This window comes from Flavobacterium notoginsengisoli, assembly GCF_014207905.1.
Taxonomy (GTDB): Bacteria; Bacteroidota; Bacteroidia; order Flavobacteriales; family Flavobacteriaceae; genus Flavobacterium; species Flavobacterium notoginsengisoli_A.
The window spans coordinates 346,028-403,698 of the sequence record NZ_JACHLB010000002.1 but is presented as its reverse complement, the minus strand read 5'-3'; the positions used below and the strand labels follow the sequence as shown (position 1 = coordinate 403,698).

Here is a 57,671-nt window from a genome sequence, read left to right as displayed (position 1 = left end):
GGAAACAAATTACCACAATTCTCCCTCGCCTTTCGGCATCAAGATGGCGGACAGACTAACAGGCAAACCTATCCATTTGGATATTTCGGATTTGCCGATGAAACGTGGCATTATCACCAATCGCAACAAGTTCATATTGGGGCCTTCAGGTTCGGGTAAATCATTTTTCACCAATCACATGGTAAGGCAGTATTATGAACAAGGCGCTCATGTTTTGTTAGTGGATACCGGTAACTCTTATCAAGGCTTATGCGAACTAATCAAAGGAAAGACCAAAGGCGAAGACGGTGTTTATTTCACCTATACCGAAGACAATCCAATTGCTTTTAATCCTTTTTATACCGATGATGGTGTTTTCGACATCGAGAAACGCGAAAGCGTTAAAACCTTGATTTTGACGCTTTGGAAACGGGATGACGAACCGCCGACCCGTTCAGAAGAAGTTGCATTATCCAATGCGGTAAGTGGTTATATCGAACGTATCAAACAAGATAATCTTTTTCCATCCTTCAATGGCTTTTATGAATATGTTCAGAACGATTACCGTAAGGTATTGGAGGAAAAACAGGTTCGGGAAAAAGACTTTGACATCGCCAATTTCTTAAATGTTTTAGAACCTTATTACAAAGGTGGTGAGTATGATTACCTGCTCAATTCAGACAAGCAATTAGACCTTTTGAGTAAACGCTTTATTGTGTTTGAAATTGATGCGATCAAGGATCACAAAATTTTATTTCCGATTGTCACCATCATCATTATGGAGGTGTTCATCAATAAGATGCGTCGCCTAAAGGGTATTCGAAAGCTCATACTCATTGAAGAAGCCTGGAAGGCGATTGCCAAGGAAGGTATGGCAGAATACATAAAGTACCTCTTTAAAACTGTCAGAAAATTCTTTGGAGAAGCCATCGTGGTAACGCAGGAGGTGGACGACATTATTCAGTCGCCTATCGTTAAGGAAAGCATCATAAACAATTCCGATTGTAAGATTCTGCTCGATCAGCGCAAATACATGAACAAGTTCGATGACATTCAAGCCATGCTGGGACTGACCGACAAAGAAAAAGCGCAGGTACTTTCTATCAACATGAACAACGATCCATCACGTCTTTACAAGGAAGTCTGGATTGGTTTGGGTGGAACCGAGTCTGCGGTGTATGCCACGGAAGTGAGTTTGGAGGAATATCTCGCCTATACGACCGAAGAAACCGAAAAAATGGAAGTCATGCAACTCGCCGCAGAATTAGACGGCAATGTAGAACTCGCCATCAAGCACATCGCTATGCAAAGACGTGCTCAATCCAATCAATAATCATTAAAAATTTTAGAATAATGAAAAAAGTAATGTATCTGCTGTGTACGGCATTAATACTTGCCGCAGCACCATCAGCAAAAGCCCAATGGGTAGTAACCGACCCCACAAACCTGGCTTCAGGTATCCTCAATAGTGCGAACGAAATTATACAGACTTCTTCCACGGTGAGTAACGTCGTGAAGAATTTCAAGGAAGTGGAAAAGGTGTATAAGCAGGGAAAGGAATATTACGATAAGCTGCAGGCCATAAACAATCTGGTGAAAGATGCCCGTAAAGTTCAGCAAACGGTACTCTTAGTGGGAAATGTTTCTGAAATGTATGTACAGAATTTTGGCAAAATGATGAATGATCCCAATTTCTCTCCGCAGGAGCTTACTGCTATCGGCAATGGTTATTCGGCACTGCTCAATGAAAGTACAGAACTGCTTAAAGAATTGAAACAGATCGTCAACTCTTCAAGCCTTTCGCTCAATGATAAAGAGCGCATGGATATTATAGACCGTGTATACAAAGAAGTAAAGGAATACCACAGCCTTGTACGCTATTATACCAACAAGAATATATCGGTGAGCTACCTGCGAGCGAAAAAGAAAAACGATGCCAAGCGGGTGCTTAATCTATATGGAACTTCTAATCAAAAATACTGGTAAAGATGGAATGGAATAATCTTCACGAAGTTTTGCGTTCGCTGTACAACGATATGATGCCGCTTGCAGGCGATATGGCAGCCATAGCTAAAGGACTTGCCGGATTGGGGGCGCTGTTTTTTGTGGCATTAAAAGTTTGGCAGGCTTTAAGCCGTGCCGAACCAATTGATGTATTTCCGCTTTTGCGCCCATTCGCTTTGGGACTTTGTATTATGTTTTTCCCAACTATTGTATTGGGAACCATTAATGCGGTGCTAAGCCCTGTGGTAACAGGAACGCATAGCATACTCGAAGGCCAGGTACTTGACCTAAACAAATTGCAACAGCAGAAAGACCAATTGGAATACGAAGCCATGGTCAGAAATCCTGAAACAGCCTATATGGTATCGGACGAAGAGTTTGATAAAAAATTAGATGAGTTAGGCTGGTCGCCTTCTGACATCGGGACAATGGCAGGAATGTATATGGACAGAACAGGCTATCAGATAGAAAAAGCCATCAAGGACTGGTTTCGCAATTTGTTGGAGATACTTTTTCAGGCAGCGGCTCTGGTGATTGATACGATACGAACATTTTTTCTGATCGTCCTTTCCATACTCGGTCCAATAGCTTTTGCCATATCCGTATGGGATGGCTTTCAGTCTACGCTCACCCAATGGATTACCAGGTATGTAAGCGTTTACCTCTGGTTGCCTGTTTCTGATCTTTTCAGTTCCATGCTGGCCCGGATACAATCACTGATACTCGAACGGGATATACAAATGCTTGCCGATCCGACTTATATACCTGACACAAGTAATACGGTTTACATCATATTTATGATTATCGGTATCGTAGGATATTTCACTATTCCAACGGTAACAGGCTGGATCATTCAGGCAGGTGGTGCAGGAAATTTTACGCGTAACGTAAACCAAACAGCGATGAAATCTGGAAACATTGCCGGAGCTGGAGCCGGTTCCGCAGCAGGAAACATTGGTGGCAAATTAATGGGAAAATAAGAACAATTAAATCATTCAAAAATGGAATTTAAAACATTAAGAAATATCGAAAACAGTTTTCGCCAAATCAGGCTGTACGCCCTTGTATTTGCCGTACTCTGTATAAGTGTTGTAGGATATGCCGTATGGCAATCCTACAGCTTTGCAGAGCAGCAACGTCAAAAGGTTTATGTACTTGATAATGGAAAATCATTGATGCTCGCCCTGTCCCAGGATGCAAGTATTAACCGCCCGGTAGAGGCAAGAGAACACATCAGGCGTTTTCACGAACTCTTCTTTACACTTGCTCCCGACAAGAATGCCATTGAAAGCAATATGAAAAGGGCATTCAATCTGGCCGATAAAAGTGCCTTTGACTATTACAAAGACCTTTCGGAAAAAGGATACTACAACCGCATCATATCGGGCAATGTACAGCAGCGTATTGAAGTGGATAGCGTGGTCTGCAATTTTGATACCTATCCCTATGCGGTACGCACCTACGCGAAACAATTCATTATTCGTTCCAGCAACGTAACCAGGCGCAACCTGATAAGCTCCTGCTATCTGGTCAACTCTGTTCGTTCGGACAATAACCCTCAAGGCTTTACTATCGAAAAATTCGCAGTGCTGGAAAATAAAGATGTCGAAATCATTGAACGCTAAAAAAGAAACTATGAAAAAATTAAGCGTAGCCCTAGACAAGTGGTTTCATAGACTGGATGAACGCTGGCAAATGTTACCCATTAAAAAGCAACATCAATACACCTTGTATTTTTTTATCGCTTATCTCGTGCTCACCGCAGGCGTACTCATTAACGTGTGGTACGATGCAGAAAAGCCTGACAATACGATAAGCATCGAGCATATTGAAAATCCAGTCCTTAAAAAGAATGTGCCACAGGACACTTTATCAACAATTTCAAAAAATAGGATTTATGAAAGAAAATGAAAACAAAAAAACGGTTGTTCGGGTAACAGAAGGAAACCCAGAAACAACCGCTGATGTACTACAAGACAGTACACAGTCTAAAATCGATAAACTGAAAAAGCCATTGATATTTGGATTAATGGGCATCGTTTTCGTGGGTTGTATGTACCTCATATTTAAACCATCAGCAGACAAGAAGCAAATTGAGCACCTTGGTTTGAACGATGCCGTTCCACAAGCTACCGAAGCGGGAATGCAGGCAGACAAACAAAAGGCTTATGAGCAGGAAATGCTAGAACAAAAGGATGCTGAAAACCGCAATGCACTGACAACACTAGCTGATTACTGGAATACTGATAACAAAAAAGATCCTACGCAGGAAACAGGTAATGAGCCAGAGCGCAATTTTAGCAAAAGATCTAGTGAATACGGCAATCCGACAGTAGGTAGCTACCGCAACGCACAGGCTACTTTAGGTTCTTTTTATCAGGACGATCAGCGTGAAACAATAGAACTCCGCAGACAGCTGGACGATTTGAAAGCGCAGCTGGCAGAAAAAGAGGTACCTAAACCTGCAACGGTAGATGACCAATTGACACTCATGGAAAAGTCTTACCAGATGGCGGCGAAGTATCTTCCTACAGCTACAAATTCACCCGTGGCAGTACCTGCAAAAGAGATGGTTCCGATTTCAAAAATTTCTTCACAGAAAGAACATTTTGTATCGTTTACATCCGCAAAGAAAAATGCCGTATCTGCATTATATCGAGAGCCTACCGATAGCGCCTTTCTAGCCGACTGGAGCCAGACTAAAAACCGAGGTTTTTATACAGCTGGTGCCAGCCAGCAGGTTACAGCACCTAAAAATAGTATCAAAGCCTGTGTGCACGAACAGCAAACGGTAGTTGGCGAAGCAGGCGTTCGATTGCGTTTACTCGAGGCCGCTCAGACTCCCAATCGTACCATTCCAAAAGGAACGATAGTAACTGCTAATGCTAAATATCAGGGAGGACGTTTACAACTAAAAATAAGCACAGTTGAATTAGATGGCAACATTATTCCAGTTGAAATCACCATTTACGATCTAGACGGACAGCAAGGATTGTACGTGCCATATTCTGCGGAAATGAATGCCCTTACCGAAATGGCGGGCAATATGAGCCAACAATCTGGAACAAGCTTGATGCTTACCCAATCTGCCGGACAACAGGTAGCGGCTGACTTAAGTCGTGGCGTAGTACAAGGCATTTCGGGCTATTTCGCAAAAAAGGTGCGCACACCAAAAGTTACGCTAAAGGCAGGATATCAGGTCTTTCTCGTTTCTAAACAATAATGTATCACTCAAATCATATAAGAAATGAAAAATATTTTTAAAACCTTTGGGGCACTTGCCTTAACCATCGGCTTTGCCGTAAGCACTTTTGCCCAAGACACTATACAATCAAAAACTCCGCTTGCATTGGGCAAGATAGAACCCTATAAAATGGAAGTTACCTATGATAAAACTTCACATCTAATTTTCCCTACCGCCATTCGTTACGTGGATTTGGGAAGTGAATACCTGATTGCAGGAAAAGCAGATGATGCGGAAAATGTACTGCGTGTGAAAGCATCAGTCAGGGATTTTGAAGCGGAAACAAACTTTTCTGTTATTACCAATGACGGACGTTTCTACAGTTTTAATGTGCATTACAGTTCCTATCCAGAAGCACTCAGCTATGACCTGTTAACCATGCAGAAAGCGGTAGATAAAGCTAATGGAAACGATGTTCTTTTTGAAGAATTGGGAAGCAATTCTCCATCGCTCGCAGGTTTGCTTTTGGAAACCATTTACAAAAACAACAAGCGTATCGTAAAGCATATCGGAGCTAAAAGTTTTGGGATTCAGTTTATCCTAAAAGGCATTTACATTCATAATGGTAAATACTACTTCCATACAGAACTCGGAAACCGTAGCAATGTGCCATTTCAAATTGATTTTATCAATTTCAAGATTGTGGATAAGAAAGTAGCCAAACGCACCGTCGTGCAGGAAAAACTGCTCACACCCTTGCGTACTTACAAACCATTGGAAGGCATTGCCGGAAAATCGACCGACCAGAATGTGTTCCTGTTAGACCAGTTTACCCTAGCAGATGACAAGGTGCTTTTGATTGAAATTTTCGAGAAAAATGGCGGTAGGAATCAAACGCTTCAGATAGAAAATTCGGATCTAATCAAAGCTCGTTTGATTGATGATATGCACCTAAAATTTTAATAACGCTTTAAAATAATGACGATGAAAAAATATATCTATACCGTGATGCTGCTCTTTATAGCCATCACGGTTACACAGGCACAAAGAATGTTACCCAAACAAAAAGGTTTGGAGATCAGCACAGGCATTTTGTCTGATAATAAAATCGGTAACGATTACTACATCAATATAGGAGTGACTGTCAACGGAAAGAATGGAAATTATCAGCTGTCGGCGTTGGAATATACCCATCAATACCACAACTATAAAGACCTCCGCATACCACAGGAAACCTATACAGCCGAAGGTGGTTATAGCTTATTCCTATTGGGCGACACCCGAAAAAATATTACATTGAATGCCGCAATAACGGGCGTAGTCGGTTATGAAAGCATTAACCGTGGCGAAGCTTTGTTGTACGATGGTGCAAAAATAGTAAGTGAGGATAATTTCATCTACGGAGCTGGCGGTAGAATCACCTTTGAAACCTACCTGTCAGACCGATTTGTATTTATCCTGCAAGGGCGGACAAAGGTTTTGTGGGGTACAGATCTGCGACAATTTCGACCATCTGCAGGTGTAGGATTAAGGTTTAATTTCTAAAGCGTAAAACGATGATAGCAATATTCAAAAAATTCAGAATAGGATTACAGCCAATTTATGTATTCTTGGCAATCCTCACAGCTTCGGTTTCGCTGGTATCTTGTAGTAAAGATGATGAACTAGAAATACAGAATGATTTTCCTTTTGAGGTTAAAGTAATGCCCGTGCCGAAAAATATTACCAAGGGGCAAACCGTAGAAATACGCATTACTATACAGCGAAAGGGGAATTACACGGGTACGCAGTATGCTTTACGCTACTTTCAGTACGATGGTCAAGGTTCCTTAAAACAGTATGATGAACCGCCATATTTACCAAACGACTTGTACCCATTGCCTGCTGAACAGTTCCGATTGTATTACACTTCTACATCTGCCGTATCACAATCTTTTGAGATTTGGATTTCGGACAGTTTTGGAAACGAAAAACAGTTGAGTTTTCAGTTTAACACAAGTGACTAAGTTAATATATACACAGATCAAATGGCTTATCGAAAGGTAAGTCATTTTGATTTATAGGGTTTTAGATAGGGATAATTTTAAAGGGTCATCAATATTTTTTAAATTTATCAGAAGAAAAAATAAAAGAAAAGACTATGGTTGCATCATTGGTTATAGGGATATTATTTTTGGTTTTAGGCTTAGGACTACGTTACTGGATTAACCGTCGAAAGTTTTACAGGCGAGATTCTATGGGGGCTGAAGGTTTCTCATCTTATGAAAAATCCGTCGCTATAAAGTTTATTGAACGATTAGGGAAATGGATCGCTTATGCAATGATTATTTTTGGACTACTATCATTGTGGGCTTATTCGCATGAAAAAAAAGAAAAAAAGAAGCATATGACGGCAGTGGAAAGTACTCATTAATACAACAATTAATCATATCTAATACGATAGATAAGTGGTTATTTGTCTAACTTTGAAATCTGCAAACGAGTTCTACAGCTTTTCCTAATCAAAATATACGCAAAAAATGAAGTCAACATCTAAAAAGATAACAACTAATACACGAGTAATAAAAGACCTCTTGACGAAGTATAGAGATACATTTCAGGCTTTCCGTGAATTAATTAACAATTCATTGCAAGCGGAATCAAAAAATATTAAAATTAACATTGAGTACGTTAATGAAGCAAATATTAAGTCGCCTATTAAGAGTATTGAAATAATAGATGACGGATTTGGAGTTCCGTTCAATGAATTTGATAAGAGGATTTTAGAAATCGGAACTACTTCAAAAGCAAGTGGTCAAGGAATTGGAAGATTTAGTTCTTTACAAATTGGAGAATTGATGCACATTGAAACTATTGGATTTGATAAAATCAAAAAACAGTTTTCAAAGACTAAATTCAGTATGGACACATTGGACTTTAATGATGCTCAATTAGAAGAAACTGAATTTAAAGTTGACTATGAGTATCTTGAAGGAGAACACAACCCATATTACAAAGTTGTTATCGAACAACTTCATCATAACAAACAGGAGAAGCTGGCTAAAAGAAATAAAATACACGAACACTTTTTATCTCAAAATATTAATCAAGCAATATTTGAACATTACCCATTTGAGATTTTTCACAATACCGTAAACTTCACTATAAATGGAAGTGCTTTAAAAAGGGAACATTTCGTAATAGACAAGCCTTCAAAAAAGACAATTGAATACGTCGATAAAAAAGGTAAAGCCCATGAGTTAAATTTTTACTTCTATAATATTAATTCAAGTTTAAACAAAGTAAAGGTATTTTTTCAAACTGATAATGCAGGTTTAAAAAGTGTTGCACACGAATATACCTATTCTTCTGATTGGTATACGTCAGACTTAGGGACTTGGTTTATTTATATAGAATCTCCAATGTTGAATGCCGATTTATTTAGAAATTTGGATTTAGAAGCACTGGGAGAAGCAGAAATAAATAATCTAAAAAATACTATTAAGGATACAATTAATAATTTTTTCAAGGCTAAAAACAAAAGGTTCGAGAAGTTCCTAAATTCTTTAGAAAGTGATAAATATTATCCTTACCAAAACAATGAACTGCCTGCATCGAAATCACAAGAAGTTCTATTTAAAAAAGTAGCTTATTTACTAGAAGATGAACATCAACTTATTCAAAAAGATGATAAAATAAGAAACTTTTTATATCCTTTACTCGACAAAGCGATTAGCAATGGGAATATTGAATATATATTTAATAAGGTATTAAAGCTTTCTGAAGAGAGTTTAGAAAAATTTCAAAATTTATTAGAGAAAACAGATTTAGAAGATGTGGTTCACTTTGCTAGTGTTGTAGCGGATAAAACTGAATTTTTGGATTTTCTTCACGAGTTAACATACGGAGAGCTATCAAAACACTTAAAGGAAAGAAGTCAACTACATAAAATAGTTGAAGATGAACTGTGGTTATTCGGAGAGAATTATAATGGAACACCTAAATTATGGTCAGACAAGAAAATTGGCAACATCTTGATTGAGTTAAGAGATAAACATTTCAATTATGAACCAACAAAAGACGATGATAATTTAATTGAATTGGGTGAAGACGGATTAAATAATATAACCGATTTATTCTTTTTCAACGAAAAGATAACTGATTCAGATGTCAAAGAAATAATGGTTGTAGAATTGAAATCTCCCAAATGTGCAATTAGCAAAAAAGAGTTAAATCAAATTGATGATTATGCTTTTACAATTGAACAACATTCTGCATTACCAAACGAAAAAGTAAAATACAAACTGCTTTTAATCTCATCACGTTTAACAAAATATGCTAAATCACAAGTAAATTCTCGAAGATTAGGCTTTCCTGATAATCCATTTATGTACGATAAAAAAACCGAGAAGAATATTGAAGTTTATGTAATGGAGTGGTCAGAGCTGATAGAACAGAATAAGCGAAAATTGAGCTATCTAGCTAATAAATTGGATGTGAAAGATAAATCCGTAAAAAACAAGTTTGAACAAGAGTATGCTGAATTGGTTGATGAAAAAATATCAGCACAATTAAGACTTGTAAAATAACTACGCTGATAGAACCGCATATATAAATCGGATAGTCTATTAAGGCTATCCGATTTGTTATATAAGTTAGTAACCTGTCAAATAGCGCCTTCCAAAGCCAAACCCGACAACATTCCACGACCTTGTTAAAACCCTTAATATCTTCGACTTTCACAGAAAAATGAACAGGCTATGGAAGTTATCGCAATACAAAAATCCGCATTAGAAGGAATAAGGAAAGATTTAAAGGAGCTTTTGGAACTAGCTGAAAGTGCTACTTGCAAATATACCCCAATTTTCAACGAAGAGAAATGGCTCGACAACCAGGAAGTGTGTTTGATGATGAGCATTACCAAACGTACTTTACAAACCTATAAGAACAAAGGTTTATTGCCTTATTCCAAATTGAACCGTAAAAATTACTACAAACTCTCTGACGTACAGGCTTTGTATAAAGCCGTATATCAGAACAATATAAATGAGAATGGATTTACTGACCAATGAAGCCGAAGAGATCATTGTCCATAAGGAAATGATAACACGGTTGAGAAACCGTATAAAAGAAATACTGAAAAACTACCGTCCTGTAATGAACGGGGAAATTTACCTTTCTGGTGAAGAGGTGTGCAAACTACTTCATATCAGCAAGCGAACTTTACAGCAATATCGTGATGATAAAATAGTTCCATATATACAAATAGGTGGTAAAATTATTTTTAAACAAGCTGATTTGCTAGCCGTATTAGAGAAGAATTATGTAACTAACATTTCTAAAGACTAGCTAATTTTTTTTTACTTATTTAAAGAAGTGGTGCGTATAAAAAGGAGTTTAGTATCTTTGTAGCAACATATAGAAAATCTTAAAGTGTTTTTGCTTTAAGTCCCACATTGAAAACTGGTAATTTTTAGACAACGGGACAATAAGGAAGAACGCTCATGCCATAGGCGTGGGCGCTCGCTTATTCGTTGTCGGGTATACCAGTGCCTCAATGTGCGGTAAGTGTAGTTGCCTGCGCTTCTTTTTTGGAGCAGGGCTACATCAACTTCAAAAGTATGATGATATGGAAGCTATTAAAAACCTACAAAAAATTACCCTCGCATTTATCTATGATAAAAGCCCAATTTTGGATCTGATTTGCAATGACCTCATTGTTTCAGGAATTGAAGTATTGTTCCGGTCGGAAAACATTAAAGAGGGATTATCACAATTATACGCCTTACAAGCTCCTCCCAATATTTGTATTATCGAACTCGATTTTTACGACAAGAATGTGCTGGTAGAACTGCAAGAATTAAGGATAAAATATCCCAATATCAAACTAATTGCTCATAGTGATATCGATAATGAGAAGGTCGGTAAGACTCTTTTAGACATCGGTTTTGTAGGTTACTTACTAATTGGCAGCGACGCAGATGATTTTAAAAAAGCCATTGACAAGACTGTCAATAGCTCTTTTTCATATAAGAATTTAAAAATGAAAAAGTAGCACTAAAAAGCTACGTAAAATTCTGATGTATTCTTACGCTATAGGCGGTTTTGCTTTTAGTCGGTTCCTTTTCAATATTGTTTTTTTCATAACTAAGAATACTAAAGGAAATTAACCATACAAATAGCATTGTAACTTGATATTTTTTATTATCTGAATATTTCAATCCGGTTAAAAACTCATGTAAAAGAGTGAAAATTATTAAGGAAAAAAATAAACAAATTTTTATGTAAGTGTTTTGGTTATCTATGAAACTAATTAAAACCAATAACAATAAAGGTTGAATAGCCCACATAGTAATGAGCTGTAGATAATTTTCACGTGGGAGTTCTTCGTCAATTTTAATTTTTATATCTCCAAAAATATGATCCTTAGTCGCAATTCCATTGTAATAGTTTTCTCGATTATTTCTCTCTATTTCTCTTTTGATATAAATTATTGTAACAGTAAGAACAATCGAAAATATTGCACTTAAAAACTGATAAAAAATACTTTCATTAAAATTTAGTAACCTGTATAAATATTCCATTTTAGAATCTATTAGTAACCCAATTATTTATTCTTTTATTCCTCTCGTTCAGTAAGGTTTTCCACAATTTATTTGTTTTAGACCCATCAGAATCTGAATTAGATTTCAAATATTCAATAGAAACACCAGGAGTTAAAAGAGGAATAAAATAATTTGTTAATTGTTCAAGTTCTGTCACGATATTAATTCTGCATAAAAGATTTACATCTACTAATTTTTCTAATAATGGTTTGTTTCCTGAATCTATAATATAATTTTCGTTAATTAGATATATTGTATTTTGAACTCGTGGAGTATAATTCCAATCCACAATGAACTCATTATATAAATTTGTCTTGACATCTAAATCGTGTGGATTCGACAGGCTTAATTCAAGCCAGTGATAAATCAAAACTAAACTTTTAAATGCTTGCTGTTCATAGAAATTTGCTAGAGCCCATTCTCTATAATCTAACTCAAAAAATTTAAGTTTCAAATCATTAACTTCAGTTCCTCTTATCTTTTCGAATACCGCTATAAGTTCATTTCGATTCTTGAAATTAAGGTTTTGAATTGATGAATGTATTTCAATAGGATCATCATATTTGAATGTACTACAAAGTTTAATAGAATCTGTAACTGAATCTCTATTAAAACTTTCCTTATTAAAAGTAACTGTTATATTTTGCATATATTTTATTTAATAGCGTTAGCATACAAGATAAAACGTTTCTTTATAGCTAGACTTTTTTGGAACCACAAATTTAATAAAAATAACACCTTAAATAACTGGAATTAAATCAAAATCCATACCTAATCAAGCGACGTTCTTTTGCTTCTTTTCTTTGGTCGCAGATGTTGAAAGAAAAGAAGTTTGCCAATACAAAAAATGGGATGATGAATATCCCACCAAGAATCTTGCAATCTGTTTGATAAAATGTAAAGAGTGGAATTTGTGAAACGGCACATTTTGGCAAAGTGATTGTACCGATTGAACGCAAAAATGCGTTTCCGACCGTAGGGAAGAATTGCATTTTTGCCGCCCCGATAGCCATCAGGAGCAGTTTAGGCGACTTTTATTGGATGGGTACGAAAGTCTTTAAGATTGTGAAAAAAGCCTTTATATTCGGTCATTCCTCTGCGAAACAAGTTCCATAATAAGGAGCAACCCATTTGTGTTAATGATGAATTGATAAACAAATCTTGGTGTTCCAGTGCTTCGGCAAGCGAGCAACTTGGCGTGTTGTCTTTTTGTTCGGATTGCTTGAATAATTCTCCAAATTCATCGGTCACAAATGGTAGACTTGCCACAGTTTGGTATTTCTCTGAATTGGGTTGCTTTATCTCTCCGATAGTAGATAGTAACACTTGCCCTGTATCTTGGCTATTACCAAAGTCCAACCAATATTTTGGTTCGTCTTGATAGTTTCTGCGGTGGCTTGTTTCTTTTAGGATTTCAGCAACGCCAAACCTAGCTTGTACATTATCCACACAAGTAATAGTAATACTTGCCCTTGCTTTTTCGGATATTTTGCCAAACTTGTCTTTTTCAAATTTTACGGTTTCTGCTTTCCAATTCGTACCTGCCCAACGGTTGCAACGATTGATTAAAGCAACGGATTTGTACAATCCTGTTTCGCTTTCGGCAAAGCGTTGTCTGCCTAAATTGGCGCTTGTGATAACATCATCGTCCCACAGGCGTACTTGTAAGCCTGCGTGCCCTAACTCAATTAAACTATAGTTCATTTCCATCAAAGCGGTTAATACTTTTGAACCTGTGCCACCTGCACCGATAAGGTTTACCGAAATTGGATTTGTCGGATTAAGCAGATAGTTATCCGTAAAATGAACGGCTGTTTTTTCTGTATTCATCACAATAGGTTTTTAAGGGTTTTATTATTCTTTTTCAATACCTCTTTCGGAAAGGGTTTATCTGTATTGATAAGGTCTTTCCAAACGTTTACGCAATTTCCTTTTATGGGGCTGTAGCTTCCTAATAAGTGGCTGAAATAGCTATTAAAAAAATAGCTTTCCCATGCCTGTACAAATTTTTCAACCGAAGATGAATTTTTGATGTCAATAGTTACCGTACCCATACACACTTTGCCATCTTCATAGATATTGAAGAAAGGGGCATAATACAAAGGTGTTTTCTCTGTGGGTCTTCTGTCGCTTGCCAAAGCAAAGACTGTAAGGCTGTTTTTACCCGCAAACCAAATCATTGGCGGTACTTGTGCCGTGCCGTTGGGTATGCCCAAACTTTCTACAAAATACATTTTCCGTTCCTGTGCTTTGGTGTACCAAAGCACCGTGCCTTTTTCGCTCGGGTTGATATGCAAAATATTGGTCGGTAAAATGCCCTTTGGTTTTAAAAAGGCTTTGCTTTTTTCTTCATCGGTCTGTAAAGACTTTGCCAATATATTGGCTTCTTTTACAGTCAATGGATGGGCGTTGATAGGCATTCCGTTGCTATCCATATCAAAATGCTCCACGTACAGATCGGTGTGTATTCCTGTGCTTTCGTAGAAAACCAATGCAGATTTGGGATGGTATAGTGTTCCGAAATTCTCAGTTATGTTATTTGTGGTGTTCATTTTCTGTTGTTTTATATTCGTATAGCAATCCGCATAACTCGTTCAAAAGGGCAAACAAACGGTTTTCAAAATCAAGGTTGGTGGCTGTTATTTCGCTTCCGTCAAAACATTTGCTGATGGTTGGTTCTTCCATTACACCATATTCGTTAAACTCATTATTGATACTGTCCGAAAGACTTTCATACAGCCAGCCTTTGGTATCGGCTATAAAAGAGATATACTTTTCCATTCCAATAGCTTCATTTTCGGTATCATCGTTATCCGGGTCTTCCTTGTACATCGGTGCATTTCTGAAAATGCTTGCTGTTGGATATTCCGTATAAAGGGCGAACATATTGCAAGCTATTTGGTAACACTCTTTGTCGAATGTATCACGGCTTTTAAATCGGTTCAAACGCTCTTCAAATACCTTTAAATTGGTTCGGTTAAATAGTCGCTGTTCTATGCTGTCGCCTATATATTCAGCTATCTGAAATTCACGTTTATAATTTTGAGTATCTTCTGTTTCATCATCCTGTTCTATCCAATCTTTGTGCATTTCATACATCCAATACAGATTGCTTTCTTCCTGCCTGTAATATGGTATATCGGCAATATGATACAGATAACTGCATACTGATAATAATAGCTGTGCGGTCTTTTTACGCTTTTTGTTTTTGAGCATTTGAAACAATGGCACAATTGGTATATAATACAGGGTTGTGCCTGTATTATATCTTTCCTCACTTGTCAAAAAGGTTTTCTTACTATCCTGTATCAAATTGAAACCATCCCAATTTGTGTTGATGCGTTTTACTTTGGTTTCCATATCCCACATAGACAATGCTATATTGTAGGGATAGCCAAAATCTTTGGTTGGCATTGGCTCGATACCGTAATGCTCGGCAAGTTCGGAAAGGGACTGATAAAAATCCCTCTCTGTTTTTACTGTTTCCTCACAAGCCTGTACAGATTGTGCTGTTTTCAGTTTAGGCAAAAACGTACATTTTAGAATACCATTGGTAGCATAGCTATCGGTACGGATTTCTGTTTGTCTTTCTGCACCTGGCTTGCATCTTTTGGTCTTTGCATCCACTTTGCGAACTCGCCCAACTGTCGGTGCAATTGCTGTTCTCGTTTCTGTTCGGGCAGGTTGATAGTTCCCGATATAATGTTGCGTTGCATAAATCATCTTTTTAAAATTTTGGTTTAACCTTTCGTACCCATTACGCTCTCAAATTTGTACTCTACAGCATCATCTTTGATTTGCGGTGCAGATACTTTTGCCGTGGTTAAAATGGGGTATAAATTGGCGTAAAAATTCATTACCGCTTCCACGCTCCAACGTGGTTCGGGGTCGGTCAGTTTAATATCCTGTCCTTTATCTTTGAGTATAAAAACTCGTTCTAATTGCGTTGCTAATAACATAGTTCTCGTTTTTAAGTATTAATACTGTTCTTCTTCGTCCGTTTCATCAATCGGATAATCGGCAGTAACTTCTTCCTCTTTTTGCTGTTCGGGTTTTACTTCTTCCATTGCACCGAAAAGGCTCGGCGTTCCAAATTTGTCGGATAGTGATGTCTTGCGTTTGCGTATCTCGTCTGCTTTTTCGGGGAACTCTGCTAAATCGGGTACTTTCATCCACGCTTCACGGAATTTGCCTTCTTTCTCCAGTTCGTCCGCTTTTGACATACTTTCTTTAAACTTCTTGTCTTTGGCTTCCTTCTCTTTTTTAGCTTTCTCTTTTTTTTCTTTCTCCATTGCCGATTGTTTTTTGACTTCGTCCAACTGCTTTTGGAATTTTTCCATATCAACCATTAAGCCCGATACCTTTTGTATAGGCGTGGTTATCTGCTCAAAAAATCCCTCGTCAAACTCCTGCGGTGTGGCGTTAAATGTTAATGGGGGAATACCGTTTTTGGCACTATCTCCGCATTGTTCGTTATTAAGCAATACCGTTACAATTAGGTTGTTTTCTATACCTTTAGAAATATTCAGTTGCAATACGCCTGTAAAGTCCAAAGCCTGTATCTGATTGAAAAAATTGGCATTCATTGTTCTAAAATTTTAATGTGTTGTTACTTGTTCTTTAATTGCTGTTAGTTTTTCGTACATATCCATCCAATAGGCTTTTTGCCTTTTGTCGAACTCAGAAAAACTTTTATCCTCGTGGCGGTATTCTTGGTATTGCTTACTAATTTGTATCGCTTCGTCAAGGTTGGTTACTTCGATTGAGCAACCGTTTAAATCTGTAATTTTCATAGCTAATAGAATAAAGCTACCACCGTTTAAGGCGGTAGCCTGTGGTTAATTAATTAAGGTTTAGGATTTCCGCACCATCCAAAGCAAAAGCGGTACATAGGTCAAATGCTTTCTGTGATTTGAGTTGGGCAGTACCACCCAATACAATGCTTTGTAACTTGGCTTCGCCATCCTTGTAACTGCGTACATTTTGGAAATAGCCTGTAACGGCATTATATGCGCCAAACAAAGTTCCTTTGGTCGTGTCCATCTGTTGCGTGTCGCTTGTCATTGCATAGGCAAATGCATCGCTTACGGTATTTTTAAACATGGTGGACATTTCATCTTCCGCACCTTTTTTGATAAGGTCAAGCGTTTCTTTGTTTGGGCAAAGTGCCAATTGTATTAGTTTTTTGACATCGTTGTCAGTTGCTTTTACCTTTGTCCAATCGTTAAAAATTCCTTCTAACTGAATGCTTAATGTATTCGCTAATCCCATAATCTTATGGGCGTTCTCAATACGCTGTTTTGCTCCCGAAGTGTGTTTAATACGCACGACATTCGTCATACTGCGTAATGAAGCGTTAAGCGTATTTTGGCAAACTATTCTGATAGGCGTAAAAGCAGCTGTAATACTTCCGCTACCATCGTGTGAAGTGGTTAGGAAAATGTACTTTTCCGTTACATCATCGCCATTTCCTACACGGATATAGTCAGGCAATTTCGCTGTGATAAAAATGCGCTCTCCGTTGCCTAATGCTCCTGCGGTTTCGTATAGAATACCCTCGCCACTGCCTACAATAGCATCGAAGAAATTAAAGGCTTCACGGTTTTGTACAATGTGGTAATCCTTACCAACCACACCCAATACTGCATTGTTATCGGTACGTATGTTGGCAAAATAGTTGGGAACTTCAATTTCAGTATCTTGTATAACAATGCCTTCGGCTATTTGAATAATGCCCGAACCGTTAGTAAATAAGGGTGTTTTTACGACTTCGTAATCTAAACCTGCGTGTCTGATAGCTTCCTCGCTTGTTGGGTATTGTTCTACGATTTGCCCTAAACCGTGCCACGCTTTTTGTTGTACTGAAAAGAAACTATACTTTCCTGTTCTCTCGTTGAAATTGATATTATGTGCCATAATGCTAAAATTTTGATATTAAAAAATGAATGAATATTTATTGTTAGAATGGTAAATCGTCATCTGTTTCCTGTGCTGTAGCCTTGTTGTTTTCGGCTTTTGCAGTAGCTTGTACGTTTTCTGTTTTTCTACTACCTCCGTGCAGTTTGATTTGTGAGGTATGGAAATTCAGTCCTGCTCTTGGCTCTCCGTCATTGCCTGTCCACGCTCTTGTGCTTACTCGACCTGATAGCTCTACCAATGTGCCTTTTGTGAGCAGTTTGGCTACATTTGGAGTTATCCAATAAGAGCAATCAAAATAGGTTGTCTGCTCTATGCGTTCGCCCTGCTTGTTACGGTAGCTGTCGTTTGTCGCTACTGAAAAGTTTACGACTTGTTTTTCCTGTGACGTTGTGCGTACTTCCGCATCCCTTGTCAGTCTTCCTGTGATGTTCATGATTTCGATTTTTACGTTGTTAAATTCCTGTTTGATTTTTTTTGATTTATTCGGCAATGAGAGGAGGTGCTGAAGTTTCGTTTCACTTTTTTACCAATTCCAATGCTGTATTTTTTCATTTCTGACATTTTTTTTTATTCGTCTAAAGAGCCGGAGTATGCTTTGTTTCGTTTCACGAGCATAAAAGGTTCGTGTTTAGCAGCAGCAAGGTTTTGTCAAAAAAATACGACCCGAATGGGTGGAGATTATTTTGCAAACCCGAAGGGCATGACCTTGCTGGTGCGTTAAAAACACGGAAATACCTTTGCTCTTGAAATGGGACAAAACAGCATACTGGCTTCTTGAATAAAACCTATGTGGAGGCCAATGAAAAAGGCATTTGAGAAATGGTTTATGTGATTACAAAATCTGCATCCTTGCAGCAGAATTTTTTAAACTATACTATTACAATAGTGGCTAGGGGAGCCACATAAAGGATATTGAACAATATTGAAGAAGGTTGTGCAGGGGATATTTCAGTATGCTTTACTAAAATATCATATCAAAGCTCTTTTATGAAGAGTGGGATTTATGCCGGAAAGTAAATGTGTTTTGAGGCTAAATAAGGACATAAAAAAAGCAGGATCGTTAAATCCTGCTCGCTATTTTGTTGTAATAATTATTAAATGATTGATATAAAGGCTTCTTCCATTGCTTTAAATTTATGGGAAACCAAATCCATATCCTTACTGATTTTCTGGCTGGTGATTTTAGCATAAATCTGTGTGGTCGAAATATTTTTATGTCCCATCATTTTACTAAGACTTTCAAGTGGTACGCCTTCGGTCAAAAACATCGTTCCGAAAGTATGTCTTGCTGTGTGAAAAGTTACTTTTTGTTCTGTTAGAATTTCAACTTCTTTGATTAATATATCAATATAACTATTGCAAACCCTATTTGTCGGTACCGGGAAAATAAAGTCATTACGGGTAATATCTTTATATTTTTCGATTAATCGTTTAGGAATTTCCATTAACCTGACATTTGAAGCAACATCAGATTTTTGCCTGCGACTTATAATCCACTCATGCCCGTCAAAGAAAGATTGGATATTACTTTTCTTTAGTTTTTTGATATCAATATATGATAAACCAGTGAAGCAGCTAAAAATAAAAAGATCTTTCACAAGCTCATATTTTTCCTTCATAGGAGTATGAAAAATAAGTTGTTCTACTTGTTCCTTCAATAAATAGCTCCTGTCATTTTCCTTCATGGAAATCTGATAGTCCTCAAAGGGATTTTTTCTTATAAGGCCATTCTTGATTGCAATCTCTGACACACGATAAAGAGGCATAGTGTAAACCCAAACCGTATTATGTGCGCATCCCTTATCTACACGTAAAAACAGATCGAATTCTCTAATAAAATCACAGGTCAATTCTCTAAATGCCATATCATCCCTAAAATATCTACAAGTGATAAATTCCTGGAGGTGATTATAAACAATTTTGTATTTGTAATAGGTGCTTTCTGAGCGTTCTCCTTTGGCAACCATTTTCTCGAAATCTTCATTATTCTTCTTAAAAACTTTTAATAGAGAGTCATCCATTACACCAACGCCTAAAAATGAAAGTTTTAATTTTTGCGCAGTTGCGAAGCCTTCGTCTTTAAGCATATCATCATAAATCTTATTGATACGCACACGGATTTTATCCAGTTTTTGATTGGTACTTAAAGCTTGGCTGCTCTTTCCCAATACACGTCCGTGTTTTAAATCCCAGCTATTGGGATCGATTTCCAGCTTGGTTGCAAATGTTTTAGGGGTTCCGTCAATGGTAATCCTTCCCATAACAGGAACATTACCGTTTTTTTTTGGTTCATTTTTCTTCAAGTAAAACAATAACTTGAAGGTGGATCTTTTCACTGTCTCCATAACTCAATTGTTTAATGTTTAAAATTAACTATCAATGAGTTACAAGGAACTATGAAAAATAATGCAAAAGACTGAATTATAAATATTTATACTAATCATTACCGACCTAAACTGGTAATGATTTAGTAACCTAACCTTGTCTTTTTAAGCCCAAAACCTATCGTACACCGACTTCCAGCTTTAGACTACAAATTTATAAAATACTGTATAGTAACGGGTTTAACCGTTTTGCCTATTTTTGCTTTTTATTAATCTTTTTTAAATAAAAAAAAAATTGATTTAAGATCTTCCTTAAAAAGAGCTGTCCGCTGCTGTTTTAAAGAAATGCCGTTTTTCTTCCACCTGTGGTATCTGCCGTAACCCACCTCCAAAATGCTGCACATTTTTAATATGGAATAACTGCGTTCATTTTCTCTTATGAACTCATAAATCATTAAATTTCCCTGATAAAGATAGGGTGATGCTTTTTTTAAAATTTCATATCTCAGGGCAGCTTCATTTAATTTCTTTTTTAGATTAAAAACTTTCTGATCATCGGGATGATATCTGTCATATCCAATACCTGGAAAACTTCCCTTTCCGAATTTTTGATATTCTTTTCTCCATCTGCACAGCATGCTGGATCTTATTCCAAGTTCATCTGCTGCTGCTTGCAATGTATTTTTTTCATCGATCAAACCAACAGCTCTCTCTTTAAAAATGCGGTCATATCTTTTATATATTTTTGCCATAATCTTAAAATTTCTATCTGATTTCCGGTCAGTTGAGAACTAAGTTACTAAAATACATCATACTTTATCTTGAGTCACTTCTAATTTTGCAGCAAGAAGCTAAGAGTTTTTTTTATTTGCATCTTATACAATTTTAAAAAAAGGACAAAACAATCAATTTTTTAAAAATTTACTTATATTTACAGCATAAAGAATTACAGCAGCAAAACAGGAATACAAATCATTAAAAATCAAAGGATTAACACTTAAAAATCAACAATTTTATTTTAATGGCAACATCGTGGCAACACAGGTTTTAAAAAAATATAAATGCAGCAAATACGCGGGTTCCAGGCTTAAGGTTCGAATCCTGCTCTCCCCACAAAAAAATGTGGACAAACCTGTAAATCTTAAGATTTGCAGGTTTTTTTGTTTTATAACTTGCCTTCAAATTTTACAAAAGTGCTCAAGACAAAAACTGAATCTTCTTACTATATTTAATTCTTAAATCTGTTTTATATACTAATATCAAAACTAATACATTGAATAATTCTGCTTTAATCAAAAATTACGGTCGAATCTCCTTTTCCCATTATAACTTTACTTGTCAGACCAATAAATATTCCATGTCCAACAATTCCGTTAATCTCATTTAATTTTTTAGATAAAGAAGCAGGATCAGAAATGAGGCCAAAATCAGCATCTATAATATTGTTTGCCTGATCCGTTTTAAATGGTGTATCTCCTGTCATTCTAATTTTTCCAATACCATTTAATATTTTAATTTGATTTAAAGCATAATTAGAAGCAAATGGAATTACTTCAATTGGAACTTTGAATTTCCCTATTTGTTTTACTTCTTTTGATGAATCCGCTATTATAATTTCTTGTTTTGTTAATGAGGCTACAATTTTTTCTCTAAGCAGTGCTCCACCACCTCCTTTAATTAAAATTAAGTCAGAGGTAAATTCATCAGCTCCATCAATTGTGATATCTATTGAATTTATCAAATTAATATCAATCAAAGGAATATTTAAAGCCTCAGCAAGTTCTTTAGTTTTATTCGAAGTTGGCACTGCTTTTATTTTTAGGCCATTACTGACAAGTTTTGCAATCTCTCTTATTGCATAAAAAGAGCTTGAACCTGTACCTAATCCCACAATCATATTATCTCTTAGTAATTTAACCGCTTCCTTAGCTGCAATCTCCTTTTCTTGTTCCAAATTCATAATTTTTTATTTTTTGTATCATCAGTTAAAAGTAGCCGTAAATTCAATTATAAAGTATATTTTTTTTTTAAGAAATTGTCTTCTTATTAAAAACACTGATTCTAGTTTATATTTTACTTGTCATTAAAATAGTTTTTTTATCTAAAAACAGCTTAAAGGACACCTTCACCATTTCAACGATTCATTTTGCCTGTTTACCTAAAATCATACCTTTTAAAGAAGTTTTCTAAAGACCTTTACATAAGAAAACAAAGCATTACTGCTTACAACTTAAAAACTTGAAATTATGAAAGCAACCATTGGCCTTACAGAAAAAAATACTGACGCTGTTTCTAATCAATTAGCAAAACTACTGGCAGACGAATTTGTACTTTATACTAAAACCCGAAATGCACACTGGAATGTTACGGGTGATAATTTTCATGCCAATCACATTTTCTTCGAAAATCAGTACAAACAGCTAGATGAAATCATTGATAGCGTTGCAGAACGTATCCGCAAAATTGGCCACTATGCTCCTGCAACTTTAAAATCATATCTTGAACTTACACATCTTACCGAATATAGCGAAAGAACAAACGATGGTTTAGGATTTATGAAAGATCTATTAAAAGACCATGAAAGCATTATTGATTTTATCCGTGGTAACATTACTCCTTTTGCTAATGATTACAAAGATTACGGATCAAGCGATTTTATTACCGGCTTAATAGAAATTCACGAAGAAATGGCTTGGATGATACGCTCTTACTTTAGATAAAATAACAAGGAATAAGTATATTTGTCTAAACCAAAAACCAAATACCATGAAAGCGTTAATTGTTGATGACAATGATATTGCAAGAACAACTTTATCTCATTTGGCTAAACAAATTCCGAATCTTACTGTTGTAAATGAATATTCGAATGCCATTGAGGCTTATCATCATTTACAGGAAAATCAGGTAGATTTGATTTTTTTGGATATCGAAATGCCTGAGATGACAGGAATCGAATTGACAAAAAACCTTTCAGGCAAAGATATCATCATCATTTTCACCTCTTCTAAAAAAGAATATGCACTGGAAGCATTTGAACTGAATATTGCTGACTATATCCTAAAACCAATTATGCCTGCACGATTTTTACAGGCAGTAAGTAAAGCGCAGTCTATCATTGAAAGCAGAAAAGAGAATGTGCAATTTGGTAAAGAAGAATTCTTATTCGTCAGAGATTCTAATATTACAAGGCGTTTAAAGCTGGACGATATTTTTTATGCAGAAGCAATGGGCGATTATGTAAAGTTTTATACGAAAGAAAAAATGTTTGCCATACACGGCAAAATGAAAACAGCTGAAGAACGCCTGCCAAAAGATGATTTCATTAGAGTTCATCGTTCCTACATTGTTTCTATTGGTAAAATTGACACTTTACAAGATGGCGGTATTATGATTAATAAAAAATTTATTCCTGTTGCAGATGCTTACCGAAAAGCGCTTAATACAAGAATGAATGTATTCTAAATGCCATTTCGTTTTGTCTTTTGGGTAAACTAGGATCCTGTCTTATTGAATTAAGATAATACAATTTCATTTACACTTATTTTATGATAAATACGTCTACCGTAATGGGTAACAAACGCTTTAGTTATTTTATAATCAGCAGTTTTATTTTATGCAGTATACTATTGATTGCTGTACAAATTAATTCGGCTCAGAATACTAAAGAACTCATACGAAATAATAACACACTTTTAAACGAACTGCGTTCAAGCAATCATTTAAGAGAAATCGACCGTGATATTTTGGGAGTTGAAAGTAGAATTCGAGCTTCTATCGCAACCAATGACACTACGCATCTCGAAGGAATTGATCAGAAAATCAGACAGATTAGAAATTTCCTAGATTCATTGTCTGTGGATAATTCAGATCCTGAAGAAGAAAAATTAATCCAAAGACTTGGAGTTTTGGCACAGGATAAAATGGTAACAAAAGGAAAACTGCTGCATCGTTATGATTCTGTTGGAAATATGGATGATGACAGCTCGATAGCAAATCCGAGAGCCAGAATAATTTCAAATGAGATTACCGACATTACAGCAAAAATTTACCACAAGCGTCAATTGCATATGGTTGAATTGCGAAACCTTAGTTTGGAAATGGGGCAAAGAGCAAAACTCTATGACATTTCATTATTAGTTTTATTAGTTGTAAGCGGTGCCGTTATTGGGTATCATATTATGCGACAATTCAGAAGACAGCATTTTCTAATCAAAGAATTGGATATTGCAGAAAAAAAAGCATCGATTGCCGCACAAACCAAAGAAAATTTTCTAGCTAATATGAGTCATGAAATCAGAACTCCTTTGAGCGGTATTTTAGGTTTTACCAATTTATTACAGAAAAGGAATTTGGACGAGACTTCTGCAGAATTTGTGACTTCTATTCAGCGCTCGGGCGAAAATTTAATGACGATTATTAATGATATACTCGATTTATCTAAAATTGAAGCAGGAATGATGCGTATCACGCCAGGAATATTCAGCATTAACGGACTATTAGATTCAGTTGAAACACTTTTTCTGGAAAGAGTAAAAGAAAAAAAACTAACCATTTCCAGTAAAGTCGATAGTTCAATTCCGGATACTTTGATTGGTGATGCTACCAGACTAACTCAGATCTTGGTAAACCTGATTGGAAATGCCATAAAATTTACGCATCAGGGATCTGTAAGCATCGAAGTTTACAACAAACTGCAAAATGAAAATCAGGTTATTGTGGGTTTTAAAATTACAGACACCGGAATTGGAATTGATAAAGAAAAACTTAATGAAGTTTTCGAAAGATTCAATCAGGGTGAAGATTCCACAACCCGAAATTATGGAGGAACTGGTCTTGGATTATCAATAGTAAAAAAACTGATTTTATTGCAGGACGGCGATATCGAAGTATGCAGTGAACAAGGAAAAGGAACCACTTTCAGTTTTCATATTCCGTACGGCATTGCTAAAGAACAGCTTCATTCTAAACCCATTGCAAATATTAGCCAGTTTAAAGATATCTCGAATACTGCTTTGAGAATTTTGGTTGTAGATGATAATGCGATCAATCAAAGTTTGATGAAACATTTACTTTCTCAATGGAATGTTGATTTTGACATGGCTTCTAATGGCTTGGAAGCAGTTGAGTATCTCAGAAAAAAAGATTGTGATCTGGTATTAATGGATCTACAAATGCCTCAAATGGATGGATATACTGCTGTACAGCAAATTCGAGAAATTTTAAAACTGGATATTCCGATAATTGCTATGACGGCACATGCGCTGCCTGGAGAAAGGGAAAGATGTTTGAGCCAAGGCATGAATGAATACATCTCAAAACCAATAAAAGAAGAAGAACTTTTTAAACTGATTGCTAATTTTGGACTGAAAGAATCAAATTCGGAAACAACAGAAATTCTACAATCTAATCCTGTTTTTGAGCATATTGATCTTTCGTATATGCAATCGGTAAGCGGCGGCAACAAAACATTTGAACAAACTGTGACCAAACAATTTATTGACAATGTACCATTGCATTTGGAACAGCTTATAAGAGCTTATCAAGATCAGGATTTTAAAATGGTAAAACTCAGAGCGCACGATTTACAATCTAGCGCCGCTATAATGGGGTTACTGCCTCTCTTAGAAGAAAAACTCGATATTCTTGAAATGGCTGTCGAACAAAACACAACTTTACAGCAGATTTTAAATGATGTTGAAAAGATTCTGAATTTATCTCTTTTAGAAGCTAAAATACTTTTTGAATCGCTGCAAAATAAATAAGAAAACAACTCGTTTTTAGTAAAACAAATTATCTTACTATATATTATTCAATTGAGAGACTGTTTCAAAAGGCAGTCTCTTTTTTCATTTGTGCCTTTCTGTTTTCTAGCATAAACTAAGGTCTCAATCTTTGAAAACATATTAAACTTACATTATGCAGATTTAATCTTCTTTGTGTCCCAGTGGCTGAAACCACTGGCTATGCTTGCTCAAACGAGGTCTTTTTTTGCTCTTCATTTTGAACTTCAAAAACAACAAACGATTGATTTCGCTTTTTCAACGAGTGCTTTTGCCCATTCGATGAATAGTAGGACGTTACACCGTTTTAAGGAGGTAAATTTACTTCAGTTAAACATTTAAAACCAAGAAATCATGGAAATCATCCAAACCAAAGAAAATGCATTATCACATTCAGCAGTTACAGCAATTATTAATGCTCCTATAGAAAAAGTAAATATCGCAGACTGGCTTTTAAACCTTCCAGATGCTGAATACCAACGTTGTTCTACACAGCATATCGGCGCAGGAATTACGAGCACTTACGAAGGCGAACCAATGTCAATTAATGTAGAGACAATCGGAGATGCTTTAATGGTACAGCATTATGTGGCAACCGTTCACCGTCCGGATTATTGCCGTATGTTGTCTATCTCAGATTCAATTACTAAAAACGGACGTACTAAAGTTCAAGTTTTATGGGAACTTAAAGTAACCAAAATCGACGATAATACTTGTCTTTATACTAATGAAATTCATGCAACTGCGACACCAGAAATGTTTGAATATTTAAAAGAACACGGTGTAGATTTAGCAGGCGCGGCAGCTTCACGACAAGCAGCTTCTGACGCTCACAACCACGAAGAAACTCCAAATTTTGCTAAAAGTATCGAAAACAAAGCATTGACTGGAAAATACAATCAGCCATTTTAATAGCACAGAAATCGAGCGCACCAATGTGCGCTCTTTTTATTTTAAGCATCATGAAAAACAACTTGTTTGAAAAACTACTCGGATCCTGGACTTTAGTTGAACTGATTGAAGTACCTTTAAAGGATGGAGAAATTACAAATCCAATGGGGATCAAACCAAAAGGCATTATCATTTATAATCTTGACGGCTATATGTCGGCACAAATAATGAATACTGATTTTGAAAATTCTGATACAAAAAATAATAAACCGTATCTCGCTTATTCCGGTCCTTTCAAAACTGATGATGAAAAACAGATAGTCAGTCATACCATGTCGGTTTCGCTTTTTGAAAATTGGAGAGATCAGACACAAAACAGAAAAGTTCTTTTTAAAGATGGATTACTGCATTTAGAAACTGAGAAACCATTTATTAGTAATTCTCGTTTAGTGATTCATAAACTTATCTGGAAAAGAATGGAACAGTCAAATAAAAACCATTAATCAAAAACCAAATGAAAGCAATAGTCATAACGCAGTCTGGAGGTCCAGATGTATTAAAATTACAAGAATATCCAACTCCAAAAGTAAACGGAGACAAAGTATTAATAGAAGTAAAAGCGGCGGGGTTAAACCGTTCTGATATCTTCCAGCGTGAAGGCAATTATCCTGCACCAACTGGAGTTTCATCTGAAATTCCCGGTTTAGAAGTTTCCGGAATTGTAGTAGAATGCGGACCAGATGTTACCGATTTTAAAGTTGGTGATAAAGTTTGTGCTATTCTTGCAGGCGGTGGTTATGCAGAATATGTCAGCGTTCGAGAAGGCCAATGCCTTCCTATTCCATCAGGATTAACTTTTGCAGAAGCGGCAAGTCTGCCCGAAACGGTTTTTACAGTTTGGTCAAACGTTTTTCAAAGAGGCGCTCTTAAATCTGGAGAAACCCTTTTGATTCACGGTGGTAACAGCGGAATTGGTATTACCGGAATCCAAATCGCTCATGCTTTAGGCCTGAGCGTAATTGTGACGGTCGGGTCTGATGAAAAAGGTCAGAAATGTCTCGAGCTTGGTGCTGATTCTTATATCAATTACAAAACTCAGGATTTCGAAACCGTTTTGCAAGAAGAAGGAATCGATGTCATTTTAGATATGATTGGCGGCAATTACCTCAGCAAAAATGTAAACATACTAAAACCTGAAGGCAGATTAGTTCATATTAATGCCGTAAGCGGCAGCCATGTAGATCTTGATATCTGGAAAGTGATGCTGAAACGCTTAACCGTTACCGGAAGCACATTAAGAAGTAGAGACTATGATTTTAAAAGACAATTAGCGAAAGAAGTACAAAAAAACGTCTGGCCATTGATCGAAGCGAAACAGTTTAAACCGATCATTTTTGAAACCTTTCTCTTTACAGAAGCTCCCGCCGCACATCGATTATTGGAAGACGGCAGCCATACAGGTAAGATTATATTAGTTCGATAATTATTTCGAAGAAACCTCAACACAAACAACAATATGGAAAATCAAGGCGCATCTGTTGTTATTACGCATCACATTCTGGATGGAAAAGAACAGGAATATGAAAAATGGCTGGATGAAATTGTTCCCATTACCAAACACTCAAATGGTTTTATTGATTTGCAGATCGTACGACCAATTCCGCATTTAACGTTTGTTTACACGGTTATTATCCGATTTGATACTATTGAAAACCTTAAATCATGGATGGAATCTGAAGATCGTAAAATACTCATTCAAAAAGCAAATCCTTTATTTAGAAAAAATGACAATTACCAAATAAAATCGGGGTTGGATTTTCTTTTTAATGCCGAAAATGAAGGGAATAAAGTTCCTGTTCGCTGGAAACAATTTCTTGTAACTTGGTCAGCCATATATCCATTGTCACTTCTAATTCCGTTGTTAGCACTCCCCTTTCTAAGCTTTTTTAAAATCCCTCAAAATCATTACTTTGACGGGCTAATAATTTCGGGAATCATCGTTTTTTTAATGGTATTTGTAGTAATGCCGAATTATACCAAACTCATCAAAAAATGGCTTTACAAATAATAAAGTCTATCTCATATATAAAATCAAAAATCACTGTTTATTGCAGTGATTTTTTTGTTTTGAAATCCTTAAAGAACAAACTCATTATAGTTTAATAAGCCAAATAATTTCCTAAAGTTTCTCTTACTAAATTCAACGACTCATTTTGCCCATCCAACGAATTCAAACTATAGCCAGCATATATCTTTAATAGCTTTACAATAGAATTACAAACCAATATAATTAATCATCAAAAGCTATTATTATGACAACCGAATTATTAAGTTTCAAATACGAATTAGAAAAAAAAGAACCACGCACCAATGATGGCGGCACAACAAGAGGAGCTTCTGTAAAAGATTTTCCTGCTTCTATTGGCATTGCAGGAGTTTCAATGCGATTACAACCCGGAAGTATGCGAGAATTGCACTGGCATGCAAATGCAGCCGAATGGGCTTATGTTATTTCAGGAACTGTGCGTACGACTATCATTCATCCAAATGGCAAAAGTTATACTGATAATTTCGAACCGGGCGATGTTTGGTATTTTCCAAAAGGATACGGCCATTCAATTCAAGCAACAGGAACAGAAGAATGTCATTTTATTTTAATCTTCGATAATGGTAATTTTTCTGAAGATCATACCTTCAGCGTAACTGATTTTGTATCCTGTATGCCACCGGAAATTGTTGCTCAAAATTTAGGAATTACACTAGAAGAAGTCGCAGCATTACCTCAAAAAGAAGCCTATTTTGCTGCCGGAATTGTTCCAGATGAATTATCCTTTACTGCCGCTTCCCGACCTGAAGAATCAGATATCGAATTAACCAATTTACATCGCTATCCATTACATTCCCAACAGCCTAGAATAATTCCGGGAGGTGGTTTGCAACGATTGGTAACCAGCAAAGAATTCCCTATCAGTACAACAATGGCAGGATCAATTATAGAATTACAGCCAGGTGCTTTGAGAGAAATGCATTGGCATCCAAACGCTGATGAATGGCAATATTATATTTCCGGTCAAGCCGAAATGTCTGTGTTTTTGGCAGAAAGTACAGTGGTAACCGAGCAATTCAATGCAGGAGATGTAGGCTATGTCCCAATGGGCGCCGGACATTATATTAAAAACACCGGAAATACTGTTTGCAAAATCTTAATCGGATTTAATAGTGGGGTTTATCAATCTATTGATTTGAGCGAATGGCTTGCAGGAAATCCAAAAGATGTGGTGGTAACCAATTTTGGTTTGGCGAAAGGTGAAATCGAAAAATTTCCTAAAAGTAAATTGTTCATTCAACCTTAAAAGTAAGCATTGTGGCTGCCGAAACTCAGTTCATTGATTCGTCTGAACAAACCAGATCGCAAGAGAAACTAGCCATATTTATAGCGTTTATTGCTGGCTATCTTGATGCTGCCGGTTTCCTGAAATGGAAAGTATATGTCTCTTTTATCAGCGGAAACAGCACGCAATTGGGAATCGCTTTATCAAGCGGTAAACTAAACGTACTTATTTCATCTTTAAGCGTTATTGGCTGTTTTGTCTTCGGAATATATGCGGGAACTTGTATTTCGTTATGGAGAGAATCTAAAATTCAGACACTGCCATTTTATATTGTTTCCGGTATTCTGATTGTCTATACAATGGTATCCAATTATTATAATATAAATAATGGATTGTCGATTCCTATAATCCTATTTTCAACTGGGGTTATGAATACCATTGTAACAACAGTCGGAAATCAAAAAATAAATACTGATTTCGTAACAGGAACTCTAAATAGTCTCGCCAGAAATACAGCAATGCTAAGTTTGTCCCACGATAAAAACAGTCGAAAGTTTTATAAGCTCAATGCCATCCGGCTTTTGCTATTATGGATTGGTTTTTTACTTGGAGCATCAGTTGTTCCGATTATGCTTCCATTATTAAAAAACTGGACACTTATTCTGCCCGCCGCATTATTAATTATTTGCGCATTGTTCCTGCTTATAACTGACTTTAACCTTAAAAATAAATCTTATGCTGAAGAAAAATGACATTGCACCAGATTTTACATTATTTGCAACACCAGACCAAAAAATCGCTTTATCCGAATTTAAAGGAAAAAATGTGATCCTGGCTTTTTACCCAGCCGACTGGAGTCCGGTTTGCAGTGATCAAATGGCACTTTACAATGAAATGCTGAAATTTTTCAAGAAATACGATGCTGAAATTTTCGGCATTTCTGTAGACAGTAAATGGTGCCACATGGCTTTTTCTCAATCCAGAAATCTGCATTTCCCTTTATTGGCAGATTTTGAACCGAAAGGAGAAATATCAAAAAAATACGGCGTCTACAATGACACCGAAGGCGAATGCAATCGTGCTCTTTTTGTAATCGATAAAGAAGGAATTATACAATGGAGTTATCTCTCTCCAATGGCGGTTAATCCAGGAGCCGATGGAATTCTGGAAGCTTTAGAAAAACTTTAAAACAAAGTGTTGCGTTTTTTTAAACACGTAGAAACATAGTTTTTTACAGATTAAAAAAAGACGTTTCACTTGCCAAAATACACATAGTCATATGTTTTAGAAACTAGTTTCTTTCCATTTTCTTTTTGTCACTAACAAAACTATGTTTCTATGTGTTTAAAATTTATTCTCAACCATTTAAACCAATTAATTATGTCACTACAACCAGAGGTCAGTAAAACTGATCATATACAAGGAAAAAAAGATGCTAAAATAGTAATCGTAGAATATGGAGACTATCAATGTCCGTATTGTGGAGCAGCATATCCTGTTCTCAAAGAAATGATGGAAAAATACGGAAAACGAATAGAATTTGTTTTTAGAAATTTTCCATTATCAGAAATGCACCAATACGCGCGTCCCGCAGCAATTGTGGCAGAAGCAGCCGCTTTACAGGGAAAATTTTGGGAAATGCACGATGCTATTTACGAAAATCAGGAATATTTAGACGAAGCATTTTTGTTAGAATTAGCAGACAAATTAGGGCTTGATTCTCGTCAGTTTAATATGGATATTAAAAAATCTGAACTCGCTGCAAAAGTAGATTCTGATTTTGAAAGTGGTGTTATGAGCGGTGTAAATGGTACTCCTTCTTTTTTTGTAAATGGCAGAAAATTCAATGCTGGTGCAGATGATCTGCTTCAGCTGATGAGCGAAATTGTGAAATAAACACATACTTATAAGTATCTATTAATTAACGCAGTAAATCTATTTTTGATCTGATTTTTAATTAAATTTACGTGAGAACCTTAATTATCAAACTATGGAAATAAATTATTCGGAATTAGTTTCCATCAAACACGTAAACGTCCAAAGAATAGACGGCAACGAGATTTCATCGTTTTTAGACACACTTTCAGTTGAAGAACCTTTGGAAATCAGGCTTTCCTATGGTTCTGATTCAGAGAGAATTCAAAAGAATATTTCGGTTACGATGCGAACTCCGGGCAATGATATTGATCTGGCAATAGGTTTTCTGTTTACAGAAGGAATTATTACTTCTTTTGAAGATGTCCAAGATGCTTATGCTTTAAAAATGAACTGTGTTTCTCAAAAGCAAAACATTGTACAGGTTGATCTAAAGGAGAATTTCAGTCCAAATTTAATGCAGACAGATCGAAATTTCTATACGACTTCAAGTTGTGGCGTATGCGGAAAAAGTTCGATTCAGTCTATAAAAACAGTAAGTCGTTTTAGCAATTTAGTGAGACCAAAAATTGCTATTGCTGCATCTGTTTTTTATAAACTTCCTGAAAAGTTAAGAATTGCACAAAGTGATTTTGAATCCACTGGAGGTTTGCATGCTTCGGGGCTTTTTAATAGGCAAGGCGATTTAATTACTTTAACTGAAGATGTTGGAAGACACAATGCATTAGACAAATTAATTGGAAGATCATTAATAAACCAATCACTGCCTTTAAACGAACATATTTTGCTTCTAAGCGGAAGAGCAAGTTTTGAATTAATCCAAAAAGCAGCAATGGCTGGAATTTCTATCATTGCTTCCATTGGCGCTCCGTCAAGTTTAGCAGTCGAACTTGCAGCAGAATTCAACATCACTCTTTTAGGATTTCTAAAAGATAAGAGATTGAATATATACAATTCATCGGATCAAACCGTAATCGTAACACAATAGCCATTAAACCAAAATGTAATGAAGAACGATCAGCAACAAAATACAGACGATTTAACCCATAAATTACCTGAGGCAGAAAATCCATACCAGCTTTCTAAACTTAAATTAACTAAAGTTGAAAAATGGGCCGCCGGTGTTCCTGCGGTGATGGCGGCGGTAAGCGATCTTATTGAAGACAAAACAGTTCTTAGAGGCGGGAAAGCTTTGTTTAAGATGAATCAAATGGGTGGTTTTGACTGCTCCAGCTGTGCATGGCCAGATCCTGATGACGATCGGTCTCCTTTGGGTGAATATTGCGAAAACGGAGCAAAAGCTTTAGCCGAAGAAGCTACAACCAAAAAAGTGACAGCGGCTTTCTTTAAAGAAAATTCTGTTTATAGTCTTTCACAATTAGACGATTATCAGATTGGAAAAATGGGAAGATTGACGGAACCGATGTATTTGCCTGTTGGTGGAACGCATTATCAGCCCATTAGCTGGAATGATGCTTTTGCAAAAATTGCTTCTCATTTAAATGCACTCGAATCTCCAAATGAAGCTGCTTTTTATACTTCGGGTAGAACCAGTAATGAAGCTTCGTTTCTTTATCAGCTTTTTGCAAAAGAATTTGGAACCAACAATATGCCGGATTGTTCTAATATGTGCCATGAAACTTCCGGAACTGCTTTGAAAACGACAATCGGAATTGGAAAAGGAACGGTTACTTTAGAAGATTTTTACGATACTGATCTGATTATAATAATCGGACAGAATCCGGGAACTAATGCACCCCGAATGCTGAGCGCTTTAGAAAAAGGCAAAAAAAACGGTGCAAAAATCATAGCTGTTAATCCACTGCCTGAAGCTGGTTTAATGGGATTTCATAATCCGCAGGCGATAAAAGGTATAATTGGTTCGGGCGGAAAACTAACAGATCTTTTTCTTCCTATAAAAATAAACGGCGATATGGCTTTGCTGAAAGCTATTGAACTTTTGTTAATTGAAATGGAAAAGAAAAATCCGGGACAAGTTTTTGACCATGAATTCATCAAAGACAAAACAACTGGTTTTGAAAATTTCCAGAAACAATTCGAAAATTTAAATTTAGATCATCTTGCTTTTCTGTCCGGAGTTTCCAAAGATTTAATTATCGAAGCTGCAGAAATGATTGCTTTCAAAAAACGGATTATCATCTGCTGGGGAATGGGACTTACACAGCAGCCAAACGGAGTTGACATGATTAGAGAAATTGTCAATATTTTACTAATCAAAGGCAGTATTGGAAAACCTGGCGCTGGAGTCTGCCCAGTTCGCGGACACAGCAATGTACAGGGAAACCGAACCATGATGATTGATGAGAAACCAACAAATGAACAATTAGATCGTCTACAGGCCTATTTCGGATTTAATCCCCCGCGAGATCACGGTTATGATGTCGTTGGAACTATAAAAGCAATTCATGAAGAGAAAGTAAAAGTTATGTTTTGCATGGGAGGAAATTTTCTGTCGGCAGCGCCAGATACAACTTATACTGCTGAAGCATTTAGAAAACTCAAACTTTTGGTTTGTGTATCTACGAAACTTAACAGAGGTCATTTAATACACGGTAAAGAATCTCTGATACTGCCAACGCTTTCTCGAAGTGATATGGATATCGTAAACAACGAAATACAGATTATCAGTACCGAAAATTCTATGGGCGTTGTACAGTCTTCAAAAGGTGTGCTGCAACCTATATCAGACCAATTTCTAAACGAAACTCAAATTGTCTGCCGTATGGCGATCGCAACACTTGGTGAAAAATCTGTTATTAATTGGCCACTTTATCATGACAGTTACGATGCCGTGAGAGATGCAATCGAAAACTGTATTCCAGGTTTTGAAAATTACAATGTCAGAGTTAGGGAAAAAGGCGGTTTTTACCTCCCAAATGCTCCTCGTGATGGTCAGTTTAAAGCCAAAGAATCGGCTAATCGCGCTTCTTTTACTTTAACAGAAATTCCCGATAATGAATTAGAGGCAGATGAATACATGATGGCCACAACGCGCACACATGATCAGTTTAACACTACTATTTATGGTATGGATGACCGCTATAGAGGAATAAAAAATGAACGACGCGTTATTTTTATGAATCAAAAGGACATTGATAAAGCGGGATTCAAAGCGGGAGACAAAGTAGATTTATTTAATTATAATGACGGCATCGAAAGAATTGCACCTCTATTCCTTATCGTTTCGTATCAGATTCCAGAGCGTAATACGGTAACTTATTTTCCTGAAACAAATGTCTTGGTTTCTGTCAACAATGTCGTGAAAGAAAGTAATATGCCGGCTTCTAAGTACGTGAAAATAAAAGTAAAAAAACACGATCCTGCCATTTACGAAAAGATAAAACGAATGTAATTCTTTTCCATACAAAAATATTTAACGGAAGATTTTTAGAGCATTTATCTCAGATTAAAAAATAAAATTTTTATTACTTAATCTAGGTTAATCGAGTGCTCTTGGCTTCCCCTATAAATTTGTCAAAGAAACCTAAGTCAAAAAAAACAGATAAAAACTTAGAATTTAATGACCATACAAAGAATTAGGATACTCCTAATTTTATTCATCTTAAAACCATAAAAAAATGAGTACAATTACAACCAAAGACGGAACAGAAATTTATTATAACGATTGGGGAAAAGGACAGCCGATTGTTTTTCACCACGGATGGCCTTTATCGTCTGATGATTGGGATGCACAAATGATGTTTTTCTTAAAACAAGGATACAGAGTTATCGCTCATGACAGACGAGGACACGGCCGTTCTGGTCAAAGTTCAGAAGGAAATAATATGGAAACTTACGCACAAGATGTAGCAGAATTAACTGCAGCGCTAAATTTAAAAGATGCCATTCATATTGGACACTCAACTGGCGGAGGTGAAGTAATTCGTTATGCGGCAAAATATGGAAAAGGCCGTGTTGCAAAAGCAATCATTATTAGTGCTGTAACACCAATTATGATACAAAATGAAGCCAATCCGGAAGGTGTTCCATTATCCGTTTTTGATGAAATTAGAGAGGGAACCGGATTTAGCAGAGCACAATACTTTTATGATTTCCCTATTCCATTTTACGGATGGAACCGCGAAGGAAAAACAGTTCAAGAAGGAATTAAACACAATTGGTGGCGTCAGGGAATGATGGGTTCTGTACTTGCTCATTATGAAGGTATTAAAGCTTTTTCTGAATCTGATTTTACAGAAGATCTTAAGAGTTTAGACATACCAGTTTTAGTACTTCACGGTGAAGATGATCAAATTGTTCCTTACAATCAGGCACCTAAAGCTGCTGCACTTTTAAAAAATGGAAAACTAATTTCTTATCCTGGATTTCCACATGGTATGCCTACTACAGAAGCAGAAACTATTAATAAAGATATTTTAGCTTTTATAAAATAATTACGAAAGTTATTTACAATATAAAATTAAGTCCTTTAAAGTTTTAAGGGACTTTTTGCTGTATAAATGCACTTTGAAATTGCTTCCGTTTTTATCACAGAAGTTAAGATTGTCTAAATGTTTTTTTTAATTGCTGAATTTACATTTGCCCTCGCTATCTGCTTCTTTAAAATAACTTCAAACCTTAAATTAAAAGAGAATCGATAAAATATGCTTTCAATCTCTATAGAAAAATTGCGGCACATCAAATTTTAAAAAATTAAAAGTACGAATGCATCTTTACTATTTACAGGTCACACATTACAAACAAATAACATAGAAAACAATTCTTTCCTGTTGAGTTTGAATTCGTATATTCGGCCTTTATTTTGAAAAAAGAGAATGATTGCTAAATTGAATGAAAAAAAATCCTATCCATGGATTGTTGTTGGCTTGCTATGGTTTGTTGCTTTATTGAATTATTTAGACAGACAAATGCTCTCCACCATGAAATCAGCGATGATGGATGATATTCCTGAATTAGCTAAAGCTGAAAATTTTGGTCTTTTGATGGCTATTTTTCTTTGGATATACGCTCTTATGAGTCCTGTTTCTGGAATTATTGCAGATCGGTTTAACCGAAAAAGAATAATCATTGGAAGTCTTTTTATTTGGTCAGGCGTGACTATGGCGATGGGTTATGCCACAACTTTCAATCAGATTTATATTTTGCGTGGTATTATGGGCTTTAGTGAAGCTTTTTACATTCCAGCTGCATTATCTCTAATTGCAGATTACCATCAAGAAAGAACACGCTCTTTTGCAATTGCAATTCATACTACCGGAATTTATTTAGGACAGGCGCTGGGCGGTTTTGGAGCTACTATCTCTAAGCATTTTTCTTGGCATTTTAGCTTTCACTCCGTAGGTTTACTCGGTGTAGTTTATAGTTTACTTCTTATGTTTTTTTTAAAGGAAAAGAAAACCTACTTTTTTGATCCTTCAAAAAAGTCATCTGTCAACTATGAATTCAAGCAAATGTTTAAAGGATTGGGAATATTATTTGGTAATATCTCCTTTTGGGTTTTACTCTTTTATTTTGCTGCGCCAAGTTTACCGGGTTGGGCGGCTAAAAACTGGTTACCAACCTTATTCACTGAAACGTTACATTTAGACATGTCTCTCGCGGGACCAATTGCAACGATAACTATTTCAATGTCTTCTTTTTTTGGTGTTTTAATTGGCGGTGCCATTTCAGACAGATGGGTGATGAAACATCTTAAAGGACGCATTTATACCAGTGCTATTGGATTATTTCTTACCATTCCTGCATTGTTTTTATTTGGTTACTGCTGCAGTATAGAGGCTATTATTTTTGGCGCTATCCTTTTCGGACTTGGATTTGGAATATACGACACGAATAATATGCCAATTCTTTGCCAGTTTGTTGCGCCTCGCTACAGGGCTACTGGATATGGAATTATGAATTTTGTAGGTATTTCGGCTGGAGCCGTTATAACCGAGTTTTTAGGAAAGGCCGCAGATAATGGCGGAATGAGAAATGTTTTTGTACTACTATTATTTGTAGTGGTTACTGCCATCATTTTACAACTCGTGAGCCTACATCCAAAAACTATAGATATGACTGAGGATAATGAGGTTACAGAGAATTGAGGCCATTGAAGAAAAATAGAAATATATGGGTTTCAGACTTAAAGCTAGAATCCTGCTCTCCTTACAAAAAATGTGGAAAAACCTGTAAATCTTAATATTTACGGGTTTTTCTTTGTTTTGCACTATTTTTAGATTTTTAAACCTGCATTTAAAATCTTCAAATAGCTATTTTATAAAATAATCATTTAAAAACATCTTTTACCTCAAAATTAAATACTGATAATTTTCTGACGAAAAAATAGTAGTTTGAAGAACGGCAATTTTATGTCTTTTATAAAAATACTTTAAAAAAAGATGAAATTTCAATTCTATTCTGATCAATTTCTAATAAAAACAAGACTTAACCTACAATATATTAAATATCAAACTAAAGCGCTATTGAATGTTATTCAAAAGAGCATTACTTATTTTTACGATAATTTATTATTTTAATGATATAATGGTAAAACAACATTTTTCGAGGCTTGCTATCGATAAATAATCTTCATTTCAAAAAAAATAGATAATATTGCGGAATTGATTGTTACCAAAAACATGGCTCAAAATTCGAATATTGACGAGAAAAAACTTCTTCTTGAATTATCTCAAGGAAGCGAGCTTGCGTTTACCAATATCTACAATCGATATAAAAATAATGTGTACGCTACTGCTTTACGAATCACAAAATCAAAAATTCAAGCAGAAGAAGCTGTTCAAGATGTCTTTTTGAAAATATGGCAGAATCGAGAAAATATAGCTGAAGTAATTGATTTCGAGAATTATCTCTTTATAATATCCCGTAATCATTTATTCAATTCGATTAAAAAAATTGCCAAAGAAACTAGTCAGATAACTGAAATAGATAGAAAAGAAGCTGGCTTTATAGATACTGACATTACTATTAAAGACGAGCAATACAATACTATTTTAAATCAAATTGTAGAGCAACTTCCTCCTCAACAGCAAAAAGTCTATCAAATGGCTAAAAGAGACGGACTAAGTCATCAAAAAATTGGTGAAGATCTAGGCATCTCTACAGAAACAGTAAAAAAACACATGGCTCAGGCTTTGAAGTTTATACGTCTTAAAATTTCTCCTTACATGAATATGTTCATGTCGCTTCTACTTTTTTTCAAACTTTAGCATAAAGGTTTTTCTTTCAAAAAAAGCATAATCCGCTTTTTTTACGTTTTTTTTACATTTTTTTTACTTTCAACTACTCCCTCCCCTTTTTTAAATGGTCTTTATATAAAAGGAACATACTTAATGTGCGTTGTCCCCCAAAAAAGAAAGAAAAAAAACTCCAAACTATCATTTACAAACAAGTACTAATTTAATTAACGAAACAAATGCAGCAAAAAAAGTTCGAAGAGTTATTTGAAGGCTATTTGCAGAATAATCTATCTGATGCAGAAAAAGAGCAAATGATGAGCATTATTCAGCAGGGCGAACATGATAATTTTCTTAAAGAAAAAATTCATGAAATGCTGAAAAGTGATTATGTTACAGATGTAATGGATAAAAAACAGAGTGATGATATTTTAAATTACATTTTGTCTAAACCGCAAAACGAACCTAAGGTTTTAGATTTAAATCCGAAGCGAAGAAGAAAAGTAATTTTTCAATCACTTTTTGTAGCAGCCAGCATTGCTTTACTAATTGCTTTAGGAAATACATTATTCTTTAAACAAAAAGCGATTCCAACCATTACACCAGAAACTCCGGCAGTTGTAGCGCAAAATACCTTAATTGACTTTAGCGGAAAACAATTGGTTCATCTTCCTGATGGAAGCACGGTTCTTCTAAATGATAATAGTACCCTAAAGTACGATCAGAATGCTTTTAACTCTAAAACTCGCGAAGTAACATTGACGGGTGAAGCTTTTTTTGACATTAAGCATAATCAGGAAAAACCTTTTATCGTGCACACGGGTAAAATTCAAACTAAAGTTTTAGGGACTGCTTTTAATATTAATGCTAAAAATTCATCGAACAACATTGAAGTTACTGTTGCTCGCGGTAAAGTTCAGGTTGGAGATACCGAAAAAATATATGGTGTAATTACTCCTAATCAGCAGATTAAAGTTAACAAAAGCACTTTAAGCTTTGAACAAAATAATGTTAGCGCTGCCATTGTAACCGAGTGGAAAAGCAATTACCTGATTCTAGATGATTTGAATATGGCTGAAGCTGCTTCTCTAATAGCTCAAAAATACAAAGTGCAGATTTTAATCTCGAATGATAAAATTAAGAATTGTCGAATCACAGCTAGTTTCTTAAATGAAGAAGATTTAGATCATGTCTTGAAAGTAATAAGCAGTGTTATCGAAACTGAATATCATTACAACAAAGCTGGAGCCGTTATTTTGGACGGAAAAGGCTGTGAGAAAGAGTAAAGAAGCTTACTAACCTCCTACTTAGAAAGCTTAGAAAATAAATATTAACCTTAAAACAGAGAACAAATTAACCAAAACCAAAAGTAAAAAAGCCATCTAGCTCCTACACCAGATGGCCAAGATTTTTAACAATTAATCCAGTAACCATTAAAAAACAAGCAAATTTATGAAATTACGCTGTAAAACAACCATGTTTGGCAGTGAAAAGAATTCGTCTTTTTTTCATTTGTCAAAAAAAACCATTATGATTATGCGAATCAGTTTATTCCACATTTTCTTGCTAACCTGCGGTACTCATATGATTTTCGCTACCGAAATGAGTGGCCAGAATTTAGAGTCGATATCTGTTGACATTGAACTGCATAATCAGGATATTAAAACGCTTTTTAAAACTATAGAAAACAGAACAGGATTATTGTTTGCCTATCAGCCGCAGATCATAAAAGATTTTCCAAAAGTTACTACTCAAAGAGGAAGAAGAAGTGTTAGTGAAATTTTGAATTCTGTATTTCAAGGAACTAATCTGGTCTACAAACAAGTTGACAAAAATGTAGTAATCTATAAAAAAGAAGTTGCCAAAACTGCTGAAAAAACAGAGAGTGAAAAAGATGTCAATTTTATGCTTAACGGAAAAGTGCTAGATGAAAACGGACAGCCTCTTCCAGGAGTTTCTATTGCAGTTGCAGGAAGCAATAAACAAGGAATTACCGATTTTGATGGACAGTTTTTTATCGAACTTCCAAAAGGAAAACATGTCTTGAAAATATCTTATATAGGATATAAAACTCAAGAAGTTACCGTTGAAAATCAGACTACAATTACCATTAAAATGCAGCCCGATCTAGCAAAATTAGATGAAGTTGTAATTATCGGATATGGAACCACAACTCGAAGAACTTCAACTGGATCTGTAGTTAAAATTACTGCTGAAGATATTGAAAAACAACCTATAACTAATATTTTACAAAGTTTACAAGGAAGAACTCCCGGTGTATTTGTAACGCAAACTTCTGGATATGCAGGAAGTAACATGAATATTAGCATTCGAGGAACAAATTCAATTGCTGGAGACAATCTTCCGTTATATGTAATTGACGGTGTTCCTTACATTGGCGACGATATTAAAGAACAAGTTCAATCTGATCGAGTGATTAGAGGTGCTCAAAAATCAACAAGTCCATTGAATGTTATTAATCCGAATGATATTCAAAGTATTGAAATCCTTAAAGATGCAGATGCAACTGCGATTTATGGATCAAGAGGAGCAAATGGTGTTGTTCTTATTACGACAAAAAAAGGAGAAGCAGGGAAAACAGAATTTACTGTAACTACAAATTCTGGAGTTTCTGATGTGGCACATATGATAAAAACTTTAGATACTCCAACTTATCTAAATATGCTTCGCACAGCACTAACCAATGCTAATGCACAGCCAAGTAATTTCAGTACAGGAATTGCTCTAACAGCTTTCGATCAAAATGCATATACAGACTGGCAGAAAAAATTAATTGGAGGTACAGCCGATTTCACCAATTTTTCTGCAAGCTTAAAAGGAGGTAATGAGAATACTAATTTCTTATTAAGCAGTGCGTATCATAAAGAAACGACTGTTTTACCTGGAGATTTCGGATACAATAAATTTTCTACTAATTTTAATGTAAACCATTATACTTTAGATAAAAAACTGAAAATAGGAGCTTCGGTTATTTTTTCTGCAGACGATAACAAACTGCCTTTTTACGATATTACAACTTATGCTGTAAATACTGCACCAAATCACACCATTTATAATGCAGACGGATCATATTATTGGTCACCTACTTATTTTAGTGATGTAAATCCGTTAGGAGCCTTAAACAGAAGAGTTGAGGATAAAGGTAATAATTTAATTACAAGTTTCAGTATCAACTACGAAATTGCAAAAGGATTATCTTTTAAAACTGATTTAGGATACGGAAGAGCTCAAATGACATCTGAACAATTTTTGCCTGCGTCGGGGATGAACTATGCATATTATACAGCAAATAATATTACGCTAAATACCTCAAGAAGTTATACAGTTTCTATCAATAATACCAACAATTTCAGTATTGATCCACAATTAAATTATAGCACTTCTTTATGGAAAGGAAACCTTACTGCTTTGGTTGGTGGTTCTTGGCAAAATAGAAAATCGCGCATGCCATCTTACGTAAGTACTTCAGGTTATAGTTCAGATAATCTTGTTGGAATTACAGGAACTGCAGCAACAGCAACAATTTACAATGGCTCTTCAGAATATAAATATGCTTCTCTTTTTAGCAGATTGAATTATAATATTCTAAACAAATATATTCTTAATGTCAATTTCAGAAGAGATGGTTCTTCTCGTTTTGGAGCTAATAACCGTTATGGTAATTTTGGTTCTGTAGGTGGAGCTTGGGTTTTCTCAGAAGAAAATTTCCTTAAAGATAACGGCATATTGAGTTTTGGTAAACTTCGCTCAAGTTACGGAGAAGTTGGTAGTGATGCCATCGGTGATTACGGATATGCAAACACGTACTCAACTGCAACTTATGGTGTTGGAAACTCTTCTATGGCCGCAACAAGAATTGCTAATCCAAATTTCCAATGGGAAGTTACTAAGAAATTTGAAGTTGCATTGGATTTGAGTTTTCTTAATGACAGAATCTCATTTACGTCAGCTTATTACAGAAATGTTTCAGGAAATCAGTTAGTAAGCGCAACGTTAAGTCCGCAAGCTGGATTTACTTCTTATCAAGCAAATTTAAATGCTGAAGTTGAAAATAAAGGTTGGGAATTTACATTGGCTACAACCAATATTCACACTAAAAACTTGAATTGGACTACTTCTTTCAACATTTCGACAAACTCAAACAAATTATTGTCTTTCCCAGGCATAGAAACCTCTAGCTACTACTCTACTTATGTAGTTGGAAATGCTTTAAGTGGCAGGTATCTATATAATTTTACTGGAGTAAATGCAAGTGGTATAGCACAGTTTGAAGATGTAAATGGAGATGGAAGAATCTCAACTGGATTTGCCCAAACGGGTCTTGGTGATAGAAAATATTATGGCGCTACTTACCCGAAATATTATGGCGGAATTTCAAACTCAATTTCATACAAAAATTTTGCTCTTGACTTTTTATTCCAATTTGTAAAACAAGATGGAAGAAGTCTTCTTTCTTCAATTGCAGTACAACCAGGTTATCCTTACGGACTTGCAAATTATCAGGTTGATGAATACAATGATTATATAGCACAAGGAAATGTATTGAGCGCTAATTATCAGTCTAGTTTCGCAAATTATGCTGGATCTACAGCTACTATTGTTGATGCTTCTTATATTAAATTAAAAAATGTAAGTGCAACTTATAATATTCCGTTAGATCAAAAGACTCAAAAATTTATACAAAATATACGTCTTTCACTTCAGGGACAAAACCTAGTCACTTTTACTAAATACAAAGGATTTGATCCGGAAACCCAAGGTTTAAATTTACCTCCGTTACGCACCATAACTTTAGGAACACAGTTTACATTTTAAATCTAAAAGACATGAAAAATACATCGATTAAATACACCTCTATATTTTCGTTTTTCCTTTTAATTGGATTTACGAGCTGTGAAGAAATGCTTGACGTTAATCTTCCAAGTAATGAATTATCTTCTGTTACTATTTACGCTTCCGATCCAACCGCAGAAGCTGCTGTAAATGGTATATACCAAAGTATGGTTGCTAGTACATATTACGGATCATTGCATTATGTTCTTGGAGAAACTTCAGACGAACTTATTCTTAAAACACAGCTAACAAACGTTTATACGACTAACGAAATTCCAGAAACTGACGGTACAACAGGTACTATGTGGACAGAGCTTTATAAAACAATTTATAATGCTAATAGTGTTATAGAAGGAATTAGCGGAAGCAAAACGCTTACGTCTACCAAAACTCCTCGTTGGATTGCAGAAGCCAAGTTTTTAAGAGCTTATTGCTACTTTTATCTAACAAACATTTGGGGCGATGTGCCTTTGGTTCTTACAACAAATGTTGATCAGTCTGCTTTAGCGCCGAGAACAACTCAAGCGGAAGTTTACAATCAGATTTTACTTGATTTGACAGCTGCCGAAGCCGACCTTCCAGTAAATTATTCTAATTACAATTCACAAAGAATTAGAGCTACAAAATGGGCCGCAGACGCACTATTAGCAAGAGTAAATCTTTATTTAGGGAAATGGAGCGAAGCTTCTGCATACGCAACTTCTGTAATCAATCAAACTGCTACTTACAAAATGATTACAGGATTGACATCAGCAAATAGTCCATTTATTGCCGATAATACTGAGGCAATTCTTCAAATTCCTTATTTTACAACTGCATATACTTACGAAGGCGCGGCATTGTATACAACTGCAGGAACTTATATGCTAAGAAAAGGAAATACAATGTTTGAAACTGGTGATGCTAGAAAAACAAATTGGACTATCAGTGTGGTTGCCTCAGACGGTTCTACTTTTTTAGCGCCAAGAAAATATAAAAACTCTTATGTAGCAACTCCTGTTGAGCGCTCTACAGTTTTAAGATTAGCTGAACTTTATTTAATTAGAGCGGAAGCAAAACTAAAATTAAACGATATAACTGGTGCGCAGCAAGACATCAATGTAATTCGCAACAGAGCATTATTATCTTCAACTACATTAACCGATCCAACGCAATTGGCAGCTTTAATTTCGCTAGAAAGAGAACGCGAATTATTTGGAGAATTTGGCCACAGATGGTTCGATCTTAAAAGAAGCGGTACAATAGATCAAGTTCTTGGAGCTACAGCTGGAAAAATCTGGTCTTCTACAGACAGTCTTTTCCCTATTCCAGACACGGCTATTCGTTCTAATCCCTTCTTAACCCAAAATTCAGGATACTAAACATTAAAAGTAACGCAGGAATGATTGTGTAAAAATACATTCCTGCGATTTTAAAAAACACTATGGAAACAACTACAATTGTAAGAGTTGAGGACTTGTCGCATCAATATAGTAAGGATTGGGCAATTCAAAATATCAATTTCGAAATTAAAGAAAATAGGATTTTAGGCCTTTTAGGATCTAACGGAGCCGGAAAATCGACAACTATGAATATTCTTTGTGGCGTTTTAAATCAAACCAAAGGAAATATTTTTATTGATGGAATTAACTTGAAAGAAAACCCTGTTGAAGCCAAAAAACTAATTGGTTTTTTACCACAAACGCCACCGCTTCATTTGGATTTAACGGTTGATGAATATCTGATTCATTGTGCGCAACTAAGATTAGTGCCAAAAGAAAACCTTAGAAATGCTGTCGAAAAAGCAAAAGAAAAATGTGGTATTTCGCATTTCAGCCATCGTTTGATTAAAAATTTATCGGGAGGTTACAGACAACGTGTGGGCATTGCGCAGGCCATTATTCACGAACCAAAATTGGTAGTTCTAGATGAACCAACAAACGGATTGGACCCAAACCAGATTTTAGAAGTTCGAAATTTAATTAAGAAAATCGCACAAGATAAGGCAGTCATTTTTTCTTCACACATTCTTTCTGAAGTTCAGGCAACTTGCCAGGATATCAAAATGATTGAAAATGGTCACATGGTTTTTTCTGATACGCTAGACGCTTTCAACAATTATATCGAAGCAGATAAATTAACGGCAAGTTTTGAAAATCCGCCAGCAGTTGAGGCTTTTAAAGAAATTTCAGAAATCACAGAAGCAGTTTATCTAACTCCTAAAAAAGTACAGATTACTTTCAGCGGAACACAGGAAGTTGCTGAAAAAATCGTCTCAATAAGCGTTCAGAAAAATTGGAAACTTCGTGAAATTCAATTTGAAAAAGTTTCATTAGACGAAATCTTTGCACAATTATCTAAAAAAGCCCCATCTAAAAACGCTATCCTTTCTTAAATAAAAAATATACAAATGAAAACAATATATAGAATTGCTAAAACAGAACTCAACACGATGTTCTACTCGCCTGTTGCTTGGGTTGTTTTAGTAATATTTTCAATCCAGTCAAGCTGGAAATTTTTCAATACCATCGAACGTTTCGAAAAAGCACAGAAAATTGGACAAAGTATGGACAATTTATCACAGGTTGTTTTTTCTGGTTTTAGCGGATTATATACTGAAATGCAGAGTTATCTTTATCTATATGTTCCGCTTTTAACAATGGGATTAGTAAGCCGTGAAATTAATAGCGGTTCGATCAAATTGTTACTTTCTTCACCAATTAGAATTAAAGATATTGTATTAGGTAAATATTTAGCTATTGCCGCTTATTGCCTTTTATTCATTGCGATTTTAGGCTTGCAAGTTGCTATTGCTTATTTCTCAATAGACAATTTAGACCTTAAGTTTGCTATTTCTGGTTTAATTGGTTTGTATTTGTTGGTTTGTACTTACGCCGCAATCGGACTTTTTATGTCGTGTCTGACTTCTTATCAAGTTGTTGCCGCTATTAGTACTTTGGTTGTTTTGGCTGGTTTAAATTTTATTGGAAAACTTTGGCAAGATGTCGAAATCGTAAAAGATATTACCTATTTCCTTTCAATTGCTGGACGTGCAGACGAAATGCTTGAAGGTTTAATTATCAGCAAAGATGTATTTTATTTTGTTTTAGTAAGCAGTCTTTTTATTGTACTGAGTATCTACAAATTACAAACTGGAAGAGATGCGCAAACTGTATCAAAAAGAGTTTTAAAATATACTCTTTTAATTACTATAGTTTTATCTCTTGGATATATTACATCGAGAGCGCCACTTACATTATATCATGATATGACGCGCACGAAAGACAAAACACTTACCAAAACCAGTTTAAACATTGTTGAAAAAATTGATGGTCCAATTAAATTAACTACTTACGTAAATTTATTAGACATTAATTATTTCATGGTTTTACCAGCTTCCCAAAACTCAGATATTGCAAGTTTTGAAAAATATACCCGTTTTTTGCCTCAAATGGAAATGGAATATGTGTATTACTATGATAAATCGAACAACGAAGCTTTATATGCTCAGAATCCTGGATTGAATGACAAACAATTGGCTGAGAAATTGATCGAAACGCAGAATATGAAACTGAAAAAGTTATATTCTCCTGCAGAAATGAAAAAAATCGTCGATTTAGGACCAGAACAAAACCGTGTTGTAAGAACAGTTGAATACAAAGGGAAAAAAACTTTCTTAAGATTTTTTGATGATTTATTTAAAGTTCCATTAGAAAAAGAAATTTCAGCTTCGTTAAAACGTTTAGTTGTTTCGCCTCCAAAAATTGTTTTCGCAACCGGAAATATGGAAAGAAGTGTTGACAAAAACGGAGACAAAAATTACAAAACTGGTTTTAATGAAGTTTCTTTCAGATATTCTTTTATCAATCAAGGTTTTGATGTTTCTTCTGTTGATATTAATGCACAGGATATTCCAGCCGAAACGACTATTTTAATCATTGCAGATCCTAAAACGCAATTAAGCCAAGGCGCTGTTGATCGTATTACAAAATATATCGATCAGGGAAAAAATTTAATGCTTTTGGCAGAACCTGAAACAAATTCGGCTCTAGCTGCAATTACAGATAAATTGGGCGTGAGTTTTACCAAACAGACTTTAGTTCAGGAAAGCGAAACTAATTCGCCAGATTTCTTAGTAACCGAACTTCAAAAAAATGTCGATTCAACTATCATCAAATTCAGTAAAATCAATAACCCAATTCCGCTTTTAGGAAGCAGTGGAATTACAGCGACAAAAGATGCAGGATTTAAAATTACGCCTCTTTTAAAAACTAATAATCAGCCGGCGTGGGAATCTCAGGCAGGAATTACTTCTATTCCAGAAGAGTTAAAAAAACAGCCTTCTTCAAAAGAAATCCCGTTGGTAACTGCTTTAACTAGAAACATCAATGGCAAAACACAAAAAATAATTATTGCTGGAGATGCCGATTTTATGGGCAATGCCGAATTAAGCCGTGGAGGATCTGGAACTTTCCAATTTGTAACCGATATTTTCAGCTGGTTTAGTAATTCTGAATTCCCAATAGATACAACACGTCCAGAGCATACCGATAATAAAATTACAATAAATGCTAATCAGGTTTTCATCAACAAAATTGTATTTATTGGTTTGTTTCCGTTATTGATAATCTTAAGCGGTGCTTTTATACTTATTAGAAGAAATAGAAGATAAAATTCAACAAAATGAATACTAAAAAAAATATCATCATTGCGATTATGGCCTTGTCTTTTCAAGGCGCATTTTCGCAGTTTAAAACCACAATTCCGCTGAATAAAGACGTTACGACTGGAAAATTAAAAAACGGTCTAACATATTATATTCTGCATAACGAAGAGCCAAAAGACAGAGCGAGTTTTTACTTTGTTCAGAATGTCGGCGCTATTTTAGAAGATGACAACCAAAACGGATTGGCTCATTTTCTGGAACATATGGCGTTTAATGGAACAGAACATTTTAAAGGAAAAGGCATTATTAAAATGCTGGAAAAAAACGGTGTAAGTTTCGGAAAAGACATCAACGCTTATACGGCTCAAGATGAAACGGTTTACAACATCAGTACTGTTCCGGTTACGAACGAAAAACTAATCGATTCTACCCTTTGGGTTTTGCACGATTGGTCGGGCTCTCTTTCTTTAACCAATGAAGAAATTGATGCCGAAAGAGGCGTTATCCGAGAAGAATGGAGAACACGCCGTACAAGTGATTTTCGTCTAAAAATGCAAACGGACCAAGTTTTGTATAAAGGTTCAAAATACAGCAAAAGAGACGTTATTGGTGATTTAAATATCATCAATTACTTCAAATATGCTGAATTAAGAAACTATTACAAAAAATGGTACAGACCCGATTTACAAGCCGTAATTATCGTTGGAGATATTGACGTAAAAGCAATGGAACAAAAGGTAAAAGCGATTTTTTCTAGAATCCCGTTAGCAAAAAAAGTTGCACCGCGTACTTATTCTGAAATTCCGAAACACGATGAATTGTATTTTGGAACGGCGTCTGACAAAGAAGCTTCATCCACAACCATTACATTGAAATATGTTTTGGATGAACCTTTGGTAAAAGACAGTATACTGAGCCGTAAAAATGTGATGAATTCTTTTTACACGAGCATTTTAAACAATCGTTTCAAAGAATTAATTCTAAAAAACCAAAGTGCTGCTTTAAATCTTACAACCTTTTTTCAGCCAATTTCGAGATTAAATACTTCGTTTAACATTTCGGCAGCAGCCAAAAAAGGAAAAACTCTAGAAGCTTTTGAAGATGCTTACACCGAAGCTGAACGCCTAAAACGTTTTGGAATTGCACAAACAGAACTGGACAGAACTAAAAAACTGTTTATAAGTTCTTATGATGATTTTTTAAGTAATAAAGATAAAGTTGACAACGATACTTGGTCAGACAAACTGACGAATTATTTCCTTAAAGCAAAACCTTTTCTTTCTGCCGAAGACGATTATAAATTGATTGTAGGCATAATCAAAAGCATCACTTTAGAAGAAATAAACGCTTATATAAAAACCATTCAGAAACCAACTAATCAAGTCGTTTTGGTAACAGGTTCTGATGAAGATAAAGTAAATTTCCCTACTAAAGATGCGGTAGTTGGAGTAATGAAAAAAGTCGAAAGCAAGACTTTAGAACCTTACACCAAAAAGGAAAACAACGAACCTTTGATTTCAAAAGATTTAAAACCTGCAACTATCAAAAAAACATTTGAAGTACCAGGAATTGCTGCTGCAAAAGGATATACTTTAGAAAATGGAGCTAATGTAATTGTATTGCCAACAACTTATTCGCAAGATCAAGTTGTATTGACAGCATTTTCTAAAGGCGGTAAATCTTTAATTAAAACCGAAGATTTAGCTTCCGCTGAAATTGCGACAACAATTGCAAGATCGTCTGGTTTAGGGAATTTTGATAACATCGCTTTAAAAGAAAAATTGACTGGTAAAGTGGCACAATCTGCTCCTTTTATTGGCGAAAACACGCAAGGTTTTCAAGGAAGTTCTAATAAAGCCGATTTCGAAACGATGCTGCAATTGCTTTATCTTTCTTTTGAAGCGCCACGTTTTGATGCAAATATCTTCAGCATTTTAAAAGAACAGTATAAAAACCGTTTGGAAACTATCAAAAAAGACAACGGAAATACGTTTAAAGATTCTGTTTCATTAGCCAATTCAAATCACAATCCGAGGACTTTTGTTTTTGATGAAAAGTTTTTACAAAACATTGATTTGAAGAAAGCGGAAAGCATTTACAGAGATCGAATTAAAAATGCTTCAGATTTCACTTTTGTATTTGTTGGGAATATTCCTGATGGCGCTTTAGAAATGATTCAGAAATATATTGGGAATTTAAAATCAAATCCTGCTGTAAAAGAAACTTTCGCAGATCATAATATTGGTCCGAAAAAAGGAAAAACAGTTGTGCATTTCAAACGTCCGATGGAAGTTGTAAAAAGCACTGTTTATCTGAATCTTTCAGGAAAAACAGAATACAGTAAAGAAAATGCCATGACGATGTATATTATTGGCGAATTGCTTTCAAAACGTTTTCTTCAAACCATTAGAGAAGAAGAAGGCGGAAGCTACGGCGTAAACGTTGGCGGAAATCTAGAAATTATTCCAAAACCATCTTTCAGCCTTGCGCTTACTTTTGACTGTAATCCTGATAAACAGGAAAAATTAATGCAGATTGTCTGGAAAGAAATCAACGATTTAAAATCAAATCCAGTAAACGCAAATGATTTGGAAGACATTAAAAAAGCGTTGCTAAAAAACCGAGAAGAATCGCTTAAAACGAATACTTTCTGGGCTACAACTTTATACAATTACAGCTTAAATCAGATTCCGTTTTCTACAGACGAAGAATATAAAAATTTAATTTCTAAAATTAATCAGAAAACTATTCAGCAGTTTAGTAAGCACATTTTGAATAGTTCAAGTAGCGTCGAAGTTATCATGAGCCCTGAAAGCCAATCAGGAAAATAACTTTACAATACATTTATTTTATTTTATTAGTCATTAAAGGTTGTCTTTGCCAGACAGCCTTTTTTGTTTATTACAAAAGATTTAAAACGAAACCAATAAATCTTCTAGTTTAGTTTTTAAGATTTCCTTATTCTGATGTCCGAAATAATATGCCATGACATTGTAATTGTCATCGAAAACAACAAATGACGGAGTCCCTCTTAACTGATTCATTGTAAATGTTTCTGCAATTAAAGGTATCTCAGAGTAAAATTCTTTTACTTTTTGTACTACAGCTTCTCTTTCTTTTGGAGGAAAATTTTCAAAATTGGGAATAGCACTACAAATTAATTCTATCTTATTTGAATTAATAAATTCTTCCGCAGAAACAATATTATCAAACGCTACTGGAAAGTTTAGAGTTTCTGTATAATTAGAAATTCCGTAGTTAGAATGATAATACTTTTTAGTTTCTCCGACTAATTCTCCGCTTTCTAGAAGCAATTTCAAACTTGCTTCATTGTTGTATTCAAAGTCTTCAAAAGCGGTAGCTACTCCAATAAAACCAATTTTATCATTAAATGATTTATAAAGTTCATTAACAATTGGAATTCCATAAATGAAACAACCCGGGCAATTTACCTGAAAAACAAAAGCTAGATTAACTTTATTTATTTTAAATTCTCCTTGAACTAATTCTTTAATATTGAGATGAAATTTTGACATGACTTAAATAATTTTGAATAGTAAAATTTACTATTCAAAATTACTTCATAATACTAACTTTCTGATAGTCCAGTTTTTGTATTAATTCCTCTTTTCTGGTTTCACTACTTATTATTTTGCTTTAAGAACTCCAGCAAATCCACCTCGAGGAAGACAATCTATTTTAATCGTTTCTCCTTTTTTAACTTTCAACATCTTAGAATCTAAGGATTTACTATCCTTTCCGTCTGTGATTAACTGTAATTCGTAATTTCCGTTAGAAAGAAAATCAAAAGTCAAAGTCAAAGTTTGAGTGGTGTCTTTTCCGTTTAATCCTGCAATATACCAAAGATCATTTTTCTTTCGTGCTATAACAACTTTTTCTCCAGGATAACCGTCAATCAATTTAGTATCGTCCCAACTTGCAGGGAAATTTTTAAGGAATTCTTTTGGTGCTAAAGGCAAATCATAATACGCAGAAGGGCGATCTGCAAAATGCTGCAAACCTGATTCAAAAACGACAGCCAGAGCCAATTCATGTCCATAAGTTGTAATATGCGGATTTTGACTATCGGAAAAAGTAACGGGCGTATAGTCCATAGAACCCACAACGTTTCGTGTAAAAGGCAATGTCGTGTTATGAACCGCCGCTTTATCTGTCAAAACAGCATTATTATTATACCATTCGGCACCATAAACCGCTTCTGTAGTCATTAAGTTCGGATACGTTCTTGCCCAACCGCGAGGTACCGTTGCCCCATGGAAATTTACTAATAAATGGTATTTTGCAGCATCTTTTAAAATATCAATATAATATTGCATCATATCCTGTTGGTCCCCCGCAAAAAAGTCAACTTTTATTCCGTAGATTCCAATTTTATTCAGCCACTCGAATTCTTTTTTTCGCTTTTCTGCAGTAAGCAATCTGTCCACAGGCGTTGGTTCCAACCAGCTTGTTCCTGAGTTGTACCAAATAAGCGGTTTGATTCCTTTGCTTTTAGCATAATTGGATGCATCTTCTAAATTACCGCCATTAGCCATAACATCCCATTCCCAGTCAATTAAAACATAAGGCCATTTCATTTCTACAGCCAAATCAACGTATTCTACAACTTTTTTATAATCTTTAGAACCGTGATTGTTCGCCCAATAAATCCAAGAAACTGCGCCTGGTTTTATCCAATTGGTATCTTTTAATTCATTGGGTTTACTAACGTCTGTAACCAAATTTGACTCTGTTATATCGGATAAACTTCCGATTGCAAATGTATGCCAAGGAGAACTCCAAGGTAATTTTGCAACGGCTCCGATCTGTTTAAAATTCTCTCTTGCAGCTGGATAAGTTACTTTATATTCCGATTGTTTTTTACTGTTATTCAACATCGTAGCGCAATGATTCTCTGTAATTCCAGCCTCAGAAATAAGTACCCAAATCGGGTTTTCGTTTACTTTATACAAAGCAGGAAACCCCCAATTACCATTATTTTTATCTGAACTTACTCCTGTTTCACTTTGAGGATAAAATGCTTCGTATGAAGGTTCAAACAGCTGTATCCATCTTGAAGTTCCTTCTTGAATAACGTAGGTTGTGAGTTCTTCAATTATATTAACTTTCTTTTCTGATGAATTGGGAAATACATATTGAAAAGCAACTCCGTTATTATAAGCACGAAAAACTATTTCAAGCTTTTGATTGTTTTTATTTTTAAAATTAAATGTCTTTTGATTTCCAAAATTTTCGCAATGCTCACGTTTACCAGAAATCATTATATAATCATCGTGTATCTCGATAATTTTAGATTCTCCAATGAAAACAAGATTATCAAAACTTTCGTTTTTCTGAACAATTCCAAGTTGAGATTCTGGTAAAACTTCGGTGTAGGTTTCTTTATTTTTATATAATATTTTAAAATAAACCTTATCTGCTTTTCCTTTTGAAGTTTTTAATTCTACTTTAATTTTTTCATTTGGCGACACCAATTCTTGTGCATTTAAAATGAAAAAATTTAATATAAAACTTAGAATCAGGATTTTTTTTGTTGCTTTCATTACGGAATGTTTTTCTACCGATCAAATGTCCCGATGGGACACGAATTGATTTATTATCAATACGTTTTTTCTACCGATGAGATGTTCCGATGGAACATTTATGATTTTTTATCAATAATATTCCATCGGGAAAATTTTTATTTTACATTAATGGTAACCTCAACTGGTTTCAGCCATTGACTTGTGAATTTGACTTTTATAGGTTCTGTCGAATCTCCTTTTGCCTGAATATATGCTGCAATGTGACCGTGGAAAACTCTCTGTACATTATCGGTATAATCCGTCATATCGCTGTTGTTTCCTGCTTCAAGACCTAATAATGTTCCTGGACCAACAATTGTGCAAGTTACTTCATTGTCAGAAAGCATTACCGGAAGTCCGTTTTGATCTTTCACCTGAACCATAATTTTAGCAACACCTTTGTCTTTACTGATCGTGATGTTTTTCTCTGCAATTGTTAATTCAACAGGTTGTTGTGTTGAATTAATTGCATAGCGGCTGACTTCTTTATCGTTTTTATCTAAACCAATAACTTCTAGTTTTCCTGAAGTAAAAGGAATATCCCAATAAATAATTCCTGTTTTTTCGTCATATAATTTCGTTTCACCAACTACTTTTCCGTTCAATTCTAAACGTGCTTTTGCTGCATTGGTATAACAAACCACACGGATTTTTTGTCCATTTTCGTAATTCCAGATTGCCCAAGCATCTTTAGAAATATCTTTTTCATTTACTAAAGGATATGTTCCTAAATATGCCATTGGCTTATCTGACCATAACGACTGACGGAAATAACCTCTTGGCTTGATAACTCCAGCAAAATCAACTAAGCCAGAGTAAAATCCTCTTGAAGGCCATCTTCCAGATTCTCCTAAATAATCGATACCTGTCCAAAGAAACTGACCAAAGATAAATTTGTTGTTTTTTACGGCTAACCAAGGTTCCATGTCATGAACATTTTCACTTCCGTAAATGACTCTTTTCGGATATTTTTCATGATCTGATTTATATTTGCTTTCCGTATAATTGTATCCTGTAATGTCCAAAGCACCTGGATATTCCGTTTCATTAGACATCGCAACTCCTGCTAAACCTGCTGTTGTTGGACGTGACTTATCGTATTTTTTAACCGCAGCAACCAAACGTTTTGCGATTGCTCCAAGGCGCATGGCATCTGGTGCGTCTTTTTTGTAACCACCATAAGCTGCTTGCCCAAAACCGTCTTTTCCTTTGTCTAAAACGGGATGAGAATATGGATCGTTTGGATAATCTACTTCGTTACCAATACTCCATCCAAAAACCGAAAGGTGATTTCTGTCGCGACGTACAAAATCTTCAAGGTCTTTTTCGGCATAATCTGCAAAAATATCAAACGAACCTTGAAATCCTGGTGTTCCGTAATTCCAACCTTCTAGCCATTTACGTTTTGGAAACTCCCATTCGTCATAAGCTTCGTTTAAAACCAATAATCCTAATTCGTCGCAAAGTTCATAAAAATCAGGCGCTTGCGGATTATGACTTGTTCTGATAGCATTAACTCCAATTTCTTTCAATGTTTGCAATCTGGTTTTCCAAACTTCTCTTGGAACCGCAGATCCTAAAACTCCAGCATCGTGATGTAAACAAACACCTTTCATTTTCATCCATTTTCCGTTAAGGGCAAAACCATTGTTTGGATCGAATGTAAAACTTCTGAAACCTGTTTGTGTTGTACTTTTATCGATTTCTTTTCCGTCTTTTAAAACGGTTGTTTTTAATTCGTATAAATTCGGATTGTCTAAATCCCATAATTGTGGATTTTTGACATTGATTTTTGTCGAAATTTTTCCGCTTTGATTCGCTGCAACTTCTACTTTAGATGATGATTTTCCAACCGATTTTCCATCTTTTGAAAACAGTTCGTTTACAACAGTTAAAGATGATTTTGAAGAAGATCCGTTTTCAACATCAACCTCAACATTCAAAGTTCCTGTTCCTTTTTTAACTTCAGGATAAGCATAAACTCCCCATTGCGCAATATGAACCGGATTTGCGTAAACTACCCAAACATTTCTGTAAATCCCTGAACCAGTATACCATCTTGAATCGGCACTTTGACTGTGATCGACACGAACTGAAATCGTATTTTCTCCTCCAAATTTAACAAAAGGCGTTGCATCATAAGCAAAAGAAATATAGCCATTTGGGCGTTTCCCTAATGATTTTCCGTTAATAAAAACTTCACTTCTATTGTAAACACCCTCAAAATACAAATACACTTTTTCGCCCGATTTGCTTTGCGGAATATTAATTGATTTTCTATACCAAGCAATTCCTCCAGGCAAATATCCTGTACAACTTGCCAATGTTGGACTCAATTGTCCTTTTACACTCCAATCGTGCGGTACATTTACATTTTGCCATTTGTTATCATCAAAACTGGCATTTTTTGCATCAGAAACATCTTGAAGATTGAATTTCCAATTGTCATTTATTTTCTTCGAATCTCCAAACGAAATCTGACTGCTCGCAGAAAGACATGAAAAGAGTAAAACAGGGATTAAGGTTTTCTTGGTTAACATATTTTTTTTGCTATTTTTTTGTTTCAGGTTTCAAGTTTCAGGTTTCACGTTCCAACCAAACCTGAAACTTGAAACCTGAAACAATTTTTCTACTATTGTAATTCTCCCACAAACGTCACTACTGACTTCGCAGGGATTTCTAAATTATTAATTTTCTGCGAATTGGCTCTTTTTAAATTTGACGTATCAGAAGTTACATAAGGAATAAACTCGTTGTTTTTTACACGTCCTTTTGATAGATCAAATTTGTATTTCTGAGCTTCTTTTCCGCAGTTTACTGCTACTACAATAAGTTTTTTGTTTTGAACATCTTTATAGGCCGTCAACATTACGTCATTTGCCGAATCCAATTCTTTTTGGTTTGGAATATCAACTCTAAGCATTCCGGGACGAACAAAAAGTGAATAGTTTCCTAAAGCCCAAAGGAGTTTTGAATCGTGAAATTCTCCGTCATTTTTTACATAATTTGGCTCAGTTCCACCGTTGCTTTTTCCATCATCCAGATAAATTAATCCATCTTTGTAATCTACTCTTGTGATTGATGTCCACCATTGCCATGAAGCTGCATTTGCCACCGCAATATCATTATGAATTAATCTCGCTACAAATAAAGCGGTCTGCATTCCTAAATCTCTTCCTCCGCCAGAACCTCCCGGAATTTCAGCTTCTCCTGGATTTTCTAATATACAATATTCCGATTGCCAATATTTTAAACCTGGTTTTTGTTTTACTTCTGCGGCAATTAATTTTCTGCTTAAAACCTGTTTTTCAATTGGCCAAGTTGTAAAATAACTATGTCCTAGTATTACATTTTTTACATTCGAAAATTGAGTCACATTGGTTTTGGTTTTTCCAAAGAAATAATCAATCTGATTGTCGCGGTTTTCAGCATTTACATTTTCATATAAATAATCGATTTGTGCTGCTTCTGCAATCACAATTTCGGTGCTCATTTTTTTAGCTTTCAACTTTTCAGAAAGTGCTTTCGTCAGATCAAAAATTTCCTGATTGGTCGCTG

The 57,671-nt window shown here is 35.3% G+C and carries 54 protein-coding genes (2 of these 54 running past the window's edge); 36 read left to right on the top strand and 18 right to left on the bottom strand.

Annotated elements, in window-relative coordinates; genetic code table 11:
- The 14 genes from HNP35_RS08600 to HNP35_RS08535 all read left to right on the top strand — a co-directional run.
- Positions 1–1,312: the 3' portion of a TraG family conjugative transposon ATPase gene (locus HNP35_RS08600; RefSeq protein ID WP_184160365.1), read on the top strand. The gene continues 1,193 nt to the left of window position 1, outside the view; only the last 1,312 of its 2,505 coding nucleotides appear in the window; its start codon lies off the left edge, out of view; it ends in the stop codon at positions 1,310–1,312.
- A 32-nt stretch (positions 1,313–1,344) separates the two neighbouring features.
- Positions 1,345–1,965 (top strand): DUF4141 domain-containing protein, encoded by a 621-nt coding sequence (locus tag HNP35_RS08595; protein WP_395433089.1) that lies wholly within the window; start codon positions 1,345–1,347, stop codon positions 1,963–1,965.
- A 2-nt stretch (positions 1,966–1,967) separates the two neighbouring features.
- Positions 1,968–2,963 carry a conjugative transposon protein TraJ gene (gene traJ, locus HNP35_RS08590; RefSeq protein WP_184160361.1) on the top strand — a complete coding sequence of 332 codons (996 nt, stop codon included), beginning with the start codon at positions 1,968–1,970 and terminating at the stop codon, positions 2,961–2,963.
- Between the two features lie 21 nt (positions 2,964–2,984).
- Positions 2,985–3,608, top strand: coding sequence for a conjugative transposon protein TraK (gene traK / locus HNP35_RS08585; RefSeq protein WP_184160359.1), 624 nt, complete (start codon positions 2,985–2,987; stop codon positions 3,606–3,608).
- A 10-nt stretch (positions 3,609–3,618) separates the two neighbouring features.
- Positions 3,619–3,894: a nitrogen regulatory IIA protein gene (locus tag HNP35_RS08580; protein WP_184160357.1), complete on the top strand. Its 276-nt coding sequence runs from the start codon at positions 3,619–3,621 to the stop codon at positions 3,892–3,894.
- The gene (gene traM / locus HNP35_RS08575) at positions 3,881–5,206 is read left to right on the top strand and encodes a conjugative transposon protein TraM (protein ID WP_184160355.1); all 1,326 of its coding nucleotides are present in this window, start codon (positions 3,881–3,883) and stop codon (positions 5,204–5,206) included. The genes HNP35_RS08580 and traM overlap by 14 nt, the downstream gene beginning before the upstream one ends.
- A gap of 24 nt (positions 5,207–5,230) precedes the next feature.
- Positions 5,231–6,130, top strand: coding sequence for a conjugative transposon protein TraN (gene traN, locus HNP35_RS08570; protein WP_184160353.1), 900 nt, complete (start codon positions 5,231–5,233; stop codon positions 6,128–6,130).
- A 21-nt stretch (positions 6,131–6,151) separates the two neighbouring features.
- The gene (locus HNP35_RS08565; RefSeq protein ID WP_184160351.1) at positions 6,152–6,712 is read left to right on the top strand and encodes a conjugal transfer protein TraO; all 561 of its coding nucleotides are present in this window, start codon (positions 6,152–6,154) and stop codon (positions 6,710–6,712) included.
- Between the two features lie 11 nt (positions 6,713–6,723).
- Positions 6,724–7,173: a DUF3872 domain-containing protein gene (locus tag HNP35_RS08560; RefSeq protein WP_184160349.1), complete on the top strand. Its 450-nt coding sequence runs from the start codon at positions 6,724–6,726 to the stop codon at positions 7,171–7,173.
- 134 nt (positions 7,174–7,307) lie between these two features.
- The gene (locus tag HNP35_RS08555) at positions 7,308–7,580 is read left to right on the top strand and encodes a molybdenum ABC transporter permease (RefSeq protein WP_184160348.1); all 273 of its coding nucleotides are present in this window, start codon (positions 7,308–7,310) and stop codon (positions 7,578–7,580) included.
- A 106-nt stretch (positions 7,581–7,686) separates the two neighbouring features.
- Complete coding sequence (locus HNP35_RS08550) at positions 7,687–9,735, top strand: ATP-binding protein (protein WP_184160345.1); 2,049 nt, start codon at positions 7,687–7,689, stop codon at positions 9,733–9,735.
- A gap of 171 nt (positions 9,736–9,906) precedes the next feature.
- Positions 9,907–10,218, top strand: a complete 312-nt coding sequence (locus HNP35_RS08545) for a helix-turn-helix domain-containing protein (protein WP_184160343.1) — start codon at positions 9,907–9,909, stop codon at positions 10,216–10,218.
- Entirely contained in the window at positions 10,199–10,495 is a 297-nt protein-coding gene (locus tag HNP35_RS08540; RefSeq protein WP_184160341.1) for a helix-turn-helix domain-containing protein, read from the top strand. Before HNP35_RS08545 ends, HNP35_RS08540 begins: the two co-directional genes overlap by 20 nt.
- Positions 10,496–10,775: 280 nt before the next feature.
- Entirely contained in the window at positions 10,776–11,201 is a 426-nt protein-coding gene (locus HNP35_RS08535) for a response regulator transcription factor (protein ID WP_184160339.1), read from the top strand.
- Between the two features lie 10 nt (positions 11,202–11,211).
- On the opposite strand, the gene HNP35_RS08530 is transcribed toward HNP35_RS08535, so the two are convergent.
- From HNP35_RS08530 to rpiA, 14 genes are all read right to left on the bottom strand, one after another.
- Complete coding sequence (locus HNP35_RS08530) at positions 11,212–11,730, bottom strand: hypothetical protein (RefSeq protein ID WP_184160337.1); 519 nt, start codon at positions 11,728–11,730, stop codon at positions 11,212–11,214.
- Between the two features lies 1 nt (position 11,731).
- Positions 11,732–12,400 carry a hypothetical protein gene (locus HNP35_RS08525; protein WP_184160335.1) on the bottom strand — a complete coding sequence of 223 codons (669 nt, stop codon included), beginning with the start codon at positions 12,398–12,400 and terminating at the stop codon, positions 11,732–11,734.
- 109 nt (positions 12,401–12,509) lie between these two features.
- Positions 12,510–12,764, bottom strand: a complete 255-nt coding sequence (locus HNP35_RS08520) for a hypothetical protein (protein ID WP_184160333.1) — start codon at positions 12,762–12,764, stop codon at positions 12,510–12,512.
- A 10-nt stretch (positions 12,765–12,774) separates the two neighbouring features.
- On the bottom strand, positions 12,775–13,581 hold the full coding sequence (locus HNP35_RS08515; RefSeq protein ID WP_184160331.1) for a PRTRC system ThiF family protein: 807 nt from the start codon (positions 13,579–13,581) through the stop codon (positions 12,775–12,777).
- Positions 13,581–14,303 (bottom strand): PRTRC system protein B, encoded by a 723-nt coding sequence (locus tag HNP35_RS08510; RefSeq protein ID WP_184160329.1) that lies wholly within the window; start codon positions 14,301–14,303, stop codon positions 13,581–13,583. The genes HNP35_RS08515 and HNP35_RS08510 overlap by 1 nt, the downstream gene beginning before the upstream one ends.
- A complete protein-coding gene (locus HNP35_RS08505) occupies positions 14,287–15,474 on the bottom strand; it encodes a hypothetical protein (RefSeq protein WP_184160327.1) in 1,188 nt (395 codons plus the stop codon). Before HNP35_RS08505 ends, HNP35_RS08510 begins: the two co-directional genes overlap by 17 nt.
- A gap of 17 nt (positions 15,475–15,491) precedes the next feature.
- Complete coding sequence (locus tag HNP35_RS08500) at positions 15,492–15,710, bottom strand: PRTRC system protein C (protein ID WP_184160325.1); 219 nt, start codon at positions 15,708–15,710, stop codon at positions 15,492–15,494.
- Between the two features lie 18 nt (positions 15,711–15,728).
- Positions 15,729–16,337 carry a PRTRC system protein E gene (locus tag HNP35_RS08495; protein WP_184160323.1) on the bottom strand — a complete coding sequence of 203 codons (609 nt, stop codon included), beginning with the start codon at positions 16,335–16,337 and terminating at the stop codon, positions 15,729–15,731.
- A 12-nt stretch (positions 16,338–16,349) separates the two neighbouring features.
- Positions 16,350–16,544, bottom strand: coding sequence for a hypothetical protein (locus tag HNP35_RS08490; protein WP_184160321.1), 195 nt, complete (start codon positions 16,542–16,544; stop codon positions 16,350–16,352).
- Between the two features lie 49 nt (positions 16,545–16,593).
- Positions 16,594–17,667: a DUF932 domain-containing protein gene (locus HNP35_RS08485; RefSeq protein ID WP_184160319.1), complete on the bottom strand. Its 1,074-nt coding sequence runs from the start codon at positions 17,665–17,667 to the stop codon at positions 16,594–16,596.
- A gap of 43 nt (positions 17,668–17,710) precedes the next feature.
- The gene (locus HNP35_RS08480) at positions 17,711–18,103 is read right to left on the bottom strand and encodes a single-stranded DNA-binding protein (protein WP_184161224.1); all 393 of its coding nucleotides are present in this window, start codon (positions 18,101–18,103) and stop codon (positions 17,711–17,713) included.
- 661 nt (positions 18,104–18,764) lie between these two features.
- Positions 18,765–20,015: a site-specific integrase gene (locus tag HNP35_RS08475; RefSeq protein WP_184160317.1), complete on the bottom strand. Its 1,251-nt coding sequence runs from the start codon at positions 20,013–20,015 to the stop codon at positions 18,765–18,767.
- A gap of 248 nt (positions 20,016–20,263) precedes the next feature.
- Positions 20,264–20,746, bottom strand: coding sequence for a transposase (locus tag HNP35_RS08470; RefSeq protein ID WP_184160315.1), 483 nt, complete (start codon positions 20,744–20,746; stop codon positions 20,264–20,266).
- A gap of 536 nt (positions 20,747–21,282) precedes the next feature.
- On the bottom strand, positions 21,283–21,954 hold the full coding sequence (gene rpiA / locus HNP35_RS08465) for a ribose-5-phosphate isomerase RpiA (protein ID WP_221433433.1): 672 nt from the start codon (positions 21,952–21,954) through the stop codon (positions 21,283–21,285).
- Between the two features lie 286 nt (positions 21,955–22,240).
- Here rpiA and HNP35_RS08460 point away from each other — a divergent pair, with 286 nt between their 5' ends.
- From HNP35_RS08460 to HNP35_RS08355, 22 genes are all read left to right on the top strand, one after another.
- Positions 22,241–22,714 carry a Dps family protein gene (locus HNP35_RS08460; protein WP_184160313.1) on the top strand — a complete coding sequence of 158 codons (474 nt, stop codon included), beginning with the start codon at positions 22,241–22,243 and terminating at the stop codon, positions 22,712–22,714.
- A 46-nt stretch (positions 22,715–22,760) separates the two neighbouring features.
- Positions 22,761–23,456, top strand: a complete 696-nt coding sequence (locus HNP35_RS08455; protein ID WP_184160311.1) for a LytR/AlgR family response regulator transcription factor — start codon at positions 22,761–22,763, stop codon at positions 23,454–23,456.
- A gap of 83 nt (positions 23,457–23,539) precedes the next feature.
- A complete protein-coding gene (locus tag HNP35_RS08450; protein WP_184160309.1) occupies positions 23,540–25,756 on the top strand; it encodes a hybrid sensor histidine kinase/response regulator in 2,217 nt (738 codons plus the stop codon).
- 372 nt (positions 25,757–26,128) lie between these two features.
- Positions 26,129–26,686: a hypothetical protein gene (locus tag HNP35_RS08445; RefSeq protein WP_184160307.1), complete on the top strand. Its 558-nt coding sequence runs from the start codon at positions 26,129–26,131 to the stop codon at positions 26,684–26,686.
- A gap of 50 nt (positions 26,687–26,736) precedes the next feature.
- Positions 26,737–27,168 carry a lipocalin-like domain-containing protein gene (locus HNP35_RS08440; RefSeq protein WP_184160305.1) on the top strand — a complete coding sequence of 144 codons (432 nt, stop codon included), beginning with the start codon at positions 26,737–26,739 and terminating at the stop codon, positions 27,166–27,168.
- 11 nt (positions 27,169–27,179) lie between these two features.
- Entirely contained in the window at positions 27,180–28,148 is a 969-nt protein-coding gene (locus HNP35_RS08435) for an NAD(P)H-quinone oxidoreductase (RefSeq protein WP_184160303.1), read from the top strand.
- A gap of 33 nt (positions 28,149–28,181) precedes the next feature.
- Positions 28,182–28,733, top strand: a complete 552-nt coding sequence (locus HNP35_RS08430; protein ID WP_184160301.1) for an antibiotic biosynthesis monooxygenase — start codon at positions 28,182–28,184, stop codon at positions 28,731–28,733.
- A gap of 244 nt (positions 28,734–28,977) precedes the next feature.
- A complete protein-coding gene (locus tag HNP35_RS08425; protein WP_184160299.1) occupies positions 28,978–30,018 on the top strand; it encodes a cupin domain-containing protein in 1,041 nt (346 codons plus the stop codon).
- An 11-nt stretch (positions 30,019–30,029) separates the two neighbouring features.
- Entirely contained in the window at positions 30,030–30,749 is a 720-nt protein-coding gene (locus tag HNP35_RS08420) for a YoaK family protein (protein WP_184160297.1), read from the top strand.
- Positions 30,733–31,185 (top strand): redoxin domain-containing protein, encoded by a 453-nt coding sequence (locus HNP35_RS08415; RefSeq protein ID WP_184160295.1) that lies wholly within the window; start codon positions 30,733–30,735, stop codon positions 31,183–31,185. Before HNP35_RS08420 ends, HNP35_RS08415 begins: the two co-directional genes overlap by 17 nt.
- Before the next feature lie 192 nt (positions 31,186–31,377).
- A complete protein-coding gene (locus HNP35_RS08410; RefSeq protein ID WP_184160293.1) occupies positions 31,378–31,893 on the top strand; it encodes a DsbA family protein in 516 nt (171 codons plus the stop codon).
- A gap of 94 nt (positions 31,894–31,987) precedes the next feature.
- Positions 31,988–32,860 carry a formate dehydrogenase accessory sulfurtransferase FdhD gene (gene fdhD / locus HNP35_RS08405; protein WP_184160292.1) on the top strand — a complete coding sequence of 291 codons (873 nt, stop codon included), beginning with the start codon at positions 31,988–31,990 and terminating at the stop codon, positions 32,858–32,860.
- Positions 32,861–32,878: 18 nt separating this feature from the next.
- Positions 32,879–35,245 carry an FdhF/YdeP family oxidoreductase gene (locus tag HNP35_RS08400; RefSeq protein WP_184160289.1) on the top strand — a complete coding sequence of 789 codons (2,367 nt, stop codon included), beginning with the start codon at positions 32,879–32,881 and terminating at the stop codon, positions 35,243–35,245.
- Between the two features lie 226 nt (positions 35,246–35,471).
- Positions 35,472–36,287, top strand: a complete 816-nt coding sequence (locus HNP35_RS08395; RefSeq protein ID WP_184160287.1) for an alpha/beta fold hydrolase — start codon at positions 35,472–35,474, stop codon at positions 36,285–36,287.
- Between the two features lie 381 nt (positions 36,288–36,668).
- Complete coding sequence (locus HNP35_RS08390) at positions 36,669–37,940, top strand: MFS transporter (protein ID WP_184160285.1); 1,272 nt, start codon at positions 36,669–36,671, stop codon at positions 37,938–37,940.
- A 534-nt stretch (positions 37,941–38,474) separates the two neighbouring features.
- Positions 38,475–39,062 carry an RNA polymerase sigma factor gene (locus HNP35_RS08385; protein WP_184160283.1) on the top strand — a complete coding sequence of 196 codons (588 nt, stop codon included), beginning with the start codon at positions 38,475–38,477 and terminating at the stop codon, positions 39,060–39,062.
- A gap of 206 nt (positions 39,063–39,268) precedes the next feature.
- On the top strand, positions 39,269–40,315 hold the full coding sequence (locus HNP35_RS08380) for a FecR family protein (RefSeq protein ID WP_184160281.1): 1,047 nt from the start codon (positions 39,269–39,271) through the stop codon (positions 40,313–40,315).
- Between the two features lie 244 nt (positions 40,316–40,559).
- On the top strand, positions 40,560–43,865 hold the full coding sequence (locus HNP35_RS08375) for a TonB-dependent receptor (RefSeq protein ID WP_184160279.1): 3,306 nt from the start codon (positions 40,560–40,562) through the stop codon (positions 43,863–43,865).
- A gap of 11 nt (positions 43,866–43,876) precedes the next feature.
- Positions 43,877–45,244: a RagB/SusD family nutrient uptake outer membrane protein gene (locus tag HNP35_RS08370; protein WP_184160277.1), complete on the top strand. Its 1,368-nt coding sequence runs from the start codon at positions 43,877–43,879 to the stop codon at positions 45,242–45,244.
- 62 nt (positions 45,245–45,306) lie between these two features.
- The gene (locus HNP35_RS08365) at positions 45,307–46,257 is read left to right on the top strand and encodes an ABC transporter ATP-binding protein (protein ID WP_184160275.1); all 951 of its coding nucleotides are present in this window, start codon (positions 45,307–45,309) and stop codon (positions 46,255–46,257) included.
- Positions 46,258–46,272: 15 nt separating this feature from the next.
- Positions 46,273–48,534 (top strand): Gldg family protein, encoded by a 2,262-nt coding sequence (locus HNP35_RS08360; protein WP_184160273.1) that lies wholly within the window; start codon positions 46,273–46,275, stop codon positions 48,532–48,534.
- Positions 48,535–48,545: 11 nt separating this feature from the next.
- Complete coding sequence (locus tag HNP35_RS08355) at positions 48,546–51,359, top strand: M16 family metallopeptidase (RefSeq protein ID WP_184160271.1); 2,814 nt, start codon at positions 48,546–48,548, stop codon at positions 51,357–51,359.
- Between the two features lie 81 nt (positions 51,360–51,440).
- Here HNP35_RS08355 and HNP35_RS08350 read toward each other — a convergent pair whose 3' ends face one another.
- The 4 genes from HNP35_RS08350 to HNP35_RS08335 all read right to left on the bottom strand — a co-directional run.
- Positions 51,441–52,064, bottom strand: coding sequence for a TlpA family protein disulfide reductase (locus HNP35_RS08350; RefSeq protein ID WP_184160269.1), 624 nt, complete (start codon positions 52,062–52,064; stop codon positions 51,441–51,443).
- A gap of 111 nt (positions 52,065–52,175) precedes the next feature.
- A complete protein-coding gene (locus HNP35_RS08345) occupies positions 52,176–54,092 on the bottom strand; it encodes a glycoside hydrolase family 97 protein (protein ID WP_184160267.1) in 1,917 nt (638 codons plus the stop codon).
- Positions 54,093–54,229: 137 nt separating this feature from the next.
- Positions 54,230–56,653, bottom strand: a complete 2,424-nt coding sequence (locus HNP35_RS08340; RefSeq protein ID WP_184160265.1) for a sugar-binding domain-containing protein — start codon at positions 56,651–56,653, stop codon at positions 54,230–54,232.
- A gap of 92 nt (positions 56,654–56,745) precedes the next feature.
- Positions 56,746–57,671, bottom strand: partial view of a glycoside hydrolase gene (locus HNP35_RS08335; RefSeq protein WP_184160263.1) — the 3' portion only. The gene runs 658 nt beyond the window's last position; the window shows 926 of its 1,584 coding nt (coding positions 659–1,584); the start codon falls outside the window, past its right edge; the stop codon is at positions 56,746–56,748.

Excerpts from the sequence above, each read along its gene's own strand:
- HNP35_RS08365 (WP_184160275.1), top strand. The coding sequence starts at position 45,307 with ATGGAAACAACTACAATTGTAAGAGTTGAGGACTTGTCGCATCAATAT.
- HNP35_RS08485 (WP_184160319.1), bottom strand. The coding sequence starts at position 17,667 with ATGGCACATAATATCAATTTCAACGAGAGAACAGGAAAGTATAGTTTC.
- HNP35_RS08545 (WP_184160343.1), top strand. The coding sequence starts at position 9,907 with ATGGAAGTTATCGCAATACAAAAATCCGCATTAGAAGGAATAAGGAAA.
- traM (WP_184160355.1), top strand. The coding sequence starts at position 3,881 with ATGAAAGAAAATGAAAACAAAAAAACGGTTGTTCGGGTAACAGAAGGA.
- HNP35_RS08460 (WP_184160313.1), top strand. The coding sequence starts at position 22,241 with ATGAAAGCAACCATTGGCCTTACAGAAAAAAATACTGACGCTGTTTCT.
- HNP35_RS08525 (WP_184160335.1), bottom strand. The coding sequence starts at position 12,400 with ATGCAAAATATAACAGTTACTTTTAATAAGGAAAGTTTTAATAGAGAT.
- HNP35_RS08480 (WP_184161224.1), bottom strand. The coding sequence starts at position 18,103 with ATGAACATCACAGGAAGACTGACAAGGGATGCGGAAGTACGCACAACG.
- HNP35_RS08495 (WP_184160323.1), bottom strand. The coding sequence starts at position 16,337 with ATGAATGCCAATTTTTTCAATCAGATACAGGCTTTGGACTTTACAGGC.
- HNP35_RS08340 (WP_184160265.1), bottom strand. The coding sequence starts at position 56,653 with ATGTTAACCAAGAAAACCTTAATCCCTGTTTTACTCTTTTCATGTCTT.
- HNP35_RS08395 (WP_184160287.1), top strand. The coding sequence starts at position 35,472 with ATGAGTACAATTACAACCAAAGACGGAACAGAAATTTATTATAACGAT.
- traN (WP_184160353.1), top strand. The coding sequence starts at position 5,231 with ATGAAAAATATTTTTAAAACCTTTGGGGCACTTGCCTTAACCATCGGC.
- HNP35_RS08505 (WP_184160327.1), bottom strand. The coding sequence starts at position 15,474 with ATGATTTATGCAACGCAACATTATATCGGGAACTATCAACCTGCCCGA.
- HNP35_RS08410 (WP_184160293.1), top strand. The coding sequence starts at position 31,378 with ATGTCACTACAACCAGAGGTCAGTAAAACTGATCATATACAAGGAAAA.
- HNP35_RS08450 (WP_184160309.1), top strand. The coding sequence starts at position 23,540 with ATGATAAATACGTCTACCGTAATGGGTAACAAACGCTTTAGTTATTTT.
- HNP35_RS08520 (WP_184160333.1), bottom strand. The coding sequence starts at position 12,764 with ATGGCTATCGGGGCGGCAAAAATGCAATTCTTCCCTACGGTCGGAAAC.
- HNP35_RS08515 (WP_184160331.1), bottom strand. The coding sequence starts at position 13,581 with ATGAATACAGAAAAAACAGCCGTTCATTTTACGGATAACTATCTGCTT.
- rpiA (WP_221433433.1), bottom strand. The coding sequence starts at position 21,954 with ATGAATTTGGAACAAGAAAAGGAGATTGCAGCTAAGGAAGCGGTTAAA.
- traJ (WP_184160361.1), top strand. The coding sequence starts at position 1,968 with ATGGAATGGAATAATCTTCACGAAGTTTTGCGTTCGCTGTACAACGAT.
- HNP35_RS08475 (WP_184160317.1), bottom strand. The coding sequence starts at position 20,015 with ATGGAGACAGTGAAAAGATCCACCTTCAAGTTATTGTTTTACTTGAAG.
- fdhD (WP_184160292.1), top strand. The coding sequence starts at position 31,988 with ATGGAAATAAATTATTCGGAATTAGTTTCCATCAAACACGTAAACGTC.
- HNP35_RS08510 (WP_184160329.1), bottom strand. The coding sequence starts at position 14,303 with ATGAACACCACAAATAACATAACTGAGAATTTCGGAACACTATACCAT.
- HNP35_RS08400 (WP_184160289.1), top strand. The coding sequence starts at position 32,879 with ATGAAGAACGATCAGCAACAAAATACAGACGATTTAACCCATAAATTA.
- HNP35_RS08380 (WP_184160281.1), top strand. The coding sequence starts at position 39,269 with ATGCAGCAAAAAAAGTTCGAAGAGTTATTTGAAGGCTATTTGCAGAAT.
- HNP35_RS08580 (WP_184160357.1), top strand. The coding sequence starts at position 3,619 with ATGAAAAAATTAAGCGTAGCCCTAGACAAGTGGTTTCATAGACTGGAT.
- HNP35_RS08375 (WP_184160279.1), top strand. The coding sequence starts at position 40,560 with ATGATTATGCGAATCAGTTTATTCCACATTTTCTTGCTAACCTGCGGT.
- HNP35_RS08425 (WP_184160299.1), top strand. The coding sequence starts at position 28,978 with ATGACAACCGAATTATTAAGTTTCAAATACGAATTAGAAAAAAAAGAA.
- HNP35_RS08360 (WP_184160273.1), top strand. The coding sequence starts at position 46,273 with ATGAAAACAATATATAGAATTGCTAAAACAGAACTCAACACGATGTTC.
- HNP35_RS08555 (WP_184160348.1), top strand. The coding sequence starts at position 7,308 with ATGGTTGCATCATTGGTTATAGGGATATTATTTTTGGTTTTAGGCTTA.
- HNP35_RS08550 (WP_184160345.1), top strand. The coding sequence starts at position 7,687 with ATGAAGTCAACATCTAAAAAGATAACAACTAATACACGAGTAATAAAA.
- HNP35_RS08535 (WP_184160339.1), top strand. The coding sequence starts at position 10,776 with ATGGAAGCTATTAAAAACCTACAAAAAATTACCCTCGCATTTATCTAT.
- HNP35_RS08390 (WP_184160285.1), top strand. The coding sequence starts at position 36,669 with ATGATTGCTAAATTGAATGAAAAAAAATCCTATCCATGGATTGTTGTT.
- HNP35_RS08445 (WP_184160307.1), top strand. The coding sequence starts at position 26,129 with ATGGAAATCATCCAAACCAAAGAAAATGCATTATCACATTCAGCAGTT.
- HNP35_RS08500 (WP_184160325.1), bottom strand. The coding sequence starts at position 15,710 with ATGTTATTAGCAACGCAATTAGAACGAGTTTTTATACTCAAAGATAAA.
- traK (WP_184160359.1), top strand. The coding sequence starts at position 2,985 with ATGGAATTTAAAACATTAAGAAATATCGAAAACAGTTTTCGCCAAATC.
- HNP35_RS08455 (WP_184160311.1), top strand. The coding sequence starts at position 22,761 with ATGAAAGCGTTAATTGTTGATGACAATGATATTGCAAGAACAACTTTA.
- HNP35_RS08440 (WP_184160305.1), top strand. The coding sequence starts at position 26,737 with ATGAAAAACAACTTGTTTGAAAAACTACTCGGATCCTGGACTTTAGTT.
- HNP35_RS08345 (WP_184160267.1), bottom strand. The coding sequence starts at position 54,092 with ATGAAAGCAACAAAAAAAATCCTGATTCTAAGTTTTATATTAAATTTT.
- HNP35_RS08470 (WP_184160315.1), bottom strand. The coding sequence starts at position 20,746 with ATGGCAAAAATATATAAAAGATATGACCGCATTTTTAAAGAGAGAGCT.
- HNP35_RS08595 (WP_395433089.1), top strand. The coding sequence starts at position 1,345 with ATGTATCTGCTGTGTACGGCATTAATACTTGCCGCAGCACCATCAGCA.
- HNP35_RS08540 (WP_184160341.1), top strand. The coding sequence starts at position 10,199 with ATGGATTTACTGACCAATGAAGCCGAAGAGATCATTGTCCATAAGGAA.
- HNP35_RS08435 (WP_184160303.1), top strand. The coding sequence starts at position 27,180 with ATGAAAGCAATAGTCATAACGCAGTCTGGAGGTCCAGATGTATTAAAA.
- HNP35_RS08350 (WP_184160269.1), bottom strand. The coding sequence starts at position 52,064 with ATGTCAAAATTTCATCTCAATATTAAAGAATTAGTTCAAGGAGAATTT.
- HNP35_RS08415 (WP_184160295.1), top strand. The coding sequence starts at position 30,733 with ATGCTGAAGAAAAATGACATTGCACCAGATTTTACATTATTTGCAACA.
- HNP35_RS08490 (WP_184160321.1), bottom strand. The coding sequence starts at position 16,544 with ATGAAAATTACAGATTTAAACGGTTGCTCAATCGAAGTAACCAACCTT.
- HNP35_RS08370 (WP_184160277.1), top strand. The coding sequence starts at position 43,877 with ATGAAAAATACATCGATTAAATACACCTCTATATTTTCGTTTTTCCTT.
- HNP35_RS08530 (WP_184160337.1), bottom strand. The coding sequence starts at position 11,730 with ATGGAATATTTATACAGGTTACTAAATTTTAATGAAAGTATTTTTTAT.
- HNP35_RS08385 (WP_184160283.1), top strand. The coding sequence starts at position 38,475 with ATGGCTCAAAATTCGAATATTGACGAGAAAAAACTTCTTCTTGAATTA.
- HNP35_RS08430 (WP_184160301.1), top strand. The coding sequence starts at position 28,182 with ATGGAAAATCAAGGCGCATCTGTTGTTATTACGCATCACATTCTGGAT.
- HNP35_RS08560 (WP_184160349.1), top strand. The coding sequence starts at position 6,724 with ATGATAGCAATATTCAAAAAATTCAGAATAGGATTACAGCCAATTTAT.
- HNP35_RS08565 (WP_184160351.1), top strand. The coding sequence starts at position 6,152 with ATGAAAAAATATATCTATACCGTGATGCTGCTCTTTATAGCCATCACG.
- HNP35_RS08355 (WP_184160271.1), top strand. The coding sequence starts at position 48,546 with ATGAATACTAAAAAAAATATCATCATTGCGATTATGGCCTTGTCTTTT.